The 57,671-nt window shown below is 27.5% G+C and carries 57 protein-coding genes, 1 riboswitch and 1 other annotated feature (2 of these 59 cut by a window edge); of the genes, 19 read left to right on the top strand and 38 right to left on the bottom strand.

The window, feature by feature from the left end:
- Nucleotides 1–544, top strand: partial view of an SLC13 family permease gene (locus KGF42_RS01550; protein WP_227822127.1) — the final stretch only. It extends 851 nt beyond the left edge of the window; only the last 544 of its 1,395 coding nucleotides appear in the window; its start codon lies off the left edge, out of view; it ends in the stop codon at nucleotides 542–544.
- 123 nt (nucleotides 545–667) lie between these two features.
- Here KGF42_RS01550 and fsa read toward each other — a convergent pair whose 3' ends face one another.
- Nucleotides 668–1,342, bottom strand: coding sequence for a fructose-6-phosphate aldolase (gene fsa / locus KGF42_RS01545; protein WP_227822126.1), 675 nt, complete (start codon nucleotides 1,340–1,342; stop codon nucleotides 668–670).
- Nucleotides 1,343–1,613: 271 nt separating this feature from the next.
- On the opposite strand from fsa, the gene KGF42_RS01540 reads away from it, so the two are divergent.
- Entirely contained in the window at nucleotides 1,614–2,378 is a 765-nt protein-coding gene (locus KGF42_RS01540) for a DeoR/GlpR family DNA-binding transcription regulator (RefSeq protein ID WP_227822125.1), read from the top strand.
- Nucleotides 2,379–2,623: 245 nt separating this feature from the next.
- Here the strand turns inward: KGF42_RS01540 and KGF42_RS01535 are convergent, their stop codons facing one another.
- The 6 genes from KGF42_RS01535 to KGF42_RS01510 form a co-directional block, all read right to left on the bottom strand.
- Nucleotides 2,624–2,845 (bottom strand): hypothetical protein, encoded by a 222-nt coding sequence (locus tag KGF42_RS01535; RefSeq protein WP_227823013.1) that lies wholly within the window; start codon nucleotides 2,843–2,845, stop codon nucleotides 2,624–2,626.
- A gap of 409 nt (nucleotides 2,846–3,254) precedes the next feature.
- Nucleotides 3,255–4,532 carry a sensor histidine kinase gene (locus KGF42_RS01530; protein WP_054274068.1) on the bottom strand — a complete coding sequence of 426 codons (1,278 nt, stop codon included), beginning with the start codon at nucleotides 4,530–4,532 and terminating at the stop codon, nucleotides 3,255–3,257.
- Nucleotides 4,516–5,184: a response regulator transcription factor gene (locus tag KGF42_RS01525; protein ID WP_227823014.1), complete on the bottom strand. Its 669-nt coding sequence runs from the start codon at nucleotides 5,182–5,184 to the stop codon at nucleotides 4,516–4,518. Before KGF42_RS01525 ends, KGF42_RS01530 begins: the two co-directional genes overlap by 17 nt.
- Nucleotides 5,185–5,343: 159 nt before the next feature.
- Nucleotides 5,344–7,845, bottom strand: a complete 2,502-nt coding sequence (locus KGF42_RS01520; RefSeq protein WP_227823015.1) for a heavy metal translocating P-type ATPase — start codon at nucleotides 7,843–7,845, stop codon at nucleotides 5,344–5,346.
- Nucleotides 7,846–8,135: 290 nt separating this feature from the next.
- Nucleotides 8,136–8,327, bottom strand: coding sequence for a hypothetical protein (locus tag KGF42_RS01515; RefSeq protein ID WP_003424459.1), 192 nt, complete (start codon nucleotides 8,325–8,327; stop codon nucleotides 8,136–8,138).
- Nucleotides 8,328–8,474: 147 nt separating this feature from the next.
- Entirely contained in the window at nucleotides 8,475–8,717 is a 243-nt protein-coding gene (locus tag KGF42_RS01510) for a hypothetical protein (RefSeq protein ID WP_227823016.1), read from the bottom strand.
- A gap of 210 nt (nucleotides 8,718–8,927) precedes the next feature.
- Between KGF42_RS01510 and typA the strand changes: the two genes are divergently transcribed.
- Nucleotides 8,928–10,751, top strand: a complete 1,824-nt coding sequence (gene typA, locus KGF42_RS01505; protein WP_054274070.1) for a translational GTPase TypA — start codon at nucleotides 8,928–8,930, stop codon at nucleotides 10,749–10,751.
- 92 nt (nucleotides 10,752–10,843) lie between these two features.
- Here typA and trxB read toward each other — a convergent pair whose 3' ends face one another.
- Both trxB and KGF42_RS01495 read right to left on the bottom strand, forming a co-directional pair.
- Entirely contained in the window at nucleotides 10,844–11,752 is a 909-nt protein-coding gene (trxB, locus tag KGF42_RS01500) for a thioredoxin-disulfide reductase (protein ID WP_227825587.1), read from the bottom strand.
- Between the two features lie 127 nt (nucleotides 11,753–11,879).
- Complete coding sequence (locus KGF42_RS01495; protein ID WP_227825586.1) at nucleotides 11,880–12,314, bottom strand: GNAT family N-acetyltransferase; 435 nt, start codon at nucleotides 12,312–12,314, stop codon at nucleotides 11,880–11,882.
- Nucleotides 12,315–13,177: 863 nt separating this feature from the next.
- Nucleotides 13,178–13,409: a binding site (T-box leader), on the top strand.
- A gap of 106 nt (nucleotides 13,410–13,515) precedes the next feature.
- On the opposite strand from KGF42_RS01495, the gene thrC reads away from it, so the two are divergent.
- From thrC to KGF42_RS01480, 3 genes are all read left to right on the top strand, one after another.
- Nucleotides 13,516–14,997: a threonine synthase gene (gene thrC / locus KGF42_RS01490; RefSeq protein WP_227825585.1), complete on the top strand. Its 1,482-nt coding sequence runs from the start codon at nucleotides 13,516–13,518 to the stop codon at nucleotides 14,995–14,997.
- A 9-nt stretch (nucleotides 14,998–15,006) separates the two neighbouring features.
- Complete coding sequence (gene thrB / locus KGF42_RS01485) at nucleotides 15,007–15,900, top strand: homoserine kinase (RefSeq protein ID WP_227823021.1); 894 nt, start codon at nucleotides 15,007–15,009, stop codon at nucleotides 15,898–15,900.
- Nucleotides 15,901–16,027: 127 nt separating this feature from the next.
- Nucleotides 16,028–17,086, top strand: a complete 1,059-nt coding sequence (locus tag KGF42_RS01480) for a nitronate monooxygenase family protein (RefSeq protein WP_308463840.1) — start codon at nucleotides 16,028–16,030, stop codon at nucleotides 17,084–17,086.
- A gap of 152 nt (nucleotides 17,087–17,238) precedes the next feature.
- On the opposite strand, the gene KGF42_RS01475 is transcribed toward KGF42_RS01480, so the two are convergent.
- Nucleotides 17,239–17,751 (bottom strand): flavin reductase family protein, encoded by a 513-nt coding sequence (locus KGF42_RS01475; RefSeq protein ID WP_227823022.1) that lies wholly within the window; start codon nucleotides 17,749–17,751, stop codon nucleotides 17,239–17,241.
- Nucleotides 17,752–18,272: 521 nt separating this feature from the next.
- Between KGF42_RS01475 and KGF42_RS01470 the strand changes: the two genes are divergently transcribed.
- Nucleotides 18,273–19,208, top strand: coding sequence for a magnesium transporter CorA family protein (locus tag KGF42_RS01470; protein WP_054274076.1), 936 nt, complete (start codon nucleotides 18,273–18,275; stop codon nucleotides 19,206–19,208).
- 92 nt (nucleotides 19,209–19,300) lie between these two features.
- Here the strand turns inward: KGF42_RS01470 and KGF42_RS01465 are convergent, their stop codons facing one another.
- Nucleotides 19,301–21,172, bottom strand: coding sequence for a tetratricopeptide repeat protein (locus tag KGF42_RS01465; RefSeq protein WP_227823023.1), 1,872 nt, complete (start codon nucleotides 21,170–21,172; stop codon nucleotides 19,301–19,303).
- A gap of 192 nt (nucleotides 21,173–21,364) precedes the next feature.
- On the opposite strand from KGF42_RS01465, the gene KGF42_RS01460 reads away from it, so the two are divergent.
- On the top strand, nucleotides 21,365–22,291 hold the full coding sequence (locus tag KGF42_RS01460) for an AEC family transporter (protein ID WP_227823024.1): 927 nt from the start codon (nucleotides 21,365–21,367) through the stop codon (nucleotides 22,289–22,291).
- 138 nt (nucleotides 22,292–22,429) lie between these two features.
- Nucleotides 22,430–22,576, top strand: coding sequence for a hypothetical protein (locus tag KGF42_RS01455; RefSeq protein WP_227823025.1), 147 nt, complete (start codon nucleotides 22,430–22,432; stop codon nucleotides 22,574–22,576).
- A 103-nt stretch (nucleotides 22,577–22,679) separates the two neighbouring features.
- Here the strand turns inward: KGF42_RS01455 and KGF42_RS01450 are convergent, their stop codons facing one another.
- Together KGF42_RS01450 and KGF42_RS01445 are read right to left on the bottom strand one after the other, a co-directional pair.
- Nucleotides 22,680–23,180, bottom strand: coding sequence for a GNAT family N-acetyltransferase (locus tag KGF42_RS01450; RefSeq protein ID WP_413926981.1), 501 nt, complete (start codon nucleotides 23,178–23,180; stop codon nucleotides 22,680–22,682).
- Between the two features lie 75 nt (nucleotides 23,181–23,255).
- On the bottom strand, nucleotides 23,256–23,480 hold the full coding sequence (locus KGF42_RS01445) for a hypothetical protein (protein ID WP_054274080.1): 225 nt from the start codon (nucleotides 23,478–23,480) through the stop codon (nucleotides 23,256–23,258).
- A 196-nt stretch (nucleotides 23,481–23,676) separates the two neighbouring features.
- Here KGF42_RS01445 and KGF42_RS01440 point away from each other — a divergent pair, with 196 nt between their 5' ends.
- The gene (locus tag KGF42_RS01440) at nucleotides 23,677–24,801 is read left to right on the top strand and encodes a DUF3810 domain-containing protein (protein ID WP_227823026.1); all 1,125 of its coding nucleotides are present in this window, start codon (nucleotides 23,677–23,679) and stop codon (nucleotides 24,799–24,801) included.
- A 209-nt stretch (nucleotides 24,802–25,010) separates the two neighbouring features.
- Nucleotides 25,011–25,106: riboswitch (cyclic di-GMP riboswitch) on the top strand.
- 53 nt (nucleotides 25,107–25,159) lie between these two features.
- The gene (locus KGF42_RS01435) at nucleotides 25,160–25,336 is read left to right on the top strand and encodes a hypothetical protein (RefSeq protein ID WP_054274082.1); all 177 of its coding nucleotides are present in this window, start codon (nucleotides 25,160–25,162) and stop codon (nucleotides 25,334–25,336) included.
- Between the two features lie 445 nt (nucleotides 25,337–25,781).
- Here the strand turns inward: KGF42_RS01435 and KGF42_RS01430 are convergent, their stop codons facing one another.
- The 5 genes from KGF42_RS01430 to KGF42_RS01410 form a co-directional block, all read right to left on the bottom strand.
- Complete coding sequence (locus KGF42_RS01430) at nucleotides 25,782–26,606, bottom strand: DUF5780 domain-containing protein (RefSeq protein ID WP_227823215.1); 825 nt, start codon at nucleotides 26,604–26,606, stop codon at nucleotides 25,782–25,784.
- Between the two features lie 345 nt (nucleotides 26,607–26,951).
- Nucleotides 26,952–28,007: a flavodoxin-dependent (E)-4-hydroxy-3-methylbut-2-enyl-diphosphate synthase gene (gene ispG, locus KGF42_RS01425; protein ID WP_227823216.1), complete on the bottom strand. Its 1,056-nt coding sequence runs from the start codon at nucleotides 28,005–28,007 to the stop codon at nucleotides 26,952–26,954.
- Between the two features lie 181 nt (nucleotides 28,008–28,188).
- A complete protein-coding gene (gene rseP, locus KGF42_RS01420; protein ID WP_227823217.1) occupies nucleotides 28,189–29,193 on the bottom strand; it encodes an RIP metalloprotease RseP in 1,005 nt (334 codons plus the stop codon).
- A 12-nt stretch (nucleotides 29,194–29,205) separates the two neighbouring features.
- Nucleotides 29,206–30,360, bottom strand: a complete 1,155-nt coding sequence (locus KGF42_RS01415; RefSeq protein WP_227823218.1) for a 1-deoxy-D-xylulose-5-phosphate reductoisomerase — start codon at nucleotides 30,358–30,360, stop codon at nucleotides 29,206–29,208.
- A 162-nt stretch (nucleotides 30,361–30,522) separates the two neighbouring features.
- Nucleotides 30,523–30,726, bottom strand: a complete 204-nt coding sequence (locus KGF42_RS01410; protein WP_107595090.1) for a helix-turn-helix domain-containing protein — start codon at nucleotides 30,724–30,726, stop codon at nucleotides 30,523–30,525.
- A gap of 176 nt (nucleotides 30,727–30,902) precedes the next feature.
- Here KGF42_RS01410 and KGF42_RS01405 point away from each other — a divergent pair, with 176 nt between their 5' ends.
- A complete protein-coding gene (locus KGF42_RS01405; RefSeq protein WP_227823223.1) occupies nucleotides 30,903–31,487 on the top strand; it encodes a hypothetical protein in 585 nt (194 codons plus the stop codon).
- 109 nt (nucleotides 31,488–31,596) lie between these two features.
- Here the strand turns inward: KGF42_RS01405 and KGF42_RS01400 are convergent, their stop codons facing one another.
- The 10 genes from KGF42_RS01400 to KGF42_RS01355 form a co-directional block, all read right to left on the bottom strand.
- On the bottom strand, nucleotides 31,597–32,376 hold the full coding sequence (locus KGF42_RS01400) for a phosphatidate cytidylyltransferase (RefSeq protein WP_054274088.1): 780 nt from the start codon (nucleotides 32,374–32,376) through the stop codon (nucleotides 31,597–31,599).
- Between the two features lie 12 nt (nucleotides 32,377–32,388).
- Complete coding sequence (locus tag KGF42_RS01395; protein ID WP_054274089.1) at nucleotides 32,389–33,123, bottom strand: isoprenyl transferase; 735 nt, start codon at nucleotides 33,121–33,123, stop codon at nucleotides 32,389–32,391.
- A gap of 28 nt (nucleotides 33,124–33,151) precedes the next feature.
- Nucleotides 33,152–33,355, bottom strand: a complete 204-nt coding sequence (locus KGF42_RS01390) for a hypothetical protein (RefSeq protein WP_054274090.1) — start codon at nucleotides 33,353–33,355, stop codon at nucleotides 33,152–33,154.
- A 2-nt stretch (nucleotides 33,356–33,357) separates the two neighbouring features.
- Complete coding sequence (gene frr, locus KGF42_RS01385) at nucleotides 33,358–33,915, bottom strand: ribosome recycling factor (RefSeq protein ID WP_003424532.1); 558 nt, start codon at nucleotides 33,913–33,915, stop codon at nucleotides 33,358–33,360.
- Between the two features lie 25 nt (nucleotides 33,916–33,940).
- Nucleotides 33,941–34,645, bottom strand: a complete 705-nt coding sequence (gene pyrH, locus KGF42_RS01380) for a UMP kinase (RefSeq protein ID WP_227823219.1) — start codon at nucleotides 34,643–34,645, stop codon at nucleotides 33,941–33,943.
- Nucleotides 34,646–34,728: 83 nt separating this feature from the next.
- A complete protein-coding gene (gene tsf, locus KGF42_RS01375; RefSeq protein ID WP_003424535.1) occupies nucleotides 34,729–35,640 on the bottom strand; it encodes a translation elongation factor Ts in 912 nt (303 codons plus the stop codon).
- Between the two features lie 78 nt (nucleotides 35,641–35,718).
- Nucleotides 35,719–36,432: a 30S ribosomal protein S2 gene (gene rpsB, locus KGF42_RS01370; protein ID WP_003424537.1), complete on the bottom strand. Its 714-nt coding sequence runs from the start codon at nucleotides 36,430–36,432 to the stop codon at nucleotides 35,719–35,721.
- A gap of 208 nt (nucleotides 36,433–36,640) precedes the next feature.
- Complete coding sequence (locus KGF42_RS01365; protein WP_227823220.1) at nucleotides 36,641–37,825, bottom strand: D-alanyl-D-alanine carboxypeptidase family protein; 1,185 nt, start codon at nucleotides 37,823–37,825, stop codon at nucleotides 36,641–36,643.
- Between the two features lie 103 nt (nucleotides 37,826–37,928).
- Nucleotides 37,929–38,987: a potassium channel family protein gene (locus tag KGF42_RS01360; protein ID WP_227823221.1), complete on the bottom strand. Its 1,059-nt coding sequence runs from the start codon at nucleotides 38,985–38,987 to the stop codon at nucleotides 37,929–37,931.
- Between the two features lie 196 nt (nucleotides 38,988–39,183).
- Nucleotides 39,184–39,828: a helix-turn-helix domain-containing protein gene (locus KGF42_RS01355; RefSeq protein WP_054274093.1), complete on the bottom strand. Its 645-nt coding sequence runs from the start codon at nucleotides 39,826–39,828 to the stop codon at nucleotides 39,184–39,186.
- A 187-nt stretch (nucleotides 39,829–40,015) separates the two neighbouring features.
- Between KGF42_RS01355 and ytaF the strand changes: the two genes are divergently transcribed.
- Nucleotides 40,016–40,639: a sporulation membrane protein YtaF gene (ytaF, locus tag KGF42_RS01350; protein WP_227823222.1), complete on the top strand. Its 624-nt coding sequence runs from the start codon at nucleotides 40,016–40,018 to the stop codon at nucleotides 40,637–40,639.
- Nucleotides 40,640–40,694: 55 nt separating this feature from the next.
- Here ytaF and KGF42_RS01345 read toward each other — a convergent pair whose 3' ends face one another.
- From KGF42_RS01345 to KGF42_RS01315, 7 genes are all read right to left on the bottom strand, one after another.
- Nucleotides 40,695–42,611, bottom strand: coding sequence for an endonuclease MutS2 (locus KGF42_RS01345; RefSeq protein ID WP_054274095.1), 1,917 nt, complete (start codon nucleotides 42,609–42,611; stop codon nucleotides 40,695–40,697).
- Between the two features lie 249 nt (nucleotides 42,612–42,860).
- Nucleotides 42,861–43,019, bottom strand: coding sequence for an RtcB family protein (locus KGF42_RS20375; RefSeq protein ID WP_227825619.1), 159 nt, complete (start codon nucleotides 43,017–43,019; stop codon nucleotides 42,861–42,863).
- Between the two features lie 216 nt (nucleotides 43,020–43,235).
- Nucleotides 43,236–44,219, bottom strand: coding sequence for a protein kinase domain-containing protein (locus KGF42_RS01335; RefSeq protein WP_227822738.1), 984 nt, complete (start codon nucleotides 44,217–44,219; stop codon nucleotides 43,236–43,238).
- Nucleotides 44,220–44,402: 183 nt separating this feature from the next.
- A complete protein-coding gene (locus KGF42_RS01330) occupies nucleotides 44,403–45,662 on the bottom strand; it encodes a VanW family protein (RefSeq protein ID WP_227822737.1) in 1,260 nt (419 codons plus the stop codon).
- Between the two features lie 239 nt (nucleotides 45,663–45,901).
- A complete protein-coding gene (locus KGF42_RS01325) occupies nucleotides 45,902–46,531 on the bottom strand; it encodes an endonuclease/exonuclease/phosphatase family protein (protein WP_227822736.1) in 630 nt (209 codons plus the stop codon).
- A 193-nt stretch (nucleotides 46,532–46,724) separates the two neighbouring features.
- Nucleotides 46,725–46,886, bottom strand: coding sequence for a hypothetical protein (locus KGF42_RS01320; protein ID WP_003424559.1), 162 nt, complete (start codon nucleotides 46,884–46,886; stop codon nucleotides 46,725–46,727).
- A gap of 341 nt (nucleotides 46,887–47,227) precedes the next feature.
- Nucleotides 47,228–48,388: a DUF819 family protein gene (locus KGF42_RS01315; protein ID WP_227822735.1), complete on the bottom strand. Its 1,161-nt coding sequence runs from the start codon at nucleotides 48,386–48,388 to the stop codon at nucleotides 47,228–47,230.
- Between the two features lie 473 nt (nucleotides 48,389–48,861).
- Between KGF42_RS01315 and KGF42_RS01310 the strand changes: the two genes are divergently transcribed.
- From KGF42_RS01310 to KGF42_RS01285, 6 genes are all read left to right on the top strand, one after another.
- On the top strand, nucleotides 48,862–49,902 hold the full coding sequence (locus tag KGF42_RS01310) for a M42 family metallopeptidase (protein WP_107595882.1): 1,041 nt from the start codon (nucleotides 48,862–48,864) through the stop codon (nucleotides 49,900–49,902).
- A gap of 380 nt (nucleotides 49,903–50,282) precedes the next feature.
- Nucleotides 50,283–50,534 (top strand): TM1266 family iron-only hydrogenase system putative regulator, encoded by a 252-nt coding sequence (locus KGF42_RS01305; RefSeq protein WP_227822734.1) that lies wholly within the window; start codon nucleotides 50,283–50,285, stop codon nucleotides 50,532–50,534.
- A 14-nt stretch (nucleotides 50,535–50,548) separates the two neighbouring features.
- Nucleotides 50,549–51,757: a [FeFe] hydrogenase H-cluster maturation GTPase HydF gene (gene hydF / locus KGF42_RS01300; RefSeq protein ID WP_227825584.1), complete on the top strand. Its 1,209-nt coding sequence runs from the start codon at nucleotides 50,549–50,551 to the stop codon at nucleotides 51,755–51,757.
- A 36-nt stretch (nucleotides 51,758–51,793) separates the two neighbouring features.
- Entirely contained in the window at nucleotides 51,794–52,879 is a 1,086-nt protein-coding gene (gene hydE, locus KGF42_RS01295; protein WP_227825583.1) for a [FeFe] hydrogenase H-cluster radical SAM maturase HydE, read from the top strand.
- Nucleotides 52,880–54,256, top strand: coding sequence for a [FeFe] hydrogenase H-cluster radical SAM maturase HydG (gene hydG / locus KGF42_RS01290; protein ID WP_227825582.1), 1,377 nt, complete (start codon nucleotides 52,880–52,882; stop codon nucleotides 54,254–54,256).
- Between the two features lie 90 nt (nucleotides 54,257–54,346).
- Nucleotides 54,347–54,781, top strand: a complete 435-nt coding sequence (locus KGF42_RS01285; protein ID WP_227825581.1) for a hypothetical protein — start codon at nucleotides 54,347–54,349, stop codon at nucleotides 54,779–54,781.
- 74 nt (nucleotides 54,782–54,855) lie between these two features.
- On the opposite strand, the gene KGF42_RS01280 is transcribed toward KGF42_RS01285, so the two are convergent.
- From KGF42_RS01280 to KGF42_RS01270, 3 genes are all read right to left on the bottom strand, one after another.
- Nucleotides 54,856–56,175 carry an aminotransferase class III-fold pyridoxal phosphate-dependent enzyme gene (locus tag KGF42_RS01280; RefSeq protein ID WP_227825580.1) on the bottom strand — a complete coding sequence of 440 codons (1,320 nt, stop codon included), beginning with the start codon at nucleotides 56,173–56,175 and terminating at the stop codon, nucleotides 54,856–54,858.
- A gap of 290 nt (nucleotides 56,176–56,465) precedes the next feature.
- A complete protein-coding gene (locus KGF42_RS01275) occupies nucleotides 56,466–57,254 on the bottom strand; it encodes a putative ABC transporter permease (RefSeq protein WP_227822728.1) in 789 nt (262 codons plus the stop codon).
- 114 nt (nucleotides 57,255–57,368) lie between these two features.
- Nucleotides 57,369–57,671, bottom strand: partial view of a VanZ family protein gene (locus KGF42_RS01270; RefSeq protein ID WP_227822727.1) — the 3' end only. Its footprint extends 657 nt past the window's final position; only the last 303 of its 960 coding nucleotides appear in the window; its start codon lies beyond the right edge, outside the window; it ends in the stop codon at nucleotides 57,369–57,371.

The raw sequence follows: 57,671 nt of genomic DNA, 5'->3' as shown, positions 1-57,671 counted from the left end.
ACATAACATAAACACACTAATTATAATGTCAATTTGTGTACTTCTTTTATTAATAAGAAAAATAATTGGATTCGACACTTTAAAAGAAATAAACTGGAAGGTCCTTATTTTTTTCATAGCAGCTTTTTCAATTGGAGGAGTATTAAAATATTCTGGAGTCGTAGATATAATGGGTAATTATCTAATAAAATTTATACCAAACTCCTCTGAAATTATTTCAATATTATTTTTAATAACTCTAACAATAGTATTGAATATATGTCTTGGAAGTGCTGTTACTACGTCATCTGTAGTAATACCATTACTTGGAAGTTTGCATATACTAAAAGAAAATAGTATTACTTTATGCCTATTTGTCTACATTATAGTAAGTGTACAATACATACTACCATTTCATCATGCGACAATAATGGTTGGGCATGGTGAAAATCTATACAATAGTAAGATTATTTTTAAGTATGGCTTAACTTTGATTCCTTTAACATATTTTATAATAATGTGTGTAACATTCCCTTGGTGGAGATTTATAGGTCTAGAAATTTAAAAAAAGATGAAAATATGAATTAACTTAAGATAATAACTTAAATTATTAAAAAGAAAATTCATATTTTCATCTTTTTATATAAGTTTTTTATGCAATTACATAAAACTGTTTTTTATCATAATACTAAATATTATTTGTTTTACTACCTTTTCCAAAAGTATTTTCCCAATCCTCTATAAACTTATCTACACTCCAGTCAGTCAATGGGTGATTCATCATAGCTTTACAAATATCATATGGTACTGTAACACTATGTACTCCATGTTGCATTAATTCTATAACTTGTTGCGCATTTTTAAAACTTGCTGCAAGTACTTTTGTATCCATTTTATAAGTATCTATTATTTTTATAAGTGATGAAACCATAGATACTCCATCACCAGATATATTATCAAGTCTATTTACATAAGGTGCAATATAATTTGCTCCAGCCTTTGCAGCTAGAAATCCTTGATGAGCTGTGAATATTGCAGTAGCAGTTATTTTTATACCTTTTTTATGAAGGTCTTTTATAGCTCTTAAGCCATCTTGTGTTACAGGTATTTTTATGTATATATTTTTTCTCAAACTACTTATATATAATGCTTCTTCCAATATTTCTTCATACTTTGTACTTATAACCTGAGCATGTATAGGCATATCTTCACCTATAATTTCACCAATTTCAATTATAAGCTCCTTAAAATTCTTTTTTTCCTTTGAAACAATACTTGGATTTGTAGTTACACCATCTATTGGTAAACAAGTACATAACTCCTTAATTTCTTCCACATTACCTGTATCTAAGATTAGTTGCATTAAAATATCCCCCTTCAATCTTTATTTATTCTTATTATATATTGATTTGGCATTATTTTCAATAATTTATTATTGTTTTTTCTTTTTTATTATTGTTTCAATTTTATATTTAATTTTATAATTTTTTATTTATTAAATTCTAAATAGGCTGTTAGAAAAAACATACTTTATTATGTTAAATTAATTTTGCATTTTATGTTAAAATAATTGATATATTGTATTTTATCTTATAATATATACAATCATACTATATTAGGAAAAGAGGTAGAAGATGTTTGCAGAAGAAAGAATTCAAGCTATATTAAATATCCTAAAAAAAGAAGGTAGAGTTACTGTAAAAGAACTCAGTTCTAAATTTAATGTTACAGAAGATTGTATAAGAAAAGATTTAAAAAATATAGAAAAGATTTCTTCAATAAGAAGAATTTATGGGGGAGCTGTACTAGCTAGAGAAACACTAGAGAATCAGGATACAAAAGACAGAAAAGAAATTAATATTCCAACAAAGAAAATAATAGCAGAAAAAGCATTTAATTTAATTGAAGATAGAGAAACTATATTTTTAGATATCTCTACAATTAACATCTTGCTTGCAAAGTTGTTAGCTGAAAGTAATAAAAAAGTAACACTTGTTACAAATATGTTGGATATACTAAATGTAGTTACTTCAAAACCAAATAATTTAAATATAATTTCCACTGGAGGTTTATTAAATCTCAGTTTAGACGGTTTTGTCGGTACTCCAACTATAGAGTTTATATCGAAATATAAGTTTGATAAGACTTTTATGGGAAGTTGTGGAGTAGATGTATTCAACTCTTCACTTACAACTTTTGAAATTGAAGATGGTCTCACGAAGAAGGCTATAATAAATTCAAGTAAAAAAGTATTTATAGTTATGGAAGATAAAAAGTTTAAATTTGATGGAAATTTCAAGTTTGCTCATTTAGAAGATATTAGTTCTATAATTACAGAAAAAGCGCCTACTCCTGATATAGTAGATATTTTATCAGAATTTAATATAAATATTTTATAAACTCAATTACATATTTTATAGATTTACTATAAATATGAATTCTTATTCTATAAATACTCTTAAAAACTTAATTCTATATTATTCATTTTATTCTTGAGTTTAATAGTCAAAATTAATTTGAAATAGACTTTCTAAATATAATACAGTTATTTTTAGAAAGTCTATTTCCTTTAATGAGCCATTTAATAATATTACCTGTTTTTTATATACACTATTATAATAATATATTATTTACAAACCCAGTCTTATTTCATTTCATTTTTCATTTGCTTTTCTAATTCTTTAGAAAATTTCTTTTGTTCATATCTTTCCATCATCTCATCTTTTTTCATTTCTAAGTTTACCATAGCACCTTGTGCATCATCCTTTAAATCCTCAGCTGTATTTTTCATAACATACGCTGTCTTTTTAACACCATCTTTTAAATCTTCTTTCATATTTTTCATATCTCTTTTTAATCTGTCCATTAAAACTACCTCCTCTGTAAATATGATACTTCCTATATTTATTTTCCCCAAAGTATATATATTTATTTGCAATATCAATTATAATTTTTAAGTCATTAAATGTAATTTAAAACTATCTAAATATATAAATTTCAATAAATTAAATATTTTTTATTTCAAAATAAAAATAACACCAAACATAGATTATATGTTTAGTGTTATTTTTTAAATTCATAGTAACTTAATTGTTGGGTTACCATAATGATGACTTATATGGAGGATGTAAGGAAAATCTCATCATTATAGTTTGGTGTATTTTATGGTTTAAAACTTCTTTTATTTATATTTATATAATACATTTTTAGTATGAATTTTTTGTGATTTTAAAATGAACTATTATTGAAAATTATATATTATCTGTATAAATAAATCAATTTTTAAATTCGACTGTGAATACTACAGAGTTTTCTTTATTTTTTATACTATAATCAAATCCATGACTTTTAAAGATTTGACTTACTATATAAAGTCCAAGCCCACTTCCTCCAGTTTTTCTTGAACGAGATTTTTCTATTCTATAAAATGGATTAAATATCTCTTCTAAATAACGTTTCTCTATAGTTACACCAGTATTTTCAATTTCTAAAACTACTCTTTGATTATAAGTCTTTTTATTTACTCGTTTATTTTTATCATAAAGACTAATTATAAGCTCCGAGTCTTCAGGAGAATATTTTATGGCATTATTTATTATATTGTTAATTGCCTTAGTTATTCTCTCTTGGTCTGCTTTAATTTCTAGATTTTCTTCTATTTTTAAAACAGTTTTCATATGTTTTTCTTCTATTAAAAATACCTGTCTTTTTACAAGTCTATTTAATAGTTCGCTTATATTTATTGATACCAATTTCAAATCTTTTTCAAGTATTTCTGATTTTGAAACCTCTATCATTTCATTTACTAAATCTTTTAATTCTTGTGTACATTCATACGATTTTTTCAGATAAGTATCCCTATCCTTATACTTACCTACACTGTAAATCATACCTTCAATTTGACCACTTATTATTGTTATTGGAGTTTTTAGCTCATGTGATATTGTAGCAACAAAATCCTTTCTTCTATATTCCTGTTCTCTCTCACTCTCTATTATATTTATAAGAGGTTTCGTTATTACGATTGAATATATATATGCTCCAATAATAGCTATCAATATTGCTATTGATATGATGTATGGCATTAATTTTCTTATAACTTCATTTGCTTCATCAATTGGTTGTAGTGGCATAACGAGTTCTAAAGTATATGGCCCATCTTTTGCATCTTTGGTATATATAGGTATAGATGTTCTATACTCATCCTCAAGGCTATTAATCATGTACTTACTATATCTTAAAATAACTACTTCATTTTTACCATATACAATTTTACCTTGGCTATCTTTTAATAAAATAGCTAAATTTTGGTCTTTAGCCATATAATAAAGTCTTTCTTCTAAAGTATATGTATCAAAATGAATTGAACTATCTACTAAAGACTTTAAACTTTCTTGAAGAGATTCAATTTTATACTCATGATAATATGATGGCAATAAAAAATACAAAATTAGATATATTATTAAAGCTAATGCTATTAATAATGATGTTGTTATTGAAAATAACTTATACTTTATACTTAACTTTTCCCATTTATCAAATATCCTTCTCAAGTGTATATCCTATTCCTTTTACAGTTTTAATATATGGTAATAATATTTTTTTTCTTATATTTTTTATATGTGCATCAACAATCCTAGTATCTCCATAATAGTCATAACCCCATATACTATCCAAAAGACCTTCTCTAGTTATAACCTGCGGATACTTTTCTATCAAAGCTTTTAATATATTAAACTCTTTTAGTGTAAGTTCTATAGGTTCTCCATCTATCTCTGCGATATATGTGTTTAAATCTAATTTTAATTTTTCAAAAACTATAAATTTGTCATTTATGGTTTTATTGCTTCGCCTTAAAATTGCTTCTACTCTTTTTATAAGAAGATTAAATGAAAATGGTTTTGTTATATAGTCATCACATTCTAAATCAAACCCTTTAAGCTGGTCCCCTTCATCATTCAAAGCAGTCAAAAATATAATCGGAACACTTGATGACTTTCTTATCATTTTACAGACTCCATAACCATCTAGATTTGGCATCATTATATCTAATATTACTAAGTCATAACTTCCTTGCTTAAACTTTTGTATACCTTCCAGCCCATCATTTGCTGTATCAACTTGATAACCTTCTGCGCTTAGAAATTCTGATATTAATTCTTGTATATTAGAATCATCTTCAATTACAAGTATTGATGAGTTCATTCTATCAATCCTTTCTATTTTATTTAAAATTTTCTATATTATTTATATTTTATATTATTGTTATGAATTTTACATGAAAAAAGAGCTATCTTAATTTGTAAATTAATCCTTTTAATTTTAAAGATAGCTCTTTAGATACATTTTATTTAATTTATTAATCTAATCTCTCTTATATGCCTTGAAGTTTTTAAGTCTAAGTGCATTTGAAACAACTGAAACTGAGCTTAAACTCATGGCTGCTGCTGCAATCATTGGGTTTAATAGAGGCCCTCCAAATACATATAATAATCCTGCTGCTACAGGTATACCAATCGTATTATATCCAAATGCCCAGAATAGATTTTGTTTTATATTTTTTATAGTTTCATGACTAAGTTTAATTGCTGTTGGAACATCCATTAAGTCACTCTTCATAAGTACTATATCAGCAGACTCAATAGCCACATCTGTTCCACTTCCTATTGCTATTCCTATATCTGCTTTTGCAAGAGCTGGTGCATCATTTATTCCATCTCCTACCATTGCAACAAACTTCCCTTGATTTTGTAGTTTTTCAACTTCTTTGGACTTATCTTCTGGTAAAACCTCTGCTAAAACCATGTCTATACCTACTTGACTTGCTATAGCATTTGCAGTTTTTACATTATCTCCAGTTACCATTGCAACTTTTATTCCCATATCATGAAGAATTTCTATTGCTTTTTTACTACTTTCTTTAACTACATCTGCAACTGCAATTATTCCTGATAAATTTCCATCTACAGCTATATACATAGGTGTCTTACCCTGACTTGCCAGTACATTTGATTTTTCCTCTAAATCACCTAGTTTTATATTATTGTCATTCATAAGTTTTCTATTTCCAAGCAATATATTTTCATTATTAATAGTAACCTGTATACCAGCACCTGGTATAGCTTTAAAATTATCAACTTTCTCAAATTTTATATTCTTTTCTTCTCCATACTTAACTATTGCTTCTCCAAGAGGATGCTCTGAACCTTTTTCTGCACTTGAAGCAATCTTAATAAGATATTCTTCTTTAACATTATTATTTAATACTATATCTGTTACTTTTGGCTTTCCTTCTGTTATAGTACCTGTTTTATCAAATATTACTGTATTTACCTTATGAGCAGATTCTAGTGCCTCTCCACCTTTTATCAATATTCCATTTTCTGCTCCCTTTCCAGTTCCAACCATTATAGCAGTTGGTGTTGCTAATCCTAGTGCACAAGGACAAGCAATTACAAGTACTGATATAAATATAGTAAGTACAAATACTATATCTTTTCCTCCTATTAAAAACCACAATAATGATGCAACTACTGCTATTGCAATTACTATTGGTACAAAATATCCAGATACAGTATCTGCAAGTTTAGCAATAGGAGCTTTTGTACCTTGAGCATCTTCCACTAACTTTATTATCTGAGCAAGGGCTGTATCTCCACCAATTTTTTCAGCCTTAAATTTAATAACACCATTTTTATTTATACTAGCTCCTGTCACTTTACTTCCAACGTTCTTTTCTACTGGTATACTTTCACCAGTAAGCATTGATTCATCAACTGATGTATACCCTTCTATTACAACTCCATCTACAGGTATTTTAGTTCCTGGTTTTACTAATAGTATATCTCCTATCTCTACTTCTTCTATAGGAGTTTCTACTTCTTTACCATCAACTAACACTATTGCAGTTTTAGGTTGTAGTCCCATAAGTTTTTTAATTGCTTCTGATGTTTTTCCTTTTGATTTTGATTCTAAATATTTACCAAGTAAAATGAGTGCTATTATTATTCCTGCACTTTCATAATACAACTGATGATGGTGCATACCTTGAATTTGTCCATTTGCTATTTGTATTGTTGTGTATAAGCTATATAAAAATGCTGCTAATGTACCTATTGCAACTAAAGAATCCATATTCGGACTTAAAGAAAAAAGTGCTTTAAATCCATTTATATAGAATTTATAACCAGCTATCATTACTGGTATTACTAATATTAATTGAATTAATGCATAATTAAAAGTATTTGTCATAGGATTTATAATTTCTGGCAAAGGCCATGGCCCTATAGGTTTTATTATCATAGGTCCCATTGCTATATAAAACAAAGGTACTGCAAACACTATTGCAACTATAAATTTAACAAATAAAGACTTCATCTCTTTTTCTTTTCTTAATTTATCTTCATCCACATCAATTTTATTTTTTATATCTTCTATTGGTTTATACCCAGCTTTTTCAATAGCTCCTTTTATTTGAGATAATTTCACTTTTGATGGGTCATAGTCTATATTAGCTTTATCTGTTGCAATATTTACACTAATACTTTCTACTCCATCCAATTTTTTTACCACTCTCTCTACAGCTTTTGCACAAGCTGCACATGTCATTCCATCAATTTTCAAATCAATTTTTTTATTACTTTCTTCCTTTATAATTCCATACCCTGCTTTTTCTACAACTTGCTTTATATCATCAAAACTAACTTTAGAATTATCATATTCTATCTTAAGTTTTTCAGTAGCTATATTTACACTTTGGTCATATACTCCATCCATTTTCTTAGTTACTCTTTCTACTGCCTTAGCACAAGCTGCACATGTCATCCCTGTAATTTTATAATTTTCTACCACTTTATTTGAACTCATAATTAAACCTTCCTTTCTTTCAATATATTTTCAACCAATTTGTAATTTTTTACTTTGTTATGTAATATTGATAAATTATTTATTTAGAAATCTATATTTCTATTATACCCCCTATAGGTATAGTTAATCAATATTTTTTTAATAAATAAATTTATTAGTTATATTTATTTGTATTTACTAGAAAAGTATACTCATAATTAAATATATAAATAAAAATAGAGCATATAAATTGTTTAATACTCATACAATTTACATACTCTATTTATTATAACTTATATTTTATTTATAATTTATTCTTTACATGCTTCAAAAAATTCTGCTTCTGTTTCTTTTATTTCAAGCTCATTGTCTATTATTCCAACAGCTTCTTTTTTAAATGCTCTACATTGACCAATACAGCCAGTCTTTACATTTTCTTCTCCAACTAAAGTTTTTAACTTATTTACATCCACATTTGAACAGTTTGGACATACTCTTATCATATTTAAGTTCCTCCTAATTAATGTCTAGTTAATATCTTTATACCCAAATATAAACTTTATAAAAGTTTTTTTGTTATAAATTATTACCATTTATTATATTTTTATCCTATTTTCAATATTGCATATACACTGTGTACATTATCAATATTACATGTATGGTGGTATCTGTTGTTTTCTCGCTATTTCTAATTCCTTAATTTCTAAAGACTTAATCACATTTACTTTATAGTTTTCTTTAGACTTTATATATAAAACATCTTCTGTCTTTTTACCTTCAATAAATTTATAAGACCAGTTAAGAAGTTCATCAAAGTTATCAACTTCTTCTTTTACGAAAATGTCACTTTCACTTGAAAAGTATTTAATTATTATTTTAGTTACTTCCAACATATATCACCCTTTGCTTTTCTATTGATACTTTCATCTATAAGGTTATTATTTGTATTAAAAAAAATTTTAAACAGAATAAATTTTACATATAAAACTAACATTTTTATCCAATTTAAACTAGATTAATACATTTTAATATATTCCTCCTTGTACCTAATAATATATTGTGCTATAATTAATAAGTTATTTTAATCGAAGGGAGCAACAAAAATGTCACAAAAACATAAAATTATAAATATCGCAGTTATAGCCCACGTTGATGCTGGAAAATCAACATTGGTTGATGCTTTCCTTTCTCAAAGTGGTGTTTTTAGAAAGAACGAAGTAGTTAAAGACTGCGTTATGGACAGTAACGACCTTGAAAAAGAAAGAGGCATAACTATATATTCAAAAAACTGTGCAATAAATTATGGAGATTACAAAATAAATATAGTTGATACTCCAGGACACAGCGACTTTTCATCTGAAGTTGAACGTGTTATGAAAACTGTTGACACAGTTATTTTATTAGTTGATGCTAGTGAAGGCCCAATGCCTCAGACTAGATTCGTATTACAAAAATCTTTAGAGTTCGGTTTAAAACCAATATTATTCATAAACAAGATTGATAAAAAAGACCAGAGAGCGGAAGAAGTAGTTAATGAAGTTTTCGATTTATTTGTAGACTTAAACGCAACAGATGAACAATGTGAATTCCCTATAATATATGGTATTGCTAAACAAGGTATAGCTAAACTTGAAATGGATGATGATAGCGAAGACCTTTCTCCTCTATTCAAAACTATTGTAAATCATGTTGAAGCTTATCCTAATTACGATAATGAACCTCTACAGTTTCAAATATCAGCTCTTGCGTATGATGACTATGTAGGTAGACTTGGTATAGGTAGAATTTACAAAGGTACTCTTAAAAACAATACACAAGTTGCTATATGCAGAGAAGGTTCTGTTGTATCTAAAGGAAAAGTATCAAAACTTTCTGTATATGAAGGTCTAAAACAAGTTGAAGTTGATGAAGCTACTAGTGGAGAAATAGTTGTTATAGCTGGTATTCCTGATATATCTATAGGAGAAACTATATGTAATTTAGATAATCCACTACCTATGGAGATGATAAAAATAGAGGAGCCTACTCTTTCTATGAACTTCTTAGTAAATGACTCTCCATTTGTTGGAAAAAGTGGAAAATTCGTTACAACTAGACACTTAAAAGACAGACTTGAAAAAGAACTTGAAGTAAATGTTGGTCTTAAAGTTGAGCCTCTTGATACTACTGATGGATACAAAGTTTCTGGACGTGGAGAACTTCATTTATCTATACTACTTGAAAATATGAGACGTGAAGGTTATGAAGTTGGTGTTTCTAAGCCTGAAGTTTTAATGCATAAAGAAGATGGAAAACTAATGGAGCCAGTAGAAAGAGTTGTTGTAAACTGTCCTGAAGTTTATTCTGGTACTATTATAAATGAATTGAACATGAGAAAAGGTATGATGGAATCCATGTCAATAGAAGGAGACTATGTAAAAATAGAATTCTTGGCACCTACTCGTGGTCTTTTAGGATATAGAAGTGAATTTATAAATGCTACTCGTGGAGAAGGTACTTTAGTTCGTTCATTTGAAAAATTTGAAGAATTCAAAGGAGAAATACCTTCAAGAGGAAATGGGGTTCTAATAGCACAAGGACCTGGAGTTACTATGGGATATTCTCTTAATGCTTTAAGTGATAGAGCTGTAATGTTTGTAGACCCTGGTGTAGAAGTTTATGAAGGTATGATAATTGGTATGAATTCTAGAAAAGACGATATGGTAGTTAATCCTTGTAAAAACAAGAAAATGAGTAACGTACGTGCTTCTGGTTCAGATGATGCTATAAAATTATCTCCTCCTAGAATATTTACGCTTGAAGAAGCTCTAGAATTTATAGAAGATGATGAATTAGTTGAAATTACACCTGATTCTATAAGACTTAGAAAAAGATTTTTAAATGAACATGATAGATTGAGATATAACAAATCTAGACAAGGTAAATAAAGCATATATTTATATATAGTTACTAAAACAGCCATATAATGCTGAAAGATGTATTTCAGTTTATATGGCTGTTTTTATTTAAAAGTTATTATTTATTCAACATTTATATAATTAGCTGCTTGAACGGCTGCAATAGCTCCATCTGATGCTGCTGTTATTATTTGACGTAAAAGCTTAGTTCTACTATCTCCTGCTACATATACACCTTCTACTGATGTTGTACAAGACTCATCTGAAATTATATATCCACCTTCATCCAAATCAAGAACATTTTCAAACATTTTATTATTAGGTTTAAGACCTATCGCAATAAAAATGCCACTCACATCTATAGTTCTTTTTTCTTCAGTCTTTAAATTTTTTACTTCGATTTTTGATACAGTCTTTTCTCCTTCTATTTTTTCTACAGCATGACTGTAAAGTATCTCAATATTTTTTCTTGCCTTCACAGATTTCTCCAATACTTCTTCACCTCTAAAACTATCTCTTCTGTGAATTAAATACACTTTTGTACAATTATTGGCTAAAAATAAAGCATCTTCTAGTGCAGTATTACCACCACCTACTATAGCTACTTCTTTGTCTTTAAAAAATGCTCCATCACATGTGGCACAATAAGATACTCCCCTACCTGTAAATTCTTGTTCTCCTACACAACCTAATTTACGTCTTTCAACTCCATTTGCAAGAATAACAGCCTTTGCTTTATGTTCTCCTGAAGAAGTCTTTACAACTTTTACTTTTCCCTCTAGATTTATCTCTTCAACCTCATCAAACTGAATATCAACACCTTGAGCAACTGCTTGATTATATATATTATTAGAAAATTCTACCCCAGAAATCTTTTGAACTGCTGGATAATTTTCTACCTCAGATGTACTTGCAACTTGACCTCCATAAATATTTTTTTCAAATACTGTAACGCTTAGTCCTGCTCTCATAGCATAAATTGCTGAAGTTAAACCTGCTGGTCCAGCACCAATTACAATGATATCTACCATAACGTTTACCTCTCTTTATATTATTATTTCTTATATATTATTCTCTTTATTCTTATACTTTACTATTATTATCCATATATACTATAAACAAAACATTATTTTTTATTAGTGGACAAAAAGTATTAATTTAAGAGTTAATACCCATTTTTTCCAACAATCCCCAAGAATTTTGATTATCTAGGTCACAATTAGCATAAATTCTATGGATTCCGCTCTGAAATGATAATTCAATTAATTTTTCACAACTTTCCTTCGTGTATCCCTTTTTCCAATAGTTTTTATTAAAAACAAATCCAATTTCCAATGAATTAAAATCCCTTTTTCCAAGATATACATTACCAATCATTTTATTAGTAGATTTCAGTTCAACTGCTATCATTTCATCAGTTGAAATTCTCCACTCCAAATTATCTTTAACCTCTTCAATTGTCATAGGTTTATATGGTTCAAATTCTAGAACTTCAGGATTTGACAAGTATTCAAACAAATCCTGTAAATCACTTTCTATATATCTTCTCAAAATCAATCTGTCAGTTTCTGCCATCATCACTTTACTATCCATAACCCTTCTCCTTCAAACTTTGATTTTTTACTAAGTATTCTTCAACTTACTATATGCAATACACAATATTTTCTTAAACCTAATATTTAAACGTCTATCAGGCAAATGTGAACATATAATTATAAAAATTTTAATAAACCTTTATTTCAATATAAGCATTATTTTTTATTAGTTAATTTTATTTTACATATATATAAAAAAACTGTAAATAAAAATTAACTTTTATTTACAGTTCTCACTTATTTATATAATTTAAAACCTTATTGGTTATCATTTACAGTGTCTTCTAATATATTGTTCTCTGATATATATGATAGAACTGAAAGTCCATACATAACCAAAACTAATGCTGCTGTTATAAGTACTATTCCCATATTTAATACCTCCTTTTATTTACAGTATACTATTATTATGTGAAATACTTATGAATTTAATTTGAACATATCTGTAATTTTACATTAACAATTTCTTCAAATTAAATATTATTAATTATATACTTTTGTTAAATCAATTATGATTAATAGTTTAAATATTAACACTATTTGCTTATGTTTATATGATATACCATATAATTACATTTTTCAAATTAAAGTTTTGTAAACTTTTTTTGTAATATAGTGTAGTATAAAATTGTAATATTACAGATATGTAACAGTTCTCTTCTTATTACTTTGATTAAAAACAGCTTCATAATTATGAAATTTCAAATTTTTAAGAATTAAAAAGGTTAAAAAAATATTTTTCTAAAACTCAATTTGATTACAATTTTTTTACAATTTAAAAAATATTTTTTCCATATTTTTATATTAATACTTGACTTTGTCTGTTTTATAATCTAGAATAATTAATAATATTAAGAATATTGAAAAGCATTGATTAGGAAGAGTAAATCTGAGTCGGTTACCAGAGAAGGAAACTACTAGCTGAAATGTTTCCCTAACTAGAAAGATTGAAAACTACCTAGGAGCTTCTATCTGAAGTTATCTTATTGATTTTAGTAGGAATAGACGTTTTTATTACTTGCGTTAAAGTATCAAGTGGATTTTTTTAAATCAATTTGGGTGGAACCGCGGGAAACAGATTCTCGTCCCTTTTCTAGGGATGAGGGTCTTTTTTTATTACCTAAATTCAGTTTTTAAAATATTTTGTATCTAACTCAATTAGCTAATTAAAAATTTCAAATATATGGAGGATTATAAAAATGTATTATTCAAGTACAAGAAGCACCGAAGAAAAAGTAACTGCATCACAAGCAATAATAAAAGGAATTTCAAATGATGGTGGTCTTTATGTCCCAAGTAAATTTCCAAATGTAAAAAATGAACTTATAAATTTAGTAAATTTAACGTATTCTCAGATAGCATTTTTTGTACTTAGTAAATTTTTATGTGATTTTACTGAGGATGAAATTAAAGATTGTATAGAAAATGCATATGATGAAAAGTTTGATTGCAGTAGTATAGCTCCATTGAATAAGGTAGATGATACTTATTTTCTAGAATTATACCATGGACCAACTTTAGCGTTTAAAGATATGGCACTTACTATAATGCCTCATCTTCTTAAAACATCTATCAAGAAAGATAATTTAGATAAAGATGTTGTGATTCTTACTGCTACATCTGGAGATACAGGAAAGGCTGCACTTGAGGGGTTTAAAGATATAGATAAAATAAAGATAATTGTATTCTTCCCAGAAGATGGTGTAAGTCCAGTACAAAAACTTCAAATGAAAACTCAAACTGGAAAAAATACATATGTAGTTGGTATAAAAGGAAATTTTGATGATGCACAATCTGGTGTAAAGAAAATTTTCTCTGATAAAGAATTTAATCAAAAATTATTGGATAATAATTATATATTATCTTCTGCAAATTCAATTAATATAGGAAGACTTCTTCCACAAGTTGCATACTATTTTTATTCATATATGAAATTAGTTGATAATGGTGAGATACAGTTAAATGATGAAATAAATTTTGTTGTCCCAACTGGTAATTTTGGTAATATTCTAGCTGGATATTATGCTAAAAAAATGGGTCTTCCAATAAACAAATTGATATGTGCATCAAATGATAACAATGTTCTTTATGATTTTTTTAAAACTGGTGTATATGATAAAAATAGAACATTGAAACTAACAACTTCTCCTTCTATGGATATATTAATCTCTAGTAATTTAGAACGATTACTGTTTGAAATATCAAATAGAAATACTGCTATTGTAAACAGACTACTATCAGACCTTAATGATAAGGGCGTTTACAAAATAAATGAGGATATGGAAAAAAATTTAGTTTCATTCTATGGAGAATATTCAAATGAAGAAGAAGTTAAAAACACAATAAATAATGTATTTAAAAATTATAATTATTTAATAGATACTCATACTGCTGTTGCATACAATTGTTATGAAAAATATAAAAAAGAAACTTGTGATAACACAAAAACTGTTATTGTAAGTACTGCAAGTCCATTCAAGTTTTCTGAAGATGTTCTAAAGTCTATAGATTGTAATTTTGAAAACCTTGATGACTTTGCTATAATTGATAGATTATCAAGTATTTCTAAAATAGATATACCAAAACCTATTAAAAATCTTAAAAATGCAGAAATACTACATAAAGATATTTGTGAAAAAGATGAATTAAAACTAGCTATAAAAAAATTCTTAAAGGTATAGGTGATTATTATGTTAGAGATTATAGTTCCTGCAACAAGTGCTAATATAGGTCCAGGATTTGATTGTCTTGGAATTGCATTAAATATATACAATAAATTTTATGTTGAAGAAATTGAAAGAGGTCTTGAAATAGAAGGCTGTGAAGATGATTACAAAACTGAAAATAATTTAGTTTATACATCTATGAAGTACTTTTTTGATAGAGTTAAACCAGACAAAATACCTACTGGTATCAAAATAAAATTTCAAAGTGAAATACCTATTTGTAGAGGTCTTGGCAGTAGTGCATCTTGTATAGTGGCTGGTGTTATAGCTGCAAATGCTCTATCAGATGCTAATTTAGATAAATGTCAATTACTAAATATAGCTTCAGAAATAGAAGGTCATCCAGATAATGTTGCTCCTGCTATTTTAGGAAATATGATTGTATCTGTTACTGATAATGAAAATATACACTACGATATTATAGAAATTCCTAATGAACTTAAATTTTGTGCAATGATACCTAATTTTAAACTATCAACTGAAAAAGCTAGAGGTGTTTTACCAAAGGAAATACCATATTCTAATGGTGTATTCAATGTCAGCAGAGTTGCTTTACTGGTATCTGCTCTACTGAACAAAAACTTTGACCTTCTTAAAGTAGCTTGTCAAGATAAATTGCACCAAGATTATAGAGGAACTTTAATTGAAAATTACAGTGATATTGTTAAAAAATCTGAGCAATTAAATAGTATTGGAGTATTTTTAAGTGGAGCTGGACCTACTATAATGTCTTTAATAAAAGAAAATGATGATAATTTTATAGATAATATGAAAGCTTATCTATCAAAATTAAAATCTGATTGGGAAATAAAAGAGTTATGTTGTGATTCTAATGGAGCCGTTTTAAATATCATATAATTATCGTCTCATATAATAAAATATAACTACTCTTTTATTATAATTTGTAGTATAATAATTAGGACTAGGTAATAATATTAAGTATTATAATCTAGTTCTTTAAACATGTTTACATTGAGGAGGGATTATCATAAAAGAGTTAATAATTAGAGATTTAGTTGCAAAAGTTCCTATAATTCAAGGTGGAATGGGCGTTGGTATATCTAGATCATCACTAGCTGGTGCAGTTGCTAAGCTTGGTGGTATTGGTGTGATTTCTGGTGTTCAAATTGGATATGACGAGGAAGATTTTGAAACTAACACTATAAATGCAAATTTAAGAGCTATAAAAAAACATATTTCCAAAGCTAAAGAAATCTCAAATGGTGGTATTATTGGTATTAATTTTATGGTAGCTATGAAAGAATACGAAACATATGTAAAAGAAGCTGTTAAGGCTGGTGTAGACCTTATAATATCTGGAGCTGGATTGCCTAACAAGTTACCATCATTGGTAAAAGGAAGTAATGTGAAAATAGCACCTATAGTTTCAACTGCAAAAGCTGCTAGTGTAATTTTAAAAATGTGGGATAGAAAAGAGAAAACTACTGCTGACTTAATAGTTGTCGAAGGTCCAAAAGCTGGTGGTCACCTTGGATACTCTAATGAGGAACTTGATAACATAGATTCTATAGACTATGATAAGGAATTTGTTGAAATTTTAAAAGTTGCAAATACTTATGGAGAAAAATTTGGCAGAAACATTCCAGTTGTTGCTGCTGGTGGTATAACTTCTAGTAGTGATGTTAAGAAGTATATAGACATGGGAGCAAGTGGTGTACAAGTTGGTACAAGATTTGTTGCTACTTATGAATGTGATGCACATGAGAACTTTAAAATGGCATACATAAATGCCAGTGAAGAAGATGTCCATATAGTTAAAAGCCCTGTAGGTCTTCCTGGACGTGCTATAAGAAACAAATTTATAGAAGAAGTTAAGATAAATCGTCCAGAAATAAAGAAATGCTATAATTGTTTGATTCCTTGCAATCCAAAAAAGACACCTTACTGTATTTCTCAAGCTCTAATCAATGCAGTTAAAGGTGATGTTGAAAATTCACTTTTATTTTGTGGAAATGACGCCTATAAGATTGATAAATTAAGCACTGTTGAAGATGTTATCAATGAATTAATTTCTGAATTATAATTTAAAGAAATATAAACTAAAATTTTATCAAGCTAAGGAATTTAAATATGTTATTGATTAATCCTTATTAACATATTTACTTCCTTAGCTTTTTTGTGTTAATCTCTTTTTATAGATGTTTTATTCAATAAAATGTAATATTGGTCTTATATCTAATCTTCTTTTACAAGTACATTAGTTATTTCAGCTATATATAAAGTGTGGTAATCTTTTTGTGGATACCATCTTCCATCTATACCCTCAGCAATAAAGCATTGAGGTTCCAGTTTCTGGCTATACATTTTTTTGCATATAATTGCCATATTAGCTTCTTTAAAGTAAGGTGTATTATTTAAGTGCTCTATATTAAATCCAATCTGTGATATCTTATCTTCTTCTCTACCAGATACTTTCCCACAGTATGAAAGCTCTTTACGGAAATCTTCATCAAAAAAAGTGAGAGAAAATTTATCTGTATTATCTATAAATTCCTTAGTATAACGTTGTGGTCTTATTACTACAAAAACAACATCTTTTCCCCACATAACCCCAAGACCACCCCAGCTAGCAGTCATTGTATTTACTTTTCCTTCATTTTCTGCTGTTATAAGTGTCCAATCTTTACCTATCAATCCAAATGGATTGTTTTTAATCTCTTCTGCCATAATTTCTTTAAATTCACTCATATCTCTGATTAACCTCTCATTCTCTTATATTTATAAGACTTTTATTCTCGTTATAAATTATAAATAAAATTTATTTTCGAAAATAAAATTCCTTTTATTAAATATATTATTGTAAACAAGTAAATATATAGATACACATTTATTTTTTTAATATATTTAATATTTTCACTCAGAATATATATATTCTTTATTTAAATTAAATATAACTGCTATGTTTTGCATGTAAATTATGGCAAAAATATTATTCAATCAAATCAAAACTTGATTTATATACTTGGAAAAGGTATTATATTAAAGAGTGCTTAAAATATGCATTTCGTAAATAGGTATATAAAATAATAAACAAGGAGAGTGATGGGCAATGGATACTAGTCCGTTGCGGAGAGAATTTTTTACATTTTCATCACTTAATAATATCTAAAATCAAAACTAATACATATATTCAGTTATATAAATTAGTTAATTAATAGATACTATTAAATGATGAGATTTATATAAAACTGAATAAAGGATGTGTTGCCATGATAAGATACTACAAAACTATAGATTCAAAATTAGAGAAACTTAGTTTTTTTGAAGATGGCTGTTGGATAAATCTTGTTGAACCTAATCATAGTGAAATCAACGAAATTTCTAATTTATTAAATATAGATGTAGAAAGCATAGAATCTGCACTAGATGAAGAAGAGCGCTCAAGAATAGATGTTGAAGACAATCATACTCTTATACTTATAGATATACCAGTAGACGAAAGTGACTCTAATTCTTCTCATTATACTACAATACCTTTGGGTATTATACTAACTAAAGAAGCTATTGTAACAGTTTGCAATGCACAAACTAAAATTTTAAATGACTTTATAGTTGGTCATATTAAAGATTTTTTTACATTTAAAAAGACTCGCTTTTTACTTCAAATTCTTCACAAAAATGCAGCTTATTACTTGCATTACTTAAGAAAAATAAATAAAATGACAATCATAATAGAGCGAGAAATTTACAAATCAATGAAAAACAAAGAATTAGTTCAATTATTGGAATTAGAAAAGTCTTTGGTATACTTCTCTACTTCACTAAAATCTAATGAACTTGTTTTAAACAAAATGGTTAGAACTGCTGGTATAAAGAAATATCCAGATGATGAAGACCTATTAGAAGATGTTATAGTCGAAAATAGACAGGCTCTTGATATGGCCAAAATATATGGAGATATATTGAGTAGAATTATGGATGCTTTCAGCGCAATTATAAGTAATAATCAAAATAATGTTATGCAAATTTTGACAGTAGTTACACTAATTTTCTCAATACCTACAATAATATCAGGATTCTTTGGTATGAACGTTGTTAACATGCCATTTTCCAATAACCCAAATGGATTTTGGATAATACTTCTTATTACTTCTATAATATGTATAGTGATTACATTTTTCATGTCAAGAAACAAGCTATTATAAAATATTAATAAAAAAGCCATTAGAATTAATTGATTTTCATTTATTCTAATGGCTTTTTTATATTTAAATCTATATAATCTTATAATGCTTTTTTAATTATCATGTTCTTCATCTATAATCATTTCAGTTTCAAGTCCTTCTAACATTGAATCTAAACTTTCTTTTATATTTAGTATATAAATTGGTACATACTCTTCTTCATCTACTACCTCTTCTTGCAATTTAAATGGAGGAATTAATACTTCATCGAAGTCTATATTTAAATTAGGAAATCCTTCTACTATCTCTTCACAATTATCGTATTCTTCATTGGCTAAAGAAGTATACATGTCTAGACTCTTTTTGTAATAAAGACCTGCAAGCATATACTCACACTTCTTACTTCCATATTTAATACCTTCCTTATAATATTTCTCGGCTTCTGCATCATCATTTAATTTTAAATAAATTTGTCCTAAATTATATATAGATTCAACACAACCTTGTGCTCTAGCCTTTTCATACCAAAATTTAGAATTTACATAATCTTTATAGAACATGTCATAAATTAATCCTACCATGTGTTGAGCATACACATTATTCTCATTAGCAGGTGTATCAAACATCATTTTAGACTCTTCCAATTTTCCTTCTCTAAAATAAATTCTACCTAGATGTATACGAGCATTCATATGACTTTTGCTACTTGCCATTTCAAAATACTTTCTAGCATTTTTTGTATTTCCTAAATTCTCATATATACACCCCAGTCTATAACTAGACCTAGTATCTCCATTTTCAGATGCTTTCTTATACCAACTTATAGCTTCCTCGATATTATTTAAATCTTCATAAATATTTCCTAATTTAATTTGACAAGATACATTATTTGGAATTCTTGAATAATACGAAATTGCTTTTTCTATATCTTGATTCTGATAATATAAGTCCCCAAGATTTTCAAGAGAACTTTTACATCCAACAGCTATGGCATCTTCATAATATTTAATAGCATTTTCATAATCTTTTTCTTCAAAATATATGCCTGCTAGATTGTTTTTTGCCTCTGTTATATCATCTTCTGCAGCCATTTTATAATAAGTTTTTGCTTTTTCTATCTCATTTTCCCTATTATATAAATTAGCAAGTCTATACTTAGAAAGTGTATGATTTTTTTCTATTGCTTTCTCATAATAATAGATTGCATCTCCTAATTCTTCTTTTCTATCATATACGTATGCAAGCCTATACTCAGACTTCACATCATCTCTATCGGCACTCTTTTTATAATACTTTTCTGCTTCTTCTAAATTATCATTTATTTCCATAATCATACCTAAGTTAAAGCAACCTTTCGTATGACCTGACTTGTACAATTGTTTATATAAACTTACTGTTGATTTATTATCTTTCTTTTTTCCATTTAATATTGCTAAATTATATTTTGCATCATCATCTAAAAGCACAGAACCTTTTTTATAATACTCATATGCTTCATCATCTTTCTCCAAAAAAGTATATAATACTCCTAAATTAAAACAAGCTTTCCCTAAATTATTGTCAGCTGCTGCTTTTAACCATTTTTCACATCTTATAAAATCTTTCATTTTAAAATGGCATACACCTAAATTGTTTTGTGCTTGTAAATACCCTAAATTTGCTATCTTTTCATACCAATATATAGCATACTCATAACCATCTAATCTATAATACATATTACCTAAATCAAAAGCAGCATCCTCACTTCCACTTTTATATGCCATTGAATACCACTTTTCTGCTTCTTTAAATTGTTTTTTACTTTCATATATATTTCCCAAAGTATATTGGGATTTTACATAATTATCTAATGCCGCACTCTTATATAATTCTATTGCACTTTCTGTCTTACCCATCTTTTCAAGAATAGCTCCCTTAGTATGTATGACTTTCGGGTCATTAGATATATTTTTTATTTTTTTTATAGAAAATTTTGTATTTTTCATTATTCACTACCTACCCATTTTATAAAATATATTCTCTCAAACATTATTATACATTATAATCTATAATTAATGCTATAATATTGAATTTTTACCTTTTGTCACTATATTGTAACATTAAATTTTAAATTTTATAATCATTAGATTTTATTATTCAATTGGTATATAATGTATATATAGGGGGGAGGACATTTTATGAATTTCAGCAATATTTTTATTCAAGTTGCAGTTTTATTTGTAATTATTTTAGTCGGATTTTTTATCAGAAAATTCAACTTATTAGATGACCACTGCACATCTAAACTTTCAACTTTAACAATGACAGTTTTTTTGCCATCAATGATAATTAGTTCCATGCAAATTAACTTTGATAATAAAATGATACAAAAAATACTATTGTTATTATTTACATCTTTGATTATGTATATAGTTTCAATTATAATTGCATTTTTATTAAAATACATTTTAAAGTGTAATAATAAAAAAGATTTGGGGATATATCAGTATATAGTTGTTTTTTCAAATGTTGCTTTTATGGGATATCCCGTAATTGAAGCAGTTCTGGGGCATGAAGCGATATTCTATACTGCAATATTCAATTTACCTTTTAACTTATTTTCTTTTACTTTAGGGATTTACCTTTTATCTAAAGGTAGTACAGATAATGGTTTTTCAATAAAATCACTTATAAGCCCTGCTACAATAGCTATTATTATTGGACTTTTTTTATTTGTTACAGGACTTAGATTACCTCAATTTATAAATGAGCCACTTAAGATGTTAGGAAACATAACTACACCAATATCAATGATTATCATTGGAAGTTTACTTGCTAACTCTTCAGCTCTCGATTGTTTTGTCAACAAAAAATTATATGTAGTTACCTTTATAAGATTATTGGTACTTCCTGTTATTGTATATTTTATTCTAAAAGGATGGGTGAATGATAAGATGATTTTAGCTATACCAGTAGTAATTTCTTCTATGCCTGCTGCTGCAAATACTGCTATAATGGCTAATCAGTATGATTCTAATATAACACTTGCTTCACAATGTGTGTTTTTTACAACACTATTTTCAGTTATATCTATACCTTTTATAAGTATTTTATTGTTGTCTTGATTTATTATTTTATGTATTATATAATAACATATTCAATAAATTACAAATATAAACATTTTATTGTAGTATATTGATGGAATTTTTTCCTAGATATTTGTCAATAATATCTATATGTATTATAGAATAGGAGGCTTAAATATGGATATAGATTTACTCTTTAAAATAGTATTTGCTATAGTTGCTATAGGTATTTCTGTAAAAATTATCAAAACTGTTGCCAGCCTAGCTTTTAAAATAGCTTTGATATTGCTGATAATTTTATTTGTATATAGAATGTTTTTGTAAACATTTAAAAATAAGTTTTTTAATATCATAGAGAAGTAGAATAGAGTATCTTTAATGAAAACTATTTATTAAAGACACTCTATTCTACTTCTCTATTACTGTTTTAAATTAAATTTTTATTATATCTCCCCATAATATAAACATCTTCAAATTTGCCATCTCTGATTACAGCATATTTTTTAATACCCTCTATTTCAAAACCTAACTTTTTGTATAAATTTAATCCCTTTTCATTGTCTACAATTACTTCTAATCCGACTCTAGCTAACATAATCCAATTGTCTGCTATGTCTAGAAGTTGTTTTATAAGTTTTTTCCCAACTCCTCTTCCATGATAATTCTCAGCAACAGTTATTCCTATTTCTGCACTATGTCTCAATCTTGGAGAAGAATTTACATGTAACCCAGCAAAACCTATTATATCTTTTTCTCCATTATTATTAGTTTCAGCCACAAACATATAATCATTTTCTCCCAAGGAATCTAACATAGCCTCAGTTTTATCCACTCTGTCACTCATTAATGCCAAAGTATTTCTCATAACACTGTATACTCTTCTAATTTCATTAACAGCTTGTGCATCTTCTCTTCTTATAGGTCTTATTATTATATCTATAGGCTACTCATATCGCTTCCCCCTTAAACACAATCTTTATTTTTACTTAAAACTTTACAAGTTTTATTTTATACTGTTTAAATCTATGTATGCTTCTATTTGAGGTACATATATCATATTATCTTTTATATGTGTACTTCCAAATTCTTTTAACTCTGTACCATCTTTATCCTTAGTTATTTTGTATCTAATTGACTCATCTCCTTCATTTACTTCAGCATGAAAAAACATGCCTTCATATTGTTTAAATCTAAAATTAAAATCATCTTTAGTAAGTTTTATTACCATATTTTTATCTACTCCTTACATAATTAATATCTTTCTTATTATTAGTTGTATATAAACTGTTTATTCATATTAATATATTATAACTTATCATTTATTTAGTATAAAGTTATAAATACATATATCTATACTTATTTTACAATCTATCTTCAATTAATATATAATAGATTTATACAAACTAATATCTGTGAGGTGAAATATGAGCAAAAAGACAAAATATTTTTCTTTAATTCTTTTTCCAATTGCTTTGCTTTTAAATTTTATAGCAAGCAAAATTCCAAATATTGTTGAAAAATATTACTCTCAAGTTATAAATAAAGTAATTGTACAAGTACTTAGTAAAATTTCAGGAATTTTTCCATTTTCTCTATATGAAATTACAATATACATAATCGTTATCTCTGTCTTTTTATTTTTATGTTCTACTGTATTTACAGTTTTTAATAAGAAAAAAAATTTAAAGGCATTTTTAAAGAATTCCATTTTAAATATATTATCCATTGTATCAATAGTATACTTTCTTTTTGTAGTACTTTGGGGAATAAACTATAACAGGATTCCACTTGAAACCACACTTATAAATAAATATAATTTGGAAAACAGTACTTCTATCAAATCAAAGCAACATAGTGTTAAAGAGCTTACTAAATTATATAAATTTCTTGTAGCTAAGGCAAATGAAGCTAGAAGACACACATTACAAGACAAAGACGGAGTTGTAAAATCTAATACAGATTATAAAAGTATCATAAATAGAGCTCAACTAGGATATGATAATATTTTGGACATATTACCTAGTGTTAGTGGCAGTTATTCTAAAGCTAAGTACGTTATTTCATCAAATCTTATGTGTTATACAGGAATAACTGGCATATATTTTCCCTTTACGGGTGAGGCAAATGTAAATATTGCAATACCTGACTTATATATTCCTTGTACAGTTGAACATGAAATGGCACATCAGAGAGGATTTGCCAGTGAAGATGAGGCTAATTTTATAGCGTATATTACTTCTATAAAACATGCTGATATTGATTTTAACTATTCTGGCTATATTTTAGCTTTAAACTATACAGCTTCTGCATTAAGCAAGGTTGATTATGATGCCTACGTTGAAATTTCTGCTGGTATTTCAGATTCTGTTCGTAGAGATTTAAAAAACGAAAGTGAATTTTGGAAAAAATATGAAGGTAAAATTGATAAAATTTCTAATGAGTTTAACGATTCTTATTTAAAAGCTAATGGTATTGTTGAAGGTACTCAGAGTTATGGTAAAATGGTTGATTTATTACTGACTTATTACGAATTATATCCATATAATTAAGTGATACAATTCAAGGCTACATTCACAGACAGCTGGTTCTAAATCAGCTGTTTCTTCGTTTAAATAAGTTTTAATTCCTATCAATTACATATAATTTGAATATATATATTTGGGACGTAAGATAAAGTCCATGCCCCTAAATTTATTTAATATTTAAACAAGCATGTTGAATAATAATTCATTCTATTGTATTATATAAGCGTAGAATAAAACTAAATAGGCAAAACTAGAGAAATTTAGTGACGCAAAGCTATAGGGACTAAGGCTTATAAGATTCTTATAAGTTATGTTAGCCAGTTGCCAAAAAGATGTTTTCTTTTTGTTTTTTATGTAAGTTTTTTAGGGGGATAAGTGATATATGTTTAAAGATAAAATGGATAGATGTACACATATACTAACTGCTTATATTGGTAGTTCGTATGATTATTGCAATTTTATAGATACACAATTGGATGATTTTATACTAGAGTATGGAGAGAATGTAGTAGAAAACTGCTTACATCAAGTAATGGTCTTGGTAAGTAAATATAATTAGATGGATTTTATTTTCTAGAAAACCCTTTTAGTTTTATCTACTCTTAACAAAGTATTCTTAAATACTAAAATTAAATAACGCTAATCCTTCATATATCAACTATATAACACACTCATTTCTAACTATTATGTTATGCACATTTTCATTGTCTTTAATAAATATTTTAAGTAAAATTTTGAAACATAAAACTATTATATTTATTTCACTGTTTGTACTCAAATCTAAAAATGGATACATAGAATTACATTACGTACAAAAAATCTAAAATTTACAGAAAGCATATTCTTTAAAAAAAAAGCATATATCAAAACTTGATATATGACTATAATCTTATAATATAAGCCATTCCATTACAATATAAGATTGACATTTTCAACTAAATTAGTAAGGATTTAACTATCTTAATAACTAGCTAAATGCATAATTAATTTACTATAATTAAATATTACTTATAATAATTTTCTAATACACTAGTAGCCACTGATTTACCTTGAAAATTTTTCAACCAATTCTCATATGCTGAATTTTTCCACACACTACCATCACTAAATGTTACTTGTTTTACACATGATATGATATACTTTACATCGTGCTGACCAGTGGGTTGTTTCCATTTGTCAAACAATAGAGAAGCATCATTTTGATTCTTACCTGGGGCTATTGCATTTTTCTTTGCATATTCTTTCTCCATTTGCTGCCATTCTTTCAACCATCTTTCTACCCATGCCTTACCTTGTTGTTTTTCAAACATACTTATTATATCCTTTGGTGGTTGTTGTTGCATTTTTCTATAAACATGTGAATATGATTTCGGAGATACAGGAGATATACCTGCTACAATTCCATAGTCTACACCATCTGGACTAAATCCAACGCTTCCTACTTCTCCATTTGTTGCTACATTTCGAGCATCCCAATATAACTCAAGTGGTTTTCCATTTTTATCATACGCTAAACATGTAATTTCATAGTCCATAATTGCCTTTTTACTGACATTTGTCAAATTTATAACATTGCTAGGCCAATGATAAGTAGTATCATCATACTGCACTTTGCTATTATTTATAAATAGTGGAATATTTTCATTATAAACAATACCTTTGCTATTTGAAGTATCTAAGACTTTATGTGTGGTAGTGCTTTCTGTGTTTGCTAAGTATACACTTGTTCTTTCTGAATTGGTTGTATCAAGAGAAAATGTTGTAGTCGTTCCAGTAACCAATAACACAACAACTAAAAGAGGTAAACTAGATATTTTTTTATATTTCATACTTCTTCACCCTTTCTTTTATTAATTTGTACTAAAATAATTTTCAAAAAATATTAACATTTACATTAACATAATCTTCCAATAATTCTAGTAACTATATACTATCATAATAACAATCAAGTTTCAATACTATAACTGTACTTTTTCATTATACTAAATATTATTTTATTTTCATAAATTTAAAATAGAGTTTAAGTCATGTATATGAAATTAAACTAGAATATAAATTTTTTGTATTTATTAAAATTTATTAAATTAAAAATGACCAGATAATTAAATACTTATAGGCAAAACTATTCTAAAAGTATCTAAAAATCTAGCCAATTAATATCTCTTGATTGTATACTACAACTTCTCAATCTCTTCTATTAACTCATCAACTAACTTGTCACCATCAATCATTCTCACTATTTCACCTTTTTTAAATAAAAGCCCTTCACCTTTACCACCAGCAATACCTATATCAGCTTCTCTCGCCTCACCAGGTCCATTTACAGCACACCCCATGATTGCAACAGTAATATCTTTTTCCATACTACCAATCTTTTCTTCAACCTCATTTACGACACTAATTAAATCTATATTACATCTACCACATGTAGGACATGATATAACCTTAATCTCATCATTCAAAAGACCCAAACTTCTTAAAATTTGTTTGCCAACAACAACCTCTTCAACAGGGTCACCTGTTAAAGATATTCTAACAGTATCTCCAATTCCTTTAAGAAGAAGCGCCCCTACTCCTATAGAAGATTTTATTGTACCTTTATGGATACTTCCAGATTCCGTAATCCCAACATGAAGAGGATAATCAACTTTTTTCGATATTAATTCATATGCATCAACAGTTTTATAAATATCAGATGATTTTAGAGATATAACTATATTATGAAAATCTAAATCTTCAAGAATTTTAATATGTCCCATTGCACTTTCAACTAATGCTTCAGGAGTTGCAGAACCATACTTTTTCAAAAGTTCTTTTTCTAAAGAGCCACCATTAACTCCTATCCTAATTTTTAAATTTCTTTCTTTACATTTCTCAACTACAGCCTTAACTCTTTCTATATTTCCAATATTACCCGGATTTATCCTAATACCATCCACACCTTGTTCTATAGCTTCAAGAGCTAATTTATAGTCAAAATGTATATCAGCAATAATTGGTATATTGACACTAGACTTTATCTTTCCTATATTTTTAGCGGCTTTAATATCAGGAACAGCAACCCTAACTATATCACAACCAGCTTCCTCTAGCCTTTTTATTTGAGCTATTGTAGCATCTGCATCTCTTGTATCAGTGTTCGTCATAGATTGTATACTTATAGGGTTTTCTCCTCCTATTTTTACATTTCCCACACTTACTTCTTTAGTCTTTCTTCTCTCGTAACTCATATTCCACCTCTATATATTATTTTATATTAAATCTCTTTAAATATTAAAACACTATAACCTACATGTATATTATAAATTAAAAAGCTATATAGTTAAATAAGAACAAATTTCATACATAAAATTAATTTATTCTTATTTAAAACTACATAGCCCCTTTTCTTAAACTCTCTAAAAAACTAAATTACTGAAATAATCTTAGTATATCTTTATATGTGATAAAAAGCATAAATAACATTAAGGCTCCAAAACCAACAACATTTATCATACCTTCTTTATTTGGATCGAGTTTTTTACCACCTCTAACAGCTTCTAATAATAACATAAGTATTCTCCATCCATCAAGTGCTGGTATTGGCAATAGGTTTACTATACCTAAATTTAAGCTTATGACAGCTGCTAAATACACTACATTTATAACACCTGTACGAGCTGCATCTGACACCATACCAATAACACCTACTGGTCCTGCAACAGCATTACCAATTCCTCCTGGAACACGACCTGTAATCATTTGGCCTAAGAAAGTTAACATTTGTTTTGTCATATCTACAGTAGTTTTACACGCATTTACTATTGAACCAAAAAAGTCTTTTTCTCTTTGTGGTTGAATCCCTATTTCATACTTTCCATTGTTATTTTTAGGTGTTACACTTATAACTTTATCACTTCCATCTCTAGTTATACTAAGTTTCAATTCTCCACCAGAAGAAGTATTTATTATATTTGCAACTTCATCCCAAGTCTTAACAGAGTTGCCATTAATTTTATTTATCTTATCCCCAACTTGAAGTCCTACAGCTTGTGCAGGAGTATCTGGCATTATATTTCCTAGTTTAGTTGTTGGAGAACCTATATATAAAAAGACTGGTACTAAAAGTATTGCTGCTAATATTATATTAAATATTGGCCCTGCTACAATAGTACTAAATCTTTGTAATATAGATTTATTTCCGAAAGAATTTGGACTTATTTGTTCTTCATCTTCACCTTCCATACTGACATATCCACCAATTGGTAGAGCTCTTATAGAATACTCAGTATCTTTTTTTACACTATATATCTTAGGTCCCATACCTATAGAAAATTCATTTACTTTGATACCACTTCTTTTTGCAAATATAAAATGTCCTAACTCATGTATTAATACAATTATACTAAATAGTATTAATGCAGCTATTATAGTCATAAATTCACCTTCCTATTTCTTTATCAGATTTGTAACATAAGCTCTACTCCATCTATCTGTTTCCAAAATTTCCTCTAATGTTGGTTTACTTATGCTACTATGAACTTCTAAAGTCTTCTCTATGTAATATGGTATGTCATAGAAACCAATTTTATCCTCTAAAAATTCACTTACTAAAACTTCATTTGCTGAATTTAGAACAGAAGAATAAGTTCCTCCCATTTTTAAACATTCATAAGCCAATTTTAGACATGGAAAAGTTTCTAAATCTGGTTCTTCAAAAGTTAAAGTACTAAATTTTGAGAAATTCATTCTTTCAAAACTACTTTCCATTCTATCTGGATATGTAAGAGCATATTGTATTGGCAGTCTCATATCTGGACATCCTAATTGAGCAATTATTGAACTATCTGCATACTGTACCATTGAATGGATTATACTTTGTGGGTGAACTATTACATCTATATTTTCTTCTTCTACTCCAAACAACCATCTAGCTTCTATTACTTCAAGACCTTTATTCATAAGTGTTGAAGAATCAATACTTATCTTTCTTCCCATACTCCAGTTTGGATGCTTCAAAGCTTCATTCTTAGTTATATTTACAAGTTCATCCTTTTTCTTCCCTCTAAATGGACCACCAGATGCTGTAAGTATTATCTTTTCTATATTTTTTTTATTTTCTCCATTTAGACATTGAAATATAGCACTATGTTCACTATCAACAGGAAGAATATTTACATTATATTTTTCTGCCTCTCTCATTACGAGCTCACCAGCAGTTACTAACGTTTCTTTATTCGCTAATGCTATGTCTATTCCCTTTTTTATTGCACAAAGAGTTGGAACTAATCCTATCATACCCACTACAGCAGTTAAAAGTACATCAACTTCATCAAGTGATGATATTGCTTTTAATCCTTCCATACCTGCTAAAACTTCTATTTCTATATTTTTTGGTAACATTTCTTTTAATTTTAATGCTTTGTTTTTCTCAAAAACTGTTACATATTTAGGTTTAAATTCTACTATTTGTTCTAACAATAATTCAACATTACTATTAGCTGATATTGCAACTATCTCAAACTTATCTCTATTTTCTCTAACCACATCCAAAGTTTGCTTACCTATAGAACCAGTAGAACCTAAAATTGATATTTTTTTCATATAATAATCCTTTCTAATAATAAATATACCCTACCAAGACATTATAACACTACTAAAACAATTATTTTTACTATTCACAGAAATTTCATATGATATTCTACAAGTTAAAATCAATCCATTATTTCTGTATTTTCTAAAATATTATAAAATGCTCTAGTATTATTAGATATCTCTTTTTATTTCTACAACATCCTCTATTTTACAGTCTAGTGCTAGACATATCTTCTCCATTGTATCCATAGAAACAGATTTATCATTTCCTAATCTACCTAAAACAGAAATACTTATACCTGATATACTTACAAATTCCATTTTCTTTATTTTTCTATCAATTAATAGCTTCCATAATGGCGCATATGAAATCATGTTATCACCTCGCAAAATATATTTTATCATATTTTATCTATTTTGGAAAATTTTCATCTATTTAGATAAATAGATGAAAATTATAGTTTAGTAAATATAAATATGTTAAAATAAGTCAAAGTAATAGATTCAAAAACTATACTCTTAAAGAAGATGATTAAATGAAAGGAGATAGTATGTTATATTTATTAAAAATTAATCAATTTGAAAAAAGTCATGATATAGGAATTTTTAAAAATGAACAATCAATATATAAATTCATTGAGAAAATACCCTTTATAAAAAAAGAGAGTAATAATTTTAATTATATAAATTACTACATGGAATTTGAAGATATTCCTGAATATTATGAGGTAAATTTCAATAACTATTTATACATTATTACTCGATTTTCATTCATACCAGATGGAACAGAGATATTTTTTACTTGGGAAGAAATCCATTGTTGGGATGAAGAGGTCGCTATTGAGAAAACTTTTATAAAGGGGGAAACATTGGTAGATTCATATAACTTTCCAAATACCGAAGTAAAAGACTATATACAAAAGCGAGAATCATTATATACAGAAACAAAAAGATATTATGAAGAGAAAGGATTAAAAATTGAAAGACATGCACTTGGTTCAGAAGATGGCGAATATGTTGAACTTATAAATGATTCCATACTTTATTTGCTAGATGTACGTGCAGTTGAGATATGGGAACAATCAAAAAATATAGAAGAGTTTCTGCATAAGTATAAAAAAAATTTGATTAAATAATGAAAATAGCCATGTAACTAATAACTACAGAATTTATCTGCTTTTAAAAGTTACATAGCTATTTTCATTACTAGCAATTATAGACCGCCTTTTTAAAACCAACCAATCTTTATCTAATAAAAAATTTAATAGTACTATATACAAAAGGTGCAACTAATATAACACTATCGAATCTATCTAATATACCCCCATGACCAGGTATTATCTTTCCATAATCCTTTATCCCTACATATCTCTTTATAGAAGATGCAAACAAATCTCCTAACTGAGCTATTACACTTCCTATACTTCCTATTATCGCCAATTGAAGCAAATTAATGCCAAATAAATATCCAAATAAAATACAACAAAGTGTACTTCCTATTATTCCTCCAATAGCTCCTTCTATAGTCTTTTTAGGACTAACTTTAGGAATTAACTTGTGTTTTCCAAGTAAATAACCACTAAAATATGCAAATATATCTGTCATAAAAGATATCACAAATATAAGCCATACATATATACTCCCTTTTTCAAATCCATTTATAGTTATGACTATAAAGTCTAAAAATACTCCTATATAAAAAATCCCTAAAAATGTAATCGAAACATCTATAACATTGTTTTTGCCCATCAACATATAAATTATACTTGCTAAAAATAAAATAAAAATCACTGCATAAGTATATTCCAATGGCAAGTTAAAAATATTTTTTACAGCTAAATAAATAGAAAATAAATATCCTATAACGAATATTGGATGTATATCTTTTATTTTAAATGCCTTATAAAACTCATGTAATGCAATATAAACTATTGCCGTCTCAGCTATATATAGAGGAATCCCTCCATATACAACAAATAGAAATAATGGAACCAGAGCTAGTGAAGCAATAATTCTTGTAAGCATAAAATAATCTCCTTACTTAAGTCCTCCAAATCTTCTATCCCTTTTTTGATATACGTATATAGCCTTCTGTAATTCTTCTTTTTTAAAATCAGGCCAATGTATATCAGTAAAGTAAAACTCAGAATAAGCAACTTCCCAAAGTAAAAAGTTACTCAATCTTTGTTCACCACTTGTTCTTATTACTAAGTCTGGATCTGGTATAGACTTTGTGCTTAAATAGTTTTTTATAATATCTTCATCAATATTGTTTATATCTATTTTACCACTTTCACAATTTTTTACTATATCTATAAGAGCATTTTTTATATCTGCCCTACTTCCATAGTTCAATGCCAAATTTAAGTTAACTCCTGTATTGTCTTTTGTCATTTCCTTAGCTGAGTTTAATTCTCTTATACAAGTTTTTGGTAAAGCACTTATATCTCCTATAGCAGTTACTTTTACATTGTTTTGGTGAAGTTCAGCTATTTCATTTCTTAAGTATGTAGATAATAAGTTCATAAGTGTGTCAACTTCGAGTTTCGGTCTCTTCCAATTTTCTGTTGAAAATGCATATAATGTCAAGTGCTTAACACCTAAATTTGAGCATTCTTTTACTATATCTCTTATAGTTTCTACTCCAGCCTTATGTCCTGCAGTTCTTGGAAGAAATCTAGATTTTGCCCATCTTCCATTTCCATCCATTATAATAGCAATATGAGTAGGTATGTTATTTAAGTCTATGTCATATATAATGTTGTTATTCATATTTTGCCTCCAATATTGTTCTGACTCCTTAAATTAAGGAGTCAGAAAAGTATGTGATTATTATTTCTACACTATCACCTATCTCAGATATTTTTATAACTCTAGGAACTACAAGTTTATCCTTATCCTTTTTACCTTCAATAGATTTTATGGTATAATTGACATCTTGTTCATCAAAATATTGTTTTACCTCATCTACATGAAGACCTAAAAGGTTATAATATTTTTTCAATATTATACCTCCATTATATCCTTTTCTTTTTTAGATAATAATGTATCTATTTCTTTTATAAATTTATCAGTCATTTTTTGAACTTCATCTTGTGCTTTTTTTAATTCATCTTCAGTTAATTCTCCGCCTTTTTCCATCTTTTTAATTTTCTCATTGGCGTCTCTTCTTTCATTTCTTATTCTAACTTTAAAATCTTCTGCAGCTTTGCTAGCTTTTTTAGCTAATTCTTTTCTTCTTTCTTCTGTTAAAGCAGGTACAGAAAGTCTTATAACCTCACCATCATTTGATGGATTTAATCCTAAATCTGAATTAGCTATAGCTTTTTCTATTTCATGCATAGCAGATTTATCCCAAGGAGATATCATTAATATTCTTGGCTCTGGTACAGATATAGCACCAATTTGATTTATTGGAGTTGGAGTTCCATAATAATCAACTCTTATTTTGTCTAGCATTTGTGCATTAGCTCTTCCAGCTCTTATAGTTCCAAATTCGAACTTTAAAGCATCAATTGTCCCATTCATTTTCTCTTCTAATTGCTTATGTATTTCTAGTTTCATAATTTTACTCCTCCTTCATTCTTCATTATTTTACAGTAGTTCCTATATTTTCACCTTTTACTGCTCTTATTATATTCTCTGTTGTAAGCTCAAATACCTTTATTGGAATTTTATTATCCATACATAAAGATGTAGCTGTAGAGTCCATTACTTTTAACTCTTTTTGTATAACTTCCATGTGACTTAATTCTGTAAATTTCTTAGCATCTGCATGTACTTTTGGATCCTTGTCATATACTGCATCAACATTTTTAGCTAACAAGATAACTTCTGCCTCCATTTCAGCAGCACGTAAAGCAGCAGTTGTATCAGTTGTAAAGTAAGGGTTTCCTGTTCCTGCACCAAATATAACAACTCTTTCCTTTTCTAAATGTCTAACTGCTCTTCTTCTTATATATGGTTCTGCAATTTGTCTCATGTCTATAGCAGTTTGAACTCTTGTAGCAACATCTATATTTTCTAGTGCATCCTGTAGTGCCATTGCATTCATAACTGTAGCTAACATGCCTATATAGTCAGCAGTGGTTCTGTCCATTCCTTCACTAGTTCTACCTCTCCAGAAGTTTCCTCCACCTACTACTACAGCTACTTCAACACCTATTTCTTGTATTTTTTTAATAGCAATAGCAATATCATTAACTACATCATTATTTATACCAAAACCTCTTTCTCCTGCTAATGCTTCTCCACTTAATTTCAACAATACCCTTTTGTACATTGGTTTATCCATCAGAAACCTCCTATTTCAATCCTTCATATCCATTTTTTCTATTTTTTAAAAAAGAGAACACTTGCGTGTTCTCTCTTTGGTTATTACTTAAGTTGCTTAGCAACTTCTTCTGCAAAGTTTTCTTCTCTCTTTTGTATACCTTCACCAACTTCGAATCTCACAACTTTAACAACTTTTATATCAGAACCTACTGCTTTAGCAACATCAGCAACTAATTGTTTAACAGTTATATCTGGATTTTTAACGAAAGTTTGTTCTAATAAACAAACCTCTTTTAATTCTTTTTCTAATCTTCCTTTAACCATTTTTTCAACTATATTAGCTGGCTTTCCTTCATTTAAAGCTTGTTGAGTTAATACTTCTGTTTCATGTGCTATGTATTCAGCATCTACTTCATCTCTTGAAACATACTTAGGATTCATAGCAGCAACTTGCATAGCTACATCTTTACCTAATTCTAAAACTTTAGCATCTCTAGCTTCTGTTTCCATTTCAACAAGAACACCTATTTTTCCACCACCATGAATGTATCCAGCAACTTGTCCATTAGTTACAACTTTAGCAAATCTTCTAAAGTCTAATTTTTCACCTATTTTTGCAACTCTATTATTTAAAACTTCTTGTAAAGTTATTCCCTCTTTATGAGTTTCACCTAATAGAGAGGCTATATCTTCTTTATCAGTAGCTAATGCCATACAAGCAGCATCTTTAACGAATACTTTGAAGTCTTCGTTTTTAGCAACGAAATCTGTTTCTGAGTTAACTTCTACCATAGAAGCAACTGTATTATCATCGTTCATTTCTATTGCAACTAGACCTTCAGCAGCAACTCTACCAGCTTTTTTAGCAGCTTTTGATAATCCTTTTTCTCTTAATAAATCTACTGCTTTTTCCATATTTCCTTCAGCTTCTTGTAAAGCTTTCTTGCAGTCCATCATCCCTGCGCCTGTACTTTCTCTTAACTCTTTTACCATTTGAGCAGTTATATTAGCCATTTTTTAAGTTTCCTCCTACTTATTCTATTCCATATTATAAATGGTAAGGGCGACCCTTACCATTTAATTGTCAAATTATTATTCTTGGTCTTCAGCTACTTCTTCTTCAGCACCTTGTCTACCTTCAATTACAGCTGTTGCCATAGCACCAGTTATTAATTTTACAGCTCTTATAGCGTCATCATTTCCTGGTATAGCAAAGTCTAATTGTTCTGGGTCACAGTTAGTATCAACTATACCAACTACTGGTATACCTAATCTATGAGCTTCTTGAATAGCTATGTTTTCTTTTCTTGGGTCAACTACGAACATTGCACCTGGTAATTCAGGCATGTCTTTTATTCCACCTAAGTATTTTTCTAGTTTTTCTTTTTCAGCTCTTAATTTTATAACTTCTTTTTTAGGAAGAACATTAAATACACCTTCTTCTTCCATTTTTTCTAATTCTCTTAATTTATTTATTCTAGTTTTTATAGTTTTGTGGTTTGTTAACATTCCACCTAACCATCTTTCATTAACAAAGTACATTCCACATCTTTCAGCTTCATCTTTTATAGCATCTTGAGCTTGTTTTTTAGTTCCTACAAATAAGATTGGCTTTCCTGTTTCAGCTACTTCTTTAGTGAACTTGTAAGCTTCTTCAACTTTTTTAACTGTTTTTTGTAAGTCTATTATATATATTCCATTTCTTTCTGTGAATATATACTTAGCCATTTTAGGGTTCCATCTTCTCGTTTGATGACCAAAGTGAACACCTGCTTCTAATAATTGTTTCATTGATATTACTGACATTATTCTACCTCCTGGTTTTATACCTCCAGCTTGATCTTCTCCCTAAAAAACCATGTAATAGGCACCTTTTAAGGATCCCAATGCTGTGTGTGATTTATTTTATTTTTTCACCTCTAGTAGTATATCATAGAGGTGAAAAAATAACAATATTTTTTCCATATTTTCTATTTTTATATTTTTTTGTGTATTTTATACCATTTTTTTGAATTTAATTTGCAAATTTCATTTTTAATTTTGTTTTCAATGGTATGTTATTTACACTATTATTACTTACTATATCTACACTTCCAAGTAACTCTCCTGAATCAGTATAGTATTTTATAGTACCCATAGTATCACCTTTTTTAACAGGATACTCTATATTTTTAATCTTCACTTCAGATTTTATATTTTCATCATCTTTTAATATTGTATAAAGTTCATCTTTTGCTTTTAATGTAACCTCTAACTCTTTCATTCCTTTTATATATTTCTTACCAATAAAACTATCTTTATCAATTACTTTTTTCATATCGAAATTTTCTTTCCCGTATTTCAGTAATGCTAAAGAAGCAGATGTTCTTTTATTTTTATGATTAGTGCCCAATACAACACCTATTACTCTACGTTTTTTCTCGTTTTTATCATTTTTATTTACAACCATGGAAAATGATAAGCAATATCCAGCATTACCAGTGTATCCAGTTTTTATACCATCTACTTCTGGTATAATTCTTAATAGTGCATTTGTATTGCTTTTTTCAAAACTTCTATCTGAATTTGTATATGTCTCCATATCAGTTATAGCTGTTACTTGTTTTTCATAATGGTCAAACATGTATTTTCCAAGAATAGCTATATCTTTTGCAGTAGATATATTTTCTTTTGCTGGTTTTTTGGGATTACTTAAATCGTATATCGGAAGACCATTTGGATTTAGAAAATGCGTATTAGTCATTCCTATTTCTTTTGCTTTTTTATTCATTCTATCCACAAATGCTTCCTTAGATTTACAAATATGTTTTGCTATAGCAATTGCCGCATCATTTCCTGATACAATCATAAGACCTCTCATAAGCTCTATAAGTGGCACTTCTTCACCATCTTTAAGTTTATAACTTGACCCTTTTACTGATGCAATAGATTTGTCTATTTTTACTCTGTCAGTTTCTTTTACTTCTTTATTTTCAATAGCTTCTATTGCAAGTAAAAAAGTCATCATCTTACTTAAGCTAGCTAATGGTACCTTCATATCAGGTTCTTTACTATATAAAACTCTACCTGTCTCTTGGTCTATAAGTATAGATGTTTTTGAATATTTGTCTACAGATTTTTCATCTGCATATGAACAACTTGGTATTATAAAAACTAGAATCATGGCTAATGCTATAATTTTTTTTATTGCATTTTTCAAATTTTTCACCTTCTTGGATTATTAAGTATATTTATATTTAAATTTTCCCTATTTAGTCCAATTTATATCTAGTAATTAATACCTATCCATATTTACACATATATTATTTTAACATTCTCTTAATAATAACAGATGCCCAAATCGCTCCTATTGTAACTCCAAAAAATACTTCTATTCCTACTAAAATTTTACCAACCAAACCTGTAGCAACCATATCTCCATATCCTACTGTACTAAATGTAGCCATACTAAAATACCATAAGTCTATATACATTTTTAAAATTTCACTTACTGAATAATCAGCTATGTTATTTATATTTAAAGCTATAAGTGTACTATTTGAAGTTTCTATACCTACAAATAGGTATAATAAAGCAAAAATACTTATTATAGCTATAATAATAAATAATATATTCCAGGGTTTTTCTCCATATCCTGTAGTATAACGTGCCATTTGATCAAAAAACTTTTCAACTAAATAATCGCTGAATGTGGGATAATCAGAGCGTTTCATTATTTTACTGCTATAAATTCTTTCCTTATAATAGTAAGGGCCTATCCTCTCATATTCCCCAATTTTTGTTGCTTGATTTCTAGCTATCCTATAATTTATTTTTCCATGTTTATACTCGCTTTTTTCATACTCTACATTTTTCAGTACAAATTTTGTACACATACTAAAAATTATTCCATCCATTCGTGGAAAATTTTCTACCTTATTAACTACTAAATCAGGCCCTTTAAATTTTACTTTTTCGAATATAATATCATTTATATGCTCTTTGTTAAATTTCGTCTTATTAAAATCACAATTTCCTAAGAACACACAACCATTAAAAAATACCTGTTTTTTAAATTCTGTATAATCAAAAATAGCATTCTTTTTAAAAATATACTTTTTAAAATTTGCTTTCTGTTTAAATATAGCTTCAGAAAAATTTAATATGTCATAATCATAAATTAATGTTTCTTCAGCATTGAATTCATTTTCAAACACAAATCCATTAAATTCACTTATCTTTTCTTTATAAAGAGTATCCATCATTAGTTGTATCTCTTCATCAGACTTATTTTCTTTATGAAAGATACAATATCCAGAGGAATCTGCTTCTCTATGACATTTTTTTCTCTCATCTATTTTAGATATCCATTTACAATTCATAAATATCCTCCAGTACAAAACAATTATTACTATTTTGTATTAGTTTGGATATTATTTTATTTTATATACTTAAATAGTTACAAAATATATATTAAATTTTTTAATCTTTTTCTTCTACTTTCAATTTGTTTCCTATAAAAAATAATAAATTTTATATATATTTTTATTTCCTTGCATAGTAAATATGATTCTAAAACTACTTATCATTTTTAAGTAATTTCGTAACTATATTTAATGCTACTAAATCATCCATAAACCCTATTGGAAATACAAAATCTGGAATTACATCTGTCGATATAACAAAATAAAGTAGCATACTTCCAATCAATAAATATTTCTTTATTGTAAGTCCATTTGTGCAAAAGTCAGCATACATTTCTCTTAATCTGTCTGTAAATTGTCCTTGCTTTTCAATAGAATCTATCTTTTTATTAAAATTATCAAAAAGTAACTTTTTACCTTCATCCGTTTGGACATATAATTTACACTTACTTAATTCTTTTTCAATATTTCCATTAAAATTATTATCATTGATTAAATTTGCAAATCCAAGAACATCATCAAAATTACTAAAATCACTATCTGTATTAAATATTTGATTATTATTATTTCTAAATTCATATCCTGAAGCTTTTAATAATTCTTCTAGATTAATATTTAAATGTATTGCCATCTTTTCTAAATGATTTATATTTGGCTTTTGTTTATTATTAGCTATACGAGAAATAGTAGATTTATCAATTCCACTTTTTTTACTCAATTCTCCCATTGATATTTCTTTTTCTTCTAATAAAATCTTCAACAAATCACCGAAATTCCCAACCTTGTTATGTTGCTCCATTATTTTCACCTGCTTTATTATGATTGGTTTTATATTATTATATAATATGATTTTTTTGTTATTTAGGTGTTGTATGATGTTGAAATTTTATCAACAATCTATTGGTTTATCTGTAACAATTTATCCATTTTTACAATACTATAACTAATATAAGTACAAAATTTAAGAGAAAGGATGTTAATCTACTGTGATTGAATCAATTTTATTAGTGACTTCTCTTTGTATAGATGCCTTTGTAACAAGCTTTGGATATGGCGTAAATAAAGTTAAAGTTCCTTTATATTCAAATATAATTATTAGTGTAGTTTGTTCAGCTATTTTGGCAATATCACTTTTTGCAGGTACAATAGTTAGAGATTTTTTACCTCAAAATATAACAATGTTAATATGTTTCTTTATCTTATTTTTATTAGGAAGCGCTCGACTAACTGAAAGCTTTTTTAAATCTTATTTTAAGAAAAAATCCATACATTCAAAAGATTATAACTTTAATATGTTGGACCTTAAATTAAATTTTAATGTAAGTATCGAACCAGATACTTTAGATACAAGTAAATCTAAATTGCTTAAATCTGCTGAAGCATTTACACTTGCTATTGCTCTAAGTTTAGATGGATTAGCAATTGGATTTGGTAGTGGTCTTGTAGGTGTAAATTATATACAAGTTATTCTATTTTCTTTAATATCAAATGTAATTGCAGTATTATTTGGTTATTTACTAGGAAATGTATTTGCTAAAAATGTAAATTTAAATTTATCTTGGTTAAGTGGTTTAATCCTATTGGTCATTGGATTTATGAAGATATATTAATAAAGAAGCTATCTAAAAATAAAATTTTATCTTTAGATAGCTTCTTCTATGTTTTTTATATTTGTTTTCTATTCTCTCTAATTTCTTTCTGAATCTTTTTAAGAGCTTTTTTTGAACCCCTCTGGATATCTTTTTCTAATTTTCTATCTTTAAAATTAGTAAACAATGTATCCAAATCATATCCTTCTGGATACAATTCTGATGCTTTTATACTAAGTTGTAACCTTTTTATGTTTACTGAAATAAAATTATTATTAAACAATACTTCTACATTATTAAACTTGTCTATTGGTTTATATACAACTCCAAAATCATCTTCATCTAGTAATTTTACTTTATCTCCTACATTATAATCTGTATAGTTTGGAATCACTTCTAAATTATTGTTATCTTCAATATTAGATTGTAGTTTACTCCTTTTAACTAAATCTAAATTGTAGTTTCTATCAATTATATACTCTTTAGCTCTATCTAATACTCTATTTTTTATGCCCATTTTTTTGGAAATAAAAAGAGCATTACTATCTTCAGATTTTCCTATAGTCAACTTATACATGGGTTCTAAAGTTTCTTTATCAAACATCATACCAGCATTTTCAAACTCTGGATGTAAATTAGCAAACTTCTTTATCTCTCCATAATGAGTTGATGCTATTGTTATACATCCCATTTTATAAAATTCTTCTAACAGTGATATTGCTAAGCCTGAGCCTTCATTAGGTTCAGTTCCACTTCCTATTTCATCAAATAGAACAAGGGTAGAATTATTTGATAAACTCATAATCTCTGCAATATTTTTTATATGTGATGAAAAAGTACTTAAGGCATTTTCAATGCTTTGATTATCACCTATATCTACAAAAACTTTTTCAAATACACTAAATTCACTGCCTTCTTTTGCAGAAATATCAAATCCACATTGAACCATTAAAGTTAACAGCCCAACAGTCTTAAGAGTTACAGTTTTTCCTCCTGCATTAGGTCCTGTTATTATAAGACTTCTATAGTTTTGGCCTATTTCAAAATCTAAAGGTACTACATCTCCTGTTAGAAGTGGATGTTTACCTTTAATTATTTTTATATAGCCATTATTATTTATTTTTGGAGTAATTCCTTTTATTTTTTGGCTATACTTGGCTTTTGCAAATACCATATCATATTCAGAAAGTATCTCTATATTTAATTTTATCTGACTTATCTTATCAAATATAAGTTCTGTTAAATAAGATAATATTTTATATTCTTCAATAGTTTCATCAGCTTTTAGCATAGTCAATTCTGTACTTAAATTTGAAACACTTATAGGTTCAATAAATACAGTATTTCCTTTTGACGATGTGTCTAATATAGTACCATCAACTTCATTTTTATAAGAAGATTTAATTGGTACTACATATCTATCATTTCTTTTACTTATTATAAACTCTTGTATATACTTTTTATTTACAGTTGATGTTACAAATTTATTTAATCTATCTTTTATTTTTCCTTCTGTAATTTCTATATTTCGTCTTATTTTTTTTAATTCTTTACTAGCATTAGAATCCACTTTATTGGATTTTATACAGTAATTTATCTCATCTTCTATATTTTTACATTCTGTTATATTTAAAGCATAGGAACTTAATGTCGGTGAATAAAATTCTTTTTCTAGCATAAAGGCTTTCATCTTCCTACAACCTCTTAAAAAATCTCCAATATTTATAAGTTCAACTGGTTCTATTATCATTCCTTTTTCAATTTTATCTATTGTAGAACCTGCATTAAATAATCCTTCAAGTGGTATGTGATTACTATTTTCAATTATCTTTCTAGCTTCTTTATTTTCTGCTAACTTCCTTCTTACTACTCCAATATTCCCACTAGGAGTTAATTTATCTATTAAATTTTTTCCTAGCGAACTTACACAATGTATTTTTATTAATTCTTTAACTTCATTTAGTTGTAATCTTTCAAATGTATTACTATTCATTATTTTTCTCCTTTATTTATAAGCCATCATCTTTTAAATCACCATATCATTTACTTTGATAATAGTTATTTTGTGAACAACTTAATAAATAAGGAGTTATTATATACCAAACTCCTTATTTATTAAGAAGTTTAACTCCGGACTCATTAATGTTAGTATTTTTTTTCATAAAACACTTCTCCTTTTCTATTCTTATTTAGACACTTATATCAGTGCTTCTAATATTATTCCATAAATTATATATTCATGTCAATAAAAATTAAATAAAGTAATTCCACAGCCTATATCATTTCCAATTATATGTGGATAAATAATATTTCTAGTTTCAACTGCTAAACCCACAGGTATTTTACCCGCATGTAAATCATGTAATCCTACTACTCTTAAAATTCCATCTAAATTTGAAATATCTTCAAGTTATTTCTTTGCTATATCTTCAATCCAACATTTTTTACTTGCTATAAGTGTTATTTTACTCATGCTTTGCTCCTAAATATTTAATACCTCATTATTTTTTGCTAACATAATAACCACTTCCTTTCATAATTTAAAACTATACTATAATTTCTATATATATGTATATCATTCATATACACTTCTTTTAAAATATTTAATATATAATTTTTATATTATGGAACTAATAATAATCATTGAAATCATGACTATTGCTAGACCAGCAACAACAAGTTTTTTATGTAATTTTTTTCTCACTTTGATTTTATCTTCTTTTTTAACCTGTACAATGTTATTTTGTTTCTGTTCTTCTTCTTTCTCATCTTCAACTTCTATATATGCTTTTTCATACATTACTTTGCTTAAATCAACAATAATATCATTGGCTCTAGTATACTTATTATTCCTACCAAGAAGCCTTTTTATAACATTTATAAGTTCTATATTTCCATTAATTGCTTTTATACTATTCCAATCTAATCCTTTATCAATAGATTGTAACATTTTTTCTTCTGAATTTGATTCTCCAAAAGGTAATTTTTTAAATATAGCCTCAAATAGAATAAGGCCTGTTGCAAAAAAATCACTCTCTTTATCAGTATAATTTATACATAGTTGATGTGGACATAAATATCTTCTGTTTCCATAGCTTCTTGTATTAACCCCATTATTTGCTTTTGTAATTCCAAAATCACAAATTTTAATATTATATTCTGTATCTACTATTATACTACTTGATTTTAAACTACCATGATATGAATTATTCCTATGTATCATTTCTAAAGCTTTTAAAACTTGTATCATTATATTTACAATTGCTTCTAAATGAAGATAATTACCTAGAATTAATTCATCTAATCCGATACCATTAAAGTCTTCACTTACAACATAATACAATGTTGTTTCTTCTGTACAATGAATCCCAACATCTATTATTTTTAGTATATAAGGAGAATTTATCTCATCTAAAGCAGTACTTTCATCAATTAAGTTTGAAACAAAATCCTCACAGATATAATTATTATGCTTTATGACTTTTATGAGCACATTTTTTCTGTAAAAAACATCTCTAGCTTTATAGATTTTGTTAATTTCTAAAACGTCATCAGAATTTACTACCTCATATCTATTGCCTATAAAATTCAACCATGTCACCTCCTCATACATTTTATATAACTAAATCTATTTACAATTATACCAATATATAGGAATATTTTCTATATATTAATGATTGTAATATTAAAACAAGAACTAGTAATGATAATTTTATAATATAAAAACAAGGAAGTCATAAACTTCCTTGTTTTTATATTATAAATATCACTCTAAAAAAATTATTTATTTTTTTAATTCTTTATATGAACTATTTGATATATGTTCTTTTTTTATGACCTTTCCACTTGAATCTTTAAATATTCGATATGTAGAATACTTATTCTGCCCAGTTTGTTTTACTTCTATAGATATATTCGGTTTGTCACCAGAATTACCATAGATTACTGATGATACGCTTCCTCCACCTGCATAATTTTTAATATATACAGGATGATTATATGGATTTTTAAACTTTAAGTTTAATCCCCCATCACTCACAGTAGCATCTCTTCCTTTAGGCACATAAGTAGATGCAGATGAATGGTTTGTAACTTGAGTTATCTCCATCCCTGAAAGAAGAGCAGCATTATAAACTGTTGAAGATGTCTGGCAAACTCCCCCTCCTGCTGCTTGTTCTAGCTTACCATAGACTATAACTGGCGCATCTTTATAACCATTTGCTTTATTACTAGGTCCTGTAAGTTTATTGTATGAAAATTCTTCACCTGGCATTAGTAATACATCACTAGTTTTTCTTGCTGATAAACCTACATTATATGACCTACCCTCTACAGCTTGAGAATAAGTAGTTGAATATTGACCTATAACAGAATTCACAGTTTTTACTTGTTCAGTTGTTATATCTGGTTTTTGAAGATTTACTTTAAGTTCCAAAGACTTATGTTCTTTATTTTTTATCATATTATATATAGATTCTTTATTTGCTGCTAAATCAAATTCTCTACCTATAACAGAATCTGTATAACTTAATCCTCCACTTCCAACACTAATAGAAGCATTTTGCATCTTAATATTGATACTATCTGCTATAGAAGATACTTTAGAACTAAGTTTTGCTTCATCATATTCAGACTCTATTTTTAGAGTTAGTTTATTTATTCTTATGTTAATGTATTTTTTTAAGTTTTGAAAGTAAGAACCTTGTTTTGTAGTCTCATACGCATTTTTTACAACTTCTTCTGTATTATATCTTAAATCAATATCCTTTGGAGATATTTTATAATCTTTTCCATCATAAGTAAGATTCAAGTCTTCTGGAGTATACTTACTTGTTACAACTTTTAATGCTTCTTCTTTAGTCATATCAGACACATTTATTCCTTCTATGTATACATTTTTAGCGATTTTCCCATTATACAGAAATTTGTTGTTAAAAAAATAAGTAAATCCTCCTATTACTACAATTAAAATTGCCAATCCTATTATTAAATTTCGCTTTTTTTCTTTTCCTAATTTTGAAACCCTTGTTGCTCTTCTATTCATAACTTCACCTCATTTTAACACTAACTCAATTTCACCTGATAGAGTTTCCATTTCAAAACTACTTTAGATTATATTTGAATAGCCTTTTTTAAACAAGGAATTTAATCAAATGTAACTTTATTGTAAATTTATGTCTTATAATTGGTTTTATTTTTGATATCTTTTCATTATATTTTTTTATTATTTCTTAATAAAAAAATCGTTACTTTTATAATAATTAACTTGATTTATATTAAAATTTAAATGTATCCTATCACAGGATAATGGTCTGATAGGTAAATTTTTTCTACTGTATATTTTTTTAATTCAGTATTTTTATTAACAAAAATGTAATCTATTCTAGAGTTTGATTTTTCAAATGTAGGTAAATAAGACTTATTTAATGAAATAGCCATATCATGGAACATGCTTAAAGATACATTTTTCTCATTGAAGTCACCGCACAAAACAACTGTCCCTACTAATCTATTTCTATAGTCTATTATTTCGTCTAATTGCTTTACTCTTTCTTGTCTGTCAAGTCCCAAGTGAGTATTTATTATGTTTATAATTTTTCCATATACATTTGTAGTTATACAAAGTGCTCCCCGTTGCTCCTTCTTGCTAGTTAAAAAAAAATGATTACTATTTAATATTTTAAATTTTGTAAATGTACAAATTCCATATATCATATTTACTTTTTTCACATTTGTAGCAAATGAACCCTCCATATTTAAAACAGCTTTTAAAGTTAAAAATTGATGATATAATACTTCTTGCAAACAAATCACATCACTATCCAATTGTTTTAAATATATTCCCATTTTAGTTAGAGTTAATCTATTATCTGAATCCATACCTTTATGAATATTGTAGGTTACTATTTTCATAATAATATCACCTCTTATTATAATATAACACTGTTTAAAGTTTAAACTTATTTATTTTTAATTAAAAAACATCACTTCTCTTATAAAACTAAATACTTACAAACTTTATCACAAAAAAACCTAACTTAAGTATTTATATTCTACATAAGTTAGGTTTTACAAACAATTATAATATTTATTATTTCATTCATTTTTAATGATGGTTCTCCTTTTTTATCTTCTTCAATTTCCCTTCACTCACAACAAATAAAAATCCCATCTTCTTATATATTTCATCCAATTCAATTAAAGTTACTTCACCATTTTTTAAATTTGTTAATGTTATATCTTGTATTCTTCTTGATGGAATTATCATAAGTTATCAACACTCCTTTAAATTCTTTTTAATCTTTATATTTAAATATATTTATATATTTTGATATATATTCATAAATTATTAAAATAAATTCAAAAAACACCCGTTCTGCAAACATTCGTTCTGTATATTTATTATACATCATACAGATGTTCGATTCAATATATAAATTAAATATATCTCGATTTTGGTAAATTTTACAATATTATGCACTAAATATGTCAAAATATCCTATTAAAATGAATTATCTTGTCAAGCAAAAAAGCCATTTCAATAAAAGTTTACGCTTAAATTGAAATGACTTTTCTTATTTAAATTATTAATTTTACACTGCGTTTTTATTAAGCTAGCATATGTAATATTTGAGTTACTATAAGAGCACAATAAGTACCTATAATATTTCCTAAAAGCCCCATCAATACGCCCACTGGTATTAATACAGGATTATGAACTCCAGCAATCATAGGAGCTGTAGTTACCCCACCTATATTAGCTATACTTCCTACCTCACAAGTAAATAAATCAAGTTTAAACAGTTTTGCAAGCCCTATAAACGAAATCGCATGTACAAGAACTACTACTAATCCAAACATTATGTAAACAGGTGCTTCTGATAATCCAAAGAAATTTGCTTTACTACCTGTAGCTGCAAGGAGTAAATACATAAACACATTTCCTACTAGTGTACTACCTTTAAGCTTTGATATTTTTGTCATACCTAATAATATTGACACTGTAGATGCAACAAGTACTACCCACATAGTTTCATTAAGTATACCTGAAGTTGGAAGTATCTTAGATACAATTTGTGCAAAAGCTGCTACTCCAAAACCAACAGAAAGTAAAATCATAAGTTCCACAAACGTAGGTGCTGTATTATCTTTATTTTCTTTTTCAAGTTTTGATGTAACCTCATCTATAAAACTTGTGTCACACTTTGTCCATTTGTTAAATCTAGGTCCAAATTTTACAGACATTAGACAAATAGACATCCATACTGTATATCCTATAGACCCCATAAGTATTGCATAACTAAGACCTTCTTCTGCAACTCCTAGAGCATTAGCTGCTGCAATCATATTTGATGAACCACCTATCCATGAACCAGATGCTGCTCCAAGAATTTTCCATGAATCGGAAGCCATTGAACCTTTAAAAATTATGAATGCTATAACAAACCCAAGCATAAATGTAAATGTAGCACAGAAAAATGACAATAACATCTTAGGTCCCATTTTTAATATTTTTCTTAAATCACATTGAATTAATAAGAACACTAACATTAATGGAAGAAAATTTACTGTTATTATATTTTGATATACTCCAACATCTTCATTCTGTGCAAACAAACCAAATGATGCTAGTATAGCAGATCCTAAGTAGATTAAAAGCATTGGATTAATAACATCAAATATCTTCCATTTCAATTTATCTACCATAAAAAAAATTACACCTACAAATACAACCAAGAAACTACAATATACAAATCCATTCTCAATCACATTACACACATCCTCTCTTTTCCCAATTAATTTGATTTTTTATGATTCCTAAATAAAGACTTTTTTCAGACAATAGACACTAAAAATAAATATTTTTATCTATATCATGCTAATTAAATGCATATATACCTAGTTATTTACATATATTAATAAAGGCTTGCAGATTAATTACTTTAGAAATGAATAATCTGAATTTAAAATCTTTTTCAACAATTATTTTATTACTAAAACTTTTATTTGTAAAGATAATTAAACTAAATATTTTATTTATTTATATATTTTGTTTTATATTTATTTTTATTAATTATGAAATCAAACTATTTTAACTTTTAACACCTATAATATAAATCAATTCTATTCTATATACTTTTTTTAAAAATATATTTAGGATTTTTTCTTTCAATTTTAGTTTTCAGAACATTCGTATTTATGTTATAATTTGTATGAATATATATTTTTTAGGAGGAAATAATATGAATTTAAATTTAACTAATACTATAAATTTAATGAAAAAATATTTGGATATTCCAAGCCCTGCTGGATATACTGAAAATGCAGTTTTAGAAAGCAAAAAAGATTTTGAATCTTTAGGTCTTGATACTATTCTTACAAAAAAAGGTGCACTTATAGCTACTCTTCCTGGTGAAGATGATTCAAATCAAATAACAATATCTGCACATATGGATACACTTGGAGCTATGGTAAAAGAAATATCATCTGATGGTACTCTTAAATACCACAAAGTTGGTGGTGGATGTTGGGCTGCTATAGAAGGAGAAAACTGTACTGTTATAACTAGAAAAGGTAAAAAAATTAGAGGAAGTGTTGTATTTAAGTATGCTTCTACTCATATATATGGTCAAACAAAAGCTGCCACTGAAAGAAATGAAGAAACAATGATTATTAGACTTGATGAAAAAGTATTTACAAAACAGGATGTATTAGATTTAGGAATAAGTGTTGGAGATTTTGTATGTCTAGACCATCGTTTTGAAGCTACAGAATCTGGTTTTATAAAATCTAGATATATAGATAATAAGGCAGCTGTAGCAATGGTTCTTGAAATATGTAGATATTTTAAAGAAAATAATTTAACACCTAAGCATACTACTAACTTTTATATAAGCAATTATGAGGAAATTGGACATGGTGTCTCTAAGGCTTTACCTGAAAAAACAAAAGAATTTGTAGCAATAGATATAGCACCTACTGGACCAAGTCAAACATCTAGTGAACATGGTGTGACTATAGTTGCAAAAGATAATTTATCACTATATGATTTTAATTTAAGAAATAAACTTGTCGATGTTGCACAAGACAATAATTTAGAATATGCTGTCGATGTATTTACCTTCTATGGTTCAGATGCTTCAGAAGCTATTCGTTGGGGAGAAGATGTTCAAATAGCATGTGTTGGTCCTGGAACAAATAATAGCCACCACTATGAAAGAACACATATAGAAGCCATTGAAAATACGCTTAAACTACTTATAAATTATATGCTTAAAGAATAGTTAATTATATATTTTACTAAAGTCATTTCTTAACAAATAACTAACTTTAATTTTTATTTTTATACAAAAATTGGTTTTTCTATAGACTTAATTTCAATTTACTACTATTATATAAGTAACTTCAATTTTCTTTAGTTAATTTTTATTATAATTTATATAAATTGTATAAAAATTTTCTTCAGTTAATTGTTGTTAAATTAAATTTTTACAAGCTAACCCTACCAGAAAAGAGTTATCTAATCTGTAAGGAAATAGTTTAATATAGCACATTATACTTGTGTAATTAATAACTTTTCTTTTGTAGAAACTTTTCTTTACAAAGAAAAGTTTTTTGATTTTGGATTTGTTTAGGATATATTTTCTGAATTAGGAGGATATTTATGAAAAAGGTTGCAGTTATAAGTGCTATTTTAGAAGAACCAAAAGAATGTCAGCTTAAATTCAATGAGATTGTATCAGGTTTTAAAGGTATTATTAAAGGTAGAATGGGAATTCCTTGTGAAGAAGAAGGCGTATCAATCGTATGCATAGCAGTTGTTGGCGAAATGGACACTATCAATAGTTTGACTGGTAAATTGGGAAATATACCTAATATATCTGTAAAAACTAGTATATCAAAAAAAGAAATTTAAGGTGGTGAGTACAAATGAGTCTAAATTCTACTCCACAATCAATAAGGGTACATATAGGTCTCTTTGGCAAAAGAAATACAGGTAAGTCTAGCATAATAAACGCTATAACAAATCAAAGTGCTGCAATAGTCTCAGATATTGCTGGAACTACTACAGACCCAGTATTTAGACCAATGGAAATCCTTCCTATAGGACCTTGTGTTCTTATAGATACTGCCGGTCTTGATGATGTTGGTGAACTTGGTGAACTTAGAATAAGTAAATCACTAGATGTTTTAGAAAAGACAGATATAGCTTTACTAGTAGTGGATTGCCAAATTGGTATATCACAAGAAGATTTGTCACTAATTGAAAAGTTTAATGATAAGAATATACCTCATATTTTAATTCTTAACAAAATTGATACTATTAAGAATCAATCAGAAATTTTAAACTTGACTAAAAGTAAAGTTAAATGTCCAGTTGTTTCTGTCTCATCAACAGATAAAATTGGGATTGAAGATTTAAAAAATGAAATAATAAGAGTTTTGCCTAAAGATAGCACTGAGTTCAGATTGGTATCAGATTTAATTGAGCCAAATGACTTAGTTGTTTTAGTTGTTCCAATAGATAAGGCAGCTCCAAAAGGTAGACTTATACTTCCTCAACAGCAAGTTATAAGAGATATTTTGGATAATGGTGCAATTTCTATAGTTACAAAAGAAGATAGTTTAAAAGAAACCCTATCTAATTTAGGCAAAAAACCAAAACTTGTTATTACTGACTCTCAAGTATTTCCACAAGTAGATAAAGATACTCCAAAAGATATTCCTCTTACATCTTTTTCTATATTATTTGCTAGACAAAAGGGAGACCTTAAAGAATTAATTAATGGTGCTTACGCTTTAGAAAATTTAAAAGATGGTGATAAAGTCTTGATGGCTGAGGGTTGTACTCATCATAGACAGACTGATGATATTGGAACAGTGAAAATTCCTAATATGATCAGAAAAAAAACTGGCAAAAATATTACCTTTGAATTTAGTTCTGGAGTATCCTTCACCGAAGATATAAATAAATATGCACTTGTAGTTCATTGTGGAGCTTGTATGATGAATAGAGCTGGAATGTTATCTAGAATAGAAAAGGCAAAATCTTTTAATGTACCTATAGTAAACTATGGTATCTTAATAGCATATGTAAAAGGTATTTTAGAAAGATCCCTTGAACTTTTCAATTACTAAAAATTTAATTATATTTAATAATTACATATTTGGAATATGACCAAAAATAAGATTAAATACTTTATAGATAAACTTTACAGCATTAATTCATTAAGTTTTGATGAACTACTATATTTAATAGAAAATATCGACAATGAAGAATATAACTTCGAACAAAATTTAAGAAACTATCTTTATAAACAAGCTAGCGATATGAGAAATAAACATTATGGAAATAGAGTCTACTTGAGAGGACTTATAGAACTTACAAGCTACTGTAAAAATAATTGCTACTATTGTGGTATACAATCTTCTAATAAAAATATCATAAGATACAGACTTTCACTTGATGATATACTTGAATGTTGTGATATAGGTTATAAAATAGGATACAGAACATTTGTTTTACAGGGTGGTGAAGATACATATTTTACTGATGATAAAATATGTGAAATTGTTTCAAGTATAAAAAATAAATATGAGGATTGTGCCATAACTTTATCGCTAGGAGAAAAGAGTTATGACTCATATAAAAAATACTTTTTATGTGGTGCAGATAGATATCTTTTAAGACATGAAACTGCTACAGAAAATCATTATAAAAAATTACATCCGCCAAACATTGAACTTAGAACTAGAAAAGAATGCCTAAAAAACCTTAAGGAAATTGGTTATCAAGTAGGTGCTGGATTTATGGTTGAGTCACCATTTCAGAGTAATGAAGACCTTGTTCGTGATTTATTATACCTAAAAGAGTTAAATCCTCATATGGTCGGAATAGGACCTTTTATTCCACACCATGATACAATTTTTAAGAATTATAAACATGGAGATTTAGAAAAGACATTACTTATGCTTTCTATTACAAGACTTCTTCTTCCAAAAGTTTTATTACCTGCTACAACAGCCCTTGCATCTATAAACCCTAGTGGTCGAAATGCAGGTCTTTTAGCTGGCTGCAATGTAATTATGCCAAACCTTTCTCCTCAAGAATTTAGAAAACAATATTCTCTTTATGATAACAAAGCCTTTACTGGTCAAGAAGCTTGTGAATATCACCAAAGTTTAGAAGAAAACATCAAGTCACTAGGACTTAAAGTCGACTATTCTCGTGGTGATAATATTGAATGGAGGCGTTTGTAAATGTTCATAAACCATGGACTTATTAATTCTTTATTAGAGGATGCAAAAAATTCAACTTCTGATGATATTGAAAAGGTACTTGATAAGGCTGATAGAAGGGAAAAACTTAGTTATAAAGATATAGCTACACTTCTTGAAGTAGAAGATAAAAAACAACTAGATAGATTATTTAGTATAGCTGGGCAAATAAAAAATGAAATATATGGTAACAGAGTGGTTTTATTTGCCCCTCTTTATGTATCAAACTATTGCGTAAATGAATGTGTTTATTGTGGTTTCAGTACATGCAACAAATTTAAAAGAAAAAAACTTACTATGGACGAAATAAAAGAAGAGGTTAAAATATTAGAAAAAATGGGTCATAAAAGGCTTGCTCTAGAAGCTGGTGAAGACCCTAAAAATTGTGATATAAATTATATCCTAGATTGTTTAGATGCAATTTATTCAACATATAACGAAAATGGAAATATAAGAAGGGTAAACGTTAACATAGCAGCTACAAGTGTAGATGAGTATAAGCTACTAAAAGAAAAAGGAATAGGAACTTATATATTATTTCAAGAAACTTATCATAAGCCAACATTTATAAAAATGCATGGTCAGTCTATAAAAAATGACTATTATTACCATTTGACAGCTTTTGATAGAGCTATGGAAGCTGGAGTTGATGATGTCGGTGCAGGAGTTTTATTTGGTTTATCTGACCCTAAATTTGAAGTTCTAGGACTTATGATGCACAATGAACACTTAGAAGAAAAATTTGGTGTAGGGTTCCATACTATATCTTTCCCTAGATTAAAAAAAGCTGAGGGCATGAGCTTAGAAGATTTTCCTCACTTAGTTTCTGATGATATATTCAAAAAAATAGTAGCTATAACTAGATTAGCTGTTCCTTTTACTGGAATCATAATGTCCACTAGAGAAACTGCCGAGATGAGAAATGAATTACTAAAATACGGTGTATCACAAATTAGTGCAGGTTCTCTAACAGGTGTTGGAGGATATAAAGCATATGAAGATGGTGACAATACAGAACAATTCGAAGTTGGAGACCATAGAAGCCCTGTAGAGGTGCTTAAAGAACTAATTACTGATGGATATATCCCTAGCTATTGTACGGCTTGTTATCGCAAAGGTAGAACTGGCGATAGATTTATGAGCTTAGCTAAAAGTCGCCAAATCCATAATGTATGTACACCAAATGCTCTTACTACATTGAATGAATTTCTAATTGACTATGGAGATGAAGAACTTAAAACTATGGGCAAAAAACTTATCTCAAAAGAAATAGCTAAGATAGAAAGAGAAGATATAAGAAACATAGTATCTAACAATATGACTGCCTTAGAACGTGGAGAGAGAGATTTATACCTATAAAATTTTATTACTTATATATTATTTATTGTATATTCCATGGGTTAGTAGTAATATTATCTAAAGGGAAAGTTTAAGGGAGGGAGATTAACATTGAAAGATAACAACAATACCAATAAAACTATTCAATTTGGAGAAAAAAAAGCTAACCTGGAAAACAATATTCAAAAAAATAAAAATATCAAACTTGATAATACACACAAAGTCATTCCTTACCCTAAAAATAGAAAAAAGGATGATAAAAAGAAAAGTAACAAGAAAAAGAATACAAGCATCAACAAATCTAAAGTCAATAAAAATAATTATGGGAATTCTTTTTTTAATAACAAATACAAATATAAAAGAAAACCATATGTTATTGCTTTATACACAGTAATTTTTATTCTTTTAGCAATCTTAATTATAACTAAATTGACAGATAATACGAATAAAGGTAACTATTCTCATAATACTGTTTCTGATACTCACAAGAATAACATCCGAAACATAACCTTTAATGAATCAAATAATCTTCTTACTTGTGGGTAACTTAAAAGAGTTATCTCATTTCAGAAATTACTTTCTAAAACTGAGATAACTCTTATTTTTATTTAATATTTATTTTACCAACCTTGAGTTACTTCATATACTTCATCACCAATTCTACCATTTAAATAATCATCTATTGCAGAATCTATGATGTTCATTGCTTTATCTACTTGTTCTTTAGTTATTACTAGAGGAGGTTGTACTCTTAGAGTAGATTGTCCTAAGAATATCATTATTAAACCAGTTTGTATACATCTATAACATATCTTAGCTGTAGCATCTGGATGTTTTTCATTAGAACCTTTTCCTTTGACTATGTCAACTCCTATAGATAATCCAAGACCTCTTATTTCTCCAATTATGTCGTATTTTTCTTTTAATTTTTCAAATCCTGCTTTAATATAATCTCCCATTTCTATACTCTTTTGAAGCAAGTTTTCTTTTTCAATTATCTCTATAGATTTTAAAGCAGCCACACATACTGTTGTATTTCCAGCTAAAGTAAATAAATGTGCTGGTGAATCAAGACTTTGCATTATTTCGCTTCTTCCAACAACTGCTCCTAGAGGTAATCCACCTCCAACAGATTTTCCAAGAACTATAAGGTCTGCTTCAACATCAAAATTTTCTATACCAAACCACTTACCTGTTCTTCCCATACCTTGTTGTATTTCATCACTTACAAGTAATATTCCATTTTCTTTACATATTTTACTTAAACCTTGTATCCACTCTACTGGAGGCACTATTATTCCTGCATCTCCTGCAATTGGTTCTATAAATATTGCAGCTACTTCTTCTGCTGGTAGATAGTGTTCAAAAGCATATTCTATCTCATCTAAACATTCTTTAGCTGTTCTATTTTTATCAGGATAATGGAAGTGATAAACTTCTGGTAACAATGGACCCATTTTTCTTCTCATATTTGTACTTAATGCAGATATAGATATAGCTCCATAAGTACTTCCATGATAAGATTCACACATAGATATTATCTTTGTTCTTCCAGTATACCCTCTTGCTAGTTTTATAGCAGCATCTATACAAGCAGAACCAGTTGCACTGTATAATACTTTTTTATCATTATCTCCAGGGGCTATTTCCACAAGCTTCTCAGCTAACTTTACAGGAGGATCACTATGGAAATATGCAAGTGTATATTGTGTTATATCATCCATTTGTTCTTTAACTGCTTGTGAGATTTCCTTATTGCCATGACCTACATTCGCAGAGCCTGCACTTGCTAAAAAATCTACATACTCATTACCTTCATAATCATATAACATAGCACCATCACCTGATTTAAATGCTACTGGATAATAAGGTATTTTTTGAGTTTTAGCAACATATTTTTTTTCTTCTGTACTTATCATTTGACTAGTTATCTCGCTCATTGGCAAATCATCCCTTCTTTAAATAAATTTATGTTTTAAAATTATTGCGATTTATACAGACATTCTCATATAAAATTCTTTATATACTTAATGTTAGTATTTTTGACACAAATTGTCAATATATGTTTTATAATTTTCAAAATATTTGTTATTCAGAAACAATATATTTTATTTTTATCAAATAAACATTGTTTTTTAAAAAATAAAGGACTCTATTCTATTTTTATAGAGTCCTCTAAAAATTATTTTATAAATACCATTATTCTATTTGCTTTCATTAAATCACATAATTACCTTTTATTCTCACTGATAATCTTTTTAAAGTGTTCCAATTGTTCTTGCTGTCTTTTATGTTTTATATATGGAAAAGCTTTGATAACTCTTTTTTGTAAAATAATATTGGACTCTATACGGTCTAACTTACTGTTTATTTTGTTTATTTTTTCTCTAACTTCTAATTCATCATTATTTATTTTTTTCAATAAATTTTGTATCTCTACTCTATCAAATTTGTCCAATTTTACATTTACATCGCTAAGTTCTTTAATTATATCATCTAGCAAGTTTAACTTAATATCTAATTTTTTAAGGGTTATAACAGTAACTATCAAATCAAGTATAGTCCAAAGTGTTGTAATTATAACCATTGAAATTAATATTTTATATGGAATTACGCTTACAAAATTCCTTATAAATGGATGTATAAACTTTATTATTAAAACAGACATTATGCCAAAGTATATTGCATTTTTTAAACATACTCTACCCTTTATATTGAATTTTCTGCCAGAATAATCCCACCATTTAGCATGAAATAAGGTTTCTAAAATAAAGCCTGTAAAATATTCTAGTATTGTGGTTAAAATCATGCCTAATAGAAATATTATAATTATATTATTAAATCTTCCCAGCAGTGATATTACAAGCACTGCTCCAAATCCATAAACAGGGCATATTGGACCATTTAAAAAACCTCTATTGATTATTCTTTTACTTGCTATTGAACATCCTGTACTTTCTACTGCCCATCCCAAAAACGAATATATAAAAAAATACAAGATATATTTTATTATTTCCATAATTTATATATACTCCTTCACTAGTATTCTTATTTTGTGCATGATGTAAAAATAATTATAGAAATAGTTTTTTCGTTTTTTATATTTGTTATTCTTTTATTTTTGCATAATATTCTATTCATATAATCCAATTAATAATTTCCCAGCCATAATACCATGTTTATCTTTTGGCTGATTTTCTTTATCAATCCAAACATTAATTGTATCATATTTATTCAATAAATCTAAATTCTTCATATCAAATTCCTCATATTTAACTATATCCATTTTTGATTCTTCGGTAACTACATAAGATATTAATTTTGTATTTTCATTTAAATAAATTCTTATATTTCCATCATTATCAATTAAATTTTCTGGTCTCTTTACTTTACTATTAGAACCTGCTTTAATAGTTATTATACCTTTTTTAAAGCT

Source organism: Clostridioides sp. ZZV15-6383, assembly GCF_020657735.1.
GTDB classification, from domain to species: domain Bacteria; phylum Bacillota; class Clostridia; order Peptostreptococcales; family Peptostreptococcaceae; genus Clostridioides; species Clostridioides difficile_D.
The sequence above is the reverse complement of the archived record's forward strand: the minus strand, read 5'-3'. Positions and strand labels throughout refer to the sequence as shown.

Excerpts from the sequence above, each read along its gene's own strand:
- ispG (WP_227823216.1), bottom strand. The coding sequence starts at position 28,007 with ATGAGTTACGAGAGAAGAAAGACTAAAGAAGTAAGTGTGGGAAATGTA.
- KGF42_RS01355 (WP_054274093.1), bottom strand. The coding sequence starts at position 39,828 with ATGGAGCAACATAACAAGGTTGGGAATTTCGGTGATTTGTTGAAGATT.
- KGF42_RS01440 (WP_227823026.1), top strand. The coding sequence starts at position 23,677 with ATGAGCAAAAAGACAAAATATTTTTCTTTAATTCTTTTTCCAATTGCT.
- KGF42_RS01430 (WP_227823215.1), bottom strand. The coding sequence starts at position 26,606 with ATGAAATATAAAAAAATATCTAGTTTACCTCTTTTAGTTGTTGTGTTA.
- KGF42_RS01320 (WP_003424559.1), bottom strand. The coding sequence starts at position 46,886 with ATGATAATTCCATCAAGAAGAATACAAGATATAACATTAACAAATTTA.
- KGF42_RS01510 (WP_227823016.1), bottom strand. The coding sequence starts at position 8,717 with ATGTTGGAAGTAACTAAAATAATAATTAAATACTTTTCAAGTGAAAGT.
- trxB (WP_227825587.1), bottom strand. The coding sequence starts at position 11,752 with ATGGTAGATATCATTGTAATTGGTGCTGGACCAGCAGGTTTAACTTCA.
- fsa (WP_227822126.1), bottom strand. The coding sequence starts at position 1,342 with ATGCAACTAATCTTAGATACAGGTAATGTGGAAGAAATTAAGGAGTTA.
- KGF42_RS01325 (WP_227822736.1), bottom strand. The coding sequence starts at position 46,531 with ATGAAAATAGTAACCTACAATATTCATAAAGGTATGGATTCAGATAAT.
- KGF42_RS01280 (WP_227825580.1), bottom strand. The coding sequence starts at position 56,175 with ATGAGCGAGATAACTAGTCAAATGATAAGTACAGAAGAAAAAAAATAT.
- tsf (WP_003424535.1), bottom strand. The coding sequence starts at position 35,640 with ATGGCTAATATAACTGCTCAAATGGTAAAAGAGTTAAGAGAAAGTACA.
- KGF42_RS01525 (WP_227823014.1), bottom strand. The coding sequence starts at position 5,184 with ATGAACTCATCAATACTTGTAATTGAAGATGATTCTAATATACAAGAA.
- KGF42_RS01395 (WP_054274089.1), bottom strand. The coding sequence starts at position 33,123 with ATGAATAACAACATTATATATGACATAGACTTAAATAACATACCTACT.
- KGF42_RS01415 (WP_227823218.1), bottom strand. The coding sequence starts at position 30,360 with ATGAAAAAAATATCAATTTTAGGTTCTACTGGTTCTATAGGTAAGCAA.
- KGF42_RS01535 (WP_227823013.1), bottom strand. The coding sequence starts at position 2,845 with ATGGACAGATTAAAAAGAGATATGAAAAATATGAAAGAAGATTTAAAA.
- thrB (WP_227823021.1), top strand. The coding sequence starts at position 15,007 with ATGTTAGAGATTATAGTTCCTGCAACAAGTGCTAATATAGGTCCAGGA.
- KGF42_RS01520 (WP_227823015.1), bottom strand. The coding sequence starts at position 7,845 with ATGAGTTCAAATAAAGTGGTAGAAAATTATAAAATTACAGGGATGACA.
- KGF42_RS01495 (WP_227825586.1), bottom strand. The coding sequence starts at position 12,314 with ATGGATAGTAAAGTGATGATGGCAGAAACTGACAGATTGATTTTGAGA.
- KGF42_RS01435 (WP_054274082.1), top strand. The coding sequence starts at position 25,160 with ATGTTTAAAGATAAAATGGATAGATGTACACATATACTAACTGCTTAT.
- pyrH (WP_227823219.1), bottom strand. The coding sequence starts at position 34,645 with ATGGATAAACCAATGTACAAAAGGGTATTGTTGAAATTAAGTGGAGAA.
- KGF42_RS01465 (WP_227823023.1), bottom strand. The coding sequence starts at position 21,172 with ATGAAAAATACAAAATTTTCTATAAAAAAAATAAAAAATATATCTAAT.
- KGF42_RS01475 (WP_227823022.1), bottom strand. The coding sequence starts at position 17,751 with ATGAGTGAATTTAAAGAAATTATGGCAGAAGAGATTAAAAACAATCCA.
- KGF42_RS01455 (WP_227823025.1), top strand. The coding sequence starts at position 22,430 with ATGGATATAGATTTACTCTTTAAAATAGTATTTGCTATAGTTGCTATA.
- KGF42_RS01460 (WP_227823024.1), top strand. The coding sequence starts at position 21,365 with ATGAATTTCAGCAATATTTTTATTCAAGTTGCAGTTTTATTTGTAATT.
- KGF42_RS01310 (WP_107595882.1), top strand. The coding sequence starts at position 48,862 with ATGAATTTAAATTTAACTAATACTATAAATTTAATGAAAAAATATTTG.
- KGF42_RS01515 (WP_003424459.1), bottom strand. The coding sequence starts at position 8,327 with ATGATAAGAGTATGTCCAAACTGTTCAAATGTGGATGTAAATAAGTTA.
- thrC (WP_227825585.1), top strand. The coding sequence starts at position 13,516 with ATGTATTATTCAAGTACAAGAAGCACCGAAGAAAAAGTAACTGCATCA.
- KGF42_RS01400 (WP_054274088.1), bottom strand. The coding sequence starts at position 32,376 with ATGCTTACAAGAATTATTGCTTCACTAGCTCTGGTTCCATTATTTCTA.
- KGF42_RS01360 (WP_227823221.1), bottom strand. The coding sequence starts at position 38,987 with ATGAATTGTAAATGGATATCTAAAATAGATGAGAGAAAAAAATGTCAT.
- frr (WP_003424532.1), bottom strand. The coding sequence starts at position 33,915 with ATGAAACTAGAAATACATAAGCAATTAGAAGAGAAAATGAATGGGACA.
- hydE (WP_227825583.1), top strand. The coding sequence starts at position 51,794 with ATGACCAAAAATAAGATTAAATACTTTATAGATAAACTTTACAGCATT.
- hydF (WP_227825584.1), top strand. The coding sequence starts at position 50,549 with ATGAGTCTAAATTCTACTCCACAATCAATAAGGGTACATATAGGTCTC.
- rseP (WP_227823217.1), bottom strand. The coding sequence starts at position 29,193 with ATGACTATAATAGCTGCATTAATACTATTTAGTATAATTGTATTAATA.
- KGF42_RS01275 (WP_227822728.1), bottom strand. The coding sequence starts at position 57,254 with ATGGAAATAATAAAATATATCTTGTATTTTTTTATATATTCGTTTTTG.
- KGF42_RS01410 (WP_107595090.1), bottom strand. The coding sequence starts at position 30,726 with ATGATTTCATATGCGCCATTATGGAAGCTATTAATTGATAGAAAAATA.
- hydG (WP_227825582.1), top strand. The coding sequence starts at position 52,880 with ATGTTCATAAACCATGGACTTATTAATTCTTTATTAGAGGATGCAAAA.
- typA (WP_054274070.1), top strand. The coding sequence starts at position 8,928 with ATGTCACAAAAACATAAAATTATAAATATCGCAGTTATAGCCCACGTT.
- KGF42_RS01540 (WP_227822125.1), top strand. The coding sequence starts at position 1,614 with ATGTTTGCAGAAGAAAGAATTCAAGCTATATTAAATATCCTAAAAAAA.
- KGF42_RS01470 (WP_054274076.1), top strand. The coding sequence starts at position 18,273 with ATGATAAGATACTACAAAACTATAGATTCAAAATTAGAGAAACTTAGT.
- KGF42_RS01345 (WP_054274095.1), bottom strand. The coding sequence starts at position 42,611 with ATGAATAGTAATACATTTGAAAGATTACAACTAAATGAAGTTAAAGAA.
- rpsB (WP_003424537.1), bottom strand. The coding sequence starts at position 36,432 with ATGTCAGTAATATCAATGAAACAATTATTAGAAGCAGGTGTTCACTTT.
- KGF42_RS01305 (WP_227822734.1), top strand. The coding sequence starts at position 50,283 with ATGAAAAAGGTTGCAGTTATAAGTGCTATTTTAGAAGAACCAAAAGAA.
- KGF42_RS01405 (WP_227823223.1), top strand. The coding sequence starts at position 30,903 with ATGTTATATTTATTAAAAATTAATCAATTTGAAAAAAGTCATGATATA.
- KGF42_RS01445 (WP_054274080.1), bottom strand. The coding sequence starts at position 23,480 with ATGGTAATAAAACTTACTAAAGATGATTTTAATTTTAGATTTAAACAA.
- KGF42_RS01330 (WP_227822737.1), bottom strand. The coding sequence starts at position 45,662 with ATGAATAGAAGAGCAACAAGGGTTTCAAAATTAGGAAAAGAAAAAAAG.